Annotated in this window: 52 protein-coding genes (2 of these 52 running past the window's edge); 37 read left to right on the top strand and 15 right to left on the bottom strand. The window is 68.6% G+C overall.

Annotated features, from left to right (window positions below):
- The 4 genes from ftsY to rpoH all read left to right on the top strand — a co-directional run.
- Nucleotides 1-885, top strand: partial view of a signal recognition particle-docking protein FtsY gene (ftsY, locus tag C9J49_RS01710; RefSeq protein WP_107181105.1) — the 3' portion only. The gene continues 537 nt to the left of window position 1, outside the view; only the last 885 of its 1,422 coding nucleotides appear in the window; the start codon falls outside the window, past its left edge; its stop codon occupies nt 883-885.
- Nucleotides 882-1,550: a cell division ATP-binding protein FtsE gene (gene ftsE, locus C9J49_RS01705; protein WP_035592751.1), complete on the top strand. Its 669-nt coding sequence runs from the start codon at nt 882-884 to the stop codon at nt 1,548-1,550. The genes ftsY and ftsE overlap by 4 nt, the downstream gene beginning before the upstream one ends.
- The gene (gene ftsX / locus C9J49_RS01700) at nt 1,547-2,518 is read left to right on the top strand and encodes a permease-like cell division protein FtsX (protein ID WP_046078389.1); all 972 of its coding nucleotides are present in this window, start codon (nt 1,547-1,549) and stop codon (nt 2,516-2,518) included. The genes ftsE and ftsX overlap by 4 nt, the downstream gene beginning before the upstream one ends.
- Nucleotides 2,519-2,652: 134 nt before the next feature.
- A complete protein-coding gene (gene rpoH, locus C9J49_RS01695) occupies nt 2,653-3,519 on the top strand; it encodes an RNA polymerase sigma factor RpoH (protein WP_106487804.1) in 867 nt (288 codons plus the stop codon).
- 87 nt (nt 3,520-3,606) lie between these two features.
- Here the strand turns inward: rpoH and slmA are convergent, their stop codons facing one another.
- The 5 genes from slmA to coaBC all read right to left on the bottom strand — a co-directional run bounded on the left by slmA (nt 3,607) and on the right by coaBC (nt 8,443).
- Complete coding sequence (slmA, locus tag C9J49_RS01690) at nt 3,607-4,218, bottom strand: nucleoid occlusion factor SlmA (RefSeq protein ID WP_035592743.1); 612 nt, start codon at nt 4,216-4,218, stop codon at nt 3,607-3,609.
- 61 nt (nt 4,219-4,279) lie between these two features.
- The gene (gene argB, locus C9J49_RS01685) at nt 4,280-5,182 is read right to left on the bottom strand and encodes an acetylglutamate kinase (protein WP_035592742.1); all 903 of its coding nucleotides are present in this window, start codon (nt 5,180-5,182) and stop codon (nt 4,280-4,282) included.
- 32 nt (nt 5,183-5,214) lie between these two features.
- Nucleotides 5,215-6,612, bottom strand: coding sequence for a phosphomannomutase/phosphoglucomutase (locus tag C9J49_RS01680; protein ID WP_107181104.1), 1,398 nt, complete (start codon nt 6,610-6,612; stop codon nt 5,215-5,217).
- Nucleotides 6,613-6,697: 85 nt separating this feature from the next.
- Complete coding sequence (dut, locus tag C9J49_RS01675; protein ID WP_046078385.1) at nt 6,698-7,165, bottom strand: dUTP diphosphatase; 468 nt, start codon at nt 7,163-7,165, stop codon at nt 6,698-6,700.
- A gap of 48 nt (nt 7,166-7,213) precedes the next feature.
- Entirely contained in the window at nt 7,214-8,443 is a 1,230-nt protein-coding gene (gene coaBC, locus C9J49_RS01670; protein WP_107181103.1) for a bifunctional phosphopantothenoylcysteine decarboxylase/phosphopantothenate--cysteine ligase CoaBC, read from the bottom strand.
- A 174-nt stretch (nt 8,444-8,617) separates the two neighbouring features.
- On the opposite strand from coaBC, the gene radC reads away from it, so the two are divergent.
- From radC to C9J49_RS01625, 9 genes are all read left to right on the top strand, one after another.
- A complete protein-coding gene (radC, locus tag C9J49_RS01665; protein ID WP_046078383.1) occupies nt 8,618-9,292 on the top strand; it encodes a DNA repair protein RadC in 675 nt (224 codons plus the stop codon).
- 239 nt (nt 9,293-9,531) lie between these two features.
- On the top strand, nt 9,532-9,768 hold the full coding sequence (gene rpmB, locus C9J49_RS01660; RefSeq protein ID WP_035592734.1) for a 50S ribosomal protein L28: 237 nt from the start codon (nt 9,532-9,534) through the stop codon (nt 9,766-9,768).
- Nucleotides 9,769-9,792: 24 nt separating this feature from the next.
- On the top strand, nt 9,793-9,948 hold the full coding sequence (gene rpmG / locus C9J49_RS01655; protein ID WP_016856547.1) for a 50S ribosomal protein L33: 156 nt from the start codon (nt 9,793-9,795) through the stop codon (nt 9,946-9,948).
- 123 nt (nt 9,949-10,071) lie between these two features.
- Nucleotides 10,072-10,893 carry a bifunctional DNA-formamidopyrimidine glycosylase/DNA-(apurinic or apyrimidinic site) lyase gene (mutM, locus tag C9J49_RS01650; RefSeq protein WP_046078382.1) on the top strand — a complete coding sequence of 274 codons (822 nt, stop codon included), beginning with the start codon at nt 10,072-10,074 and terminating at the stop codon, nt 10,891-10,893.
- 88 nt (nt 10,894-10,981) lie between these two features.
- Nucleotides 10,982-12,178 carry a class I SAM-dependent rRNA methyltransferase gene (locus C9J49_RS01645; protein ID WP_107181102.1) on the top strand — a complete coding sequence of 399 codons (1,197 nt, stop codon included), beginning with the start codon at nt 10,982-10,984 and terminating at the stop codon, nt 12,176-12,178.
- A gap of 64 nt (nt 12,179-12,242) precedes the next feature.
- Nucleotides 12,243-12,563 carry a DUF2007 domain-containing protein gene (locus tag C9J49_RS01640; protein WP_046078380.1) on the top strand — a complete coding sequence of 107 codons (321 nt, stop codon included), beginning with the start codon at nt 12,243-12,245 and terminating at the stop codon, nt 12,561-12,563.
- A 201-nt stretch (nt 12,564-12,764) separates the two neighbouring features.
- Entirely contained in the window at nt 12,765-13,880 is a 1,116-nt protein-coding gene (gene ald, locus C9J49_RS01635) for an alanine dehydrogenase (protein ID WP_107181101.1), read from the top strand.
- A 232-nt stretch (nt 13,881-14,112) separates the two neighbouring features.
- Complete coding sequence (locus tag C9J49_RS01630) at nt 14,113-15,138, top strand: tryptophan--tRNA ligase (RefSeq protein ID WP_046078378.1); 1,026 nt, start codon at nt 14,113-14,115, stop codon at nt 15,136-15,138.
- A 132-nt stretch (nt 15,139-15,270) separates the two neighbouring features.
- Entirely contained in the window at nt 15,271-16,950 is a 1,680-nt protein-coding gene (locus tag C9J49_RS01625) for an NAD-dependent malic enzyme (RefSeq protein ID WP_046078377.1), read from the top strand.
- Between the two features lie 92 nt (nt 16,951-17,042).
- Here the strand turns inward: C9J49_RS01625 and acnA are convergent, their stop codons facing one another.
- Nucleotides 17,043-19,790: an aconitate hydratase AcnA gene (gene acnA / locus C9J49_RS01620; RefSeq protein WP_107181100.1), complete on the bottom strand. Its 2,748-nt coding sequence runs from the start codon at nt 19,788-19,790 to the stop codon at nt 17,043-17,045.
- A gap of 173 nt (nt 19,791-19,963) precedes the next feature.
- On the opposite strand from acnA, the gene C9J49_RS01615 reads away from it, so the two are divergent.
- The 3 genes from C9J49_RS01615 (at nt 19,964) to trxB (ending at nt 22,015) form a co-directional block, all read left to right on the top strand.
- A complete protein-coding gene (locus C9J49_RS01615; RefSeq protein WP_035592719.1) occupies nt 19,964-20,173 on the top strand; it encodes a CPXCG motif-containing cysteine-rich protein in 210 nt (69 codons plus the stop codon).
- Between the two features lie 156 nt (nt 20,174-20,329).
- The gene (locus C9J49_RS01610) at nt 20,330-20,932 is read left to right on the top strand and encodes a peroxiredoxin (RefSeq protein WP_016853437.1); all 603 of its coding nucleotides are present in this window, start codon (nt 20,330-20,332) and stop codon (nt 20,930-20,932) included.
- 132 nt (nt 20,933-21,064) lie between these two features.
- Nucleotides 21,065-22,015, top strand: a complete 951-nt coding sequence (gene trxB / locus C9J49_RS01605; RefSeq protein ID WP_107181099.1) for a thioredoxin-disulfide reductase — start codon at nt 21,065-21,067, stop codon at nt 22,013-22,015.
- Between the two features lie 42 nt (nt 22,016-22,057).
- Here the strand turns inward: trxB and C9J49_RS01600 are convergent, their stop codons facing one another.
- A complete protein-coding gene (locus tag C9J49_RS01600) occupies nt 22,058-22,303 on the bottom strand; it encodes a SlyX family protein (protein WP_046078374.1) in 246 nt (81 codons plus the stop codon).
- A 170-nt stretch (nt 22,304-22,473) separates the two neighbouring features.
- Between C9J49_RS01600 and C9J49_RS17390 the strand changes: the two genes are divergently transcribed.
- On the top strand, nt 22,474-22,938 hold the full coding sequence (locus C9J49_RS17390; protein WP_016853440.1) for a cold-shock protein: 465 nt from the start codon (nt 22,474-22,476) through the stop codon (nt 22,936-22,938).
- Between the two features lie 186 nt (nt 22,939-23,124).
- On the opposite strand, the gene C9J49_RS01590 is transcribed toward C9J49_RS17390, so the two are convergent.
- The 7 genes from C9J49_RS01590 to map form a co-directional block, all read right to left on the bottom strand.
- Entirely contained in the window at nt 23,125-23,511 is a 387-nt protein-coding gene (locus C9J49_RS01590) for a hypothetical protein (protein ID WP_046078373.1), read from the bottom strand.
- Nucleotides 23,512-23,518: 7 nt separating this feature from the next.
- A complete protein-coding gene (gene dapE / locus C9J49_RS01585) occupies nt 23,519-24,694 on the bottom strand; it encodes a succinyl-diaminopimelate desuccinylase (RefSeq protein ID WP_046078372.1) in 1,176 nt (391 codons plus the stop codon).
- Nucleotides 24,695-24,745: 51 nt separating this feature from the next.
- On the bottom strand, nt 24,746-25,771 hold the full coding sequence (dapD, locus tag C9J49_RS01580) for a 2,3,4,5-tetrahydropyridine-2,6-dicarboxylate N-succinyltransferase (RefSeq protein ID WP_046078371.1): 1,026 nt from the start codon (nt 25,769-25,771) through the stop codon (nt 24,746-24,748).
- Nucleotides 25,772-25,813: 42 nt separating this feature from the next.
- The gene (locus C9J49_RS01575; RefSeq protein ID WP_046078370.1) at nt 25,814-26,152 is read right to left on the bottom strand and encodes an arsenate reductase; all 339 of its coding nucleotides are present in this window, start codon (nt 26,150-26,152) and stop codon (nt 25,814-25,816) included.
- Nucleotides 26,153-26,168: 16 nt separating this feature from the next.
- A complete protein-coding gene (dapC, locus tag C9J49_RS01570; RefSeq protein WP_046078369.1) occupies nt 26,169-27,368 on the bottom strand; it encodes a succinyldiaminopimelate transaminase in 1,200 nt (399 codons plus the stop codon).
- Nucleotides 27,369-27,479: 111 nt separating this feature from the next.
- Nucleotides 27,480-30,158, bottom strand: coding sequence for a [protein-PII] uridylyltransferase (locus C9J49_RS01565; RefSeq protein WP_106487816.1), 2,679 nt, complete (start codon nt 30,156-30,158; stop codon nt 27,480-27,482).
- 10 nt (nt 30,159-30,168) lie between these two features.
- Nucleotides 30,169-30,960: a type I methionyl aminopeptidase gene (map, locus tag C9J49_RS01560; RefSeq protein ID WP_046078453.1), complete on the bottom strand. Its 792-nt coding sequence runs from the start codon at nt 30,958-30,960 to the stop codon at nt 30,169-30,171.
- Between the two features lie 288 nt (nt 30,961-31,248).
- Between map and rpsB the strand changes: the two genes are divergently transcribed.
- The 17 genes from rpsB to tilS all read left to right on the top strand — a co-directional run bounded on the left by rpsB (nt 31,249) and on the right by tilS (nt 51,662).
- Nucleotides 31,249-31,989, top strand: coding sequence for a 30S ribosomal protein S2 (gene rpsB / locus C9J49_RS01555; protein WP_035592703.1), 741 nt, complete (start codon nt 31,249-31,251; stop codon nt 31,987-31,989).
- Between the two features lie 146 nt (nt 31,990-32,135).
- On the top strand, nt 32,136-33,005 hold the full coding sequence (gene tsf, locus C9J49_RS01550; protein ID WP_016853450.1) for a translation elongation factor Ts: 870 nt from the start codon (nt 32,136-32,138) through the stop codon (nt 33,003-33,005).
- Between the two features lie 110 nt (nt 33,006-33,115).
- Entirely contained in the window at nt 33,116-33,880 is a 765-nt protein-coding gene (gene pyrH / locus C9J49_RS01545; RefSeq protein ID WP_016853451.1) for a UMP kinase, read from the top strand.
- A gap of 4 nt (nt 33,881-33,884) precedes the next feature.
- Nucleotides 33,885-34,442, top strand: a complete 558-nt coding sequence (gene frr, locus C9J49_RS01540) for a ribosome recycling factor (protein ID WP_046078367.1) — start codon at nt 33,885-33,887, stop codon at nt 34,440-34,442.
- A gap of 71 nt (nt 34,443-34,513) precedes the next feature.
- Complete coding sequence (gene uppS, locus C9J49_RS01535) at nt 34,514-35,275, top strand: polyprenyl diphosphate synthase (RefSeq protein ID WP_035592808.1); 762 nt, start codon at nt 34,514-34,516, stop codon at nt 35,273-35,275.
- Complete coding sequence (locus tag C9J49_RS01530) at nt 35,268-36,071, top strand: phosphatidate cytidylyltransferase (RefSeq protein WP_046078366.1); 804 nt, start codon at nt 35,268-35,270, stop codon at nt 36,069-36,071. Before uppS ends, C9J49_RS01530 begins: the two co-directional genes overlap by 8 nt.
- Nucleotides 36,068-37,252, top strand: coding sequence for a 1-deoxy-D-xylulose-5-phosphate reductoisomerase (gene ispC / locus C9J49_RS01525; RefSeq protein WP_107181098.1), 1,185 nt, complete (start codon nt 36,068-36,070; stop codon nt 37,250-37,252). The genes C9J49_RS01530 and ispC overlap by 4 nt, the downstream gene beginning before the upstream one ends.
- Nucleotides 37,253-37,285: 33 nt before the next feature.
- Entirely contained in the window at nt 37,286-38,644 is a 1,359-nt protein-coding gene (rseP, locus tag C9J49_RS01520; RefSeq protein WP_107181097.1) for a sigma E protease regulator RseP, read from the top strand.
- A gap of 87 nt (nt 38,645-38,731) precedes the next feature.
- Nucleotides 38,732-41,083: an outer membrane protein assembly factor BamA gene (gene bamA / locus C9J49_RS01515; protein WP_181454226.1), complete on the top strand. Its 2,352-nt coding sequence runs from the start codon at nt 38,732-38,734 to the stop codon at nt 41,081-41,083.
- 168 nt (nt 41,084-41,251) lie between these two features.
- The gene (lpxD, locus tag C9J49_RS01510) at nt 41,252-42,289 is read left to right on the top strand and encodes a UDP-3-O-(3-hydroxymyristoyl)glucosamine N-acyltransferase (protein ID WP_046078363.1); all 1,038 of its coding nucleotides are present in this window, start codon (nt 41,252-41,254) and stop codon (nt 42,287-42,289) included.
- Nucleotides 42,290-42,394: 105 nt separating this feature from the next.
- Nucleotides 42,395-42,838 carry a 3-hydroxyacyl-ACP dehydratase FabZ gene (gene fabZ, locus C9J49_RS01505; protein ID WP_026068244.1) on the top strand — a complete coding sequence of 148 codons (444 nt, stop codon included), beginning with the start codon at nt 42,395-42,397 and terminating at the stop codon, nt 42,836-42,838.
- Entirely contained in the window at nt 42,835-43,602 is a 768-nt protein-coding gene (gene lpxA, locus C9J49_RS01500; RefSeq protein ID WP_107181096.1) for an acyl-ACP--UDP-N-acetylglucosamine O-acyltransferase, read from the top strand. The genes fabZ and lpxA overlap by 4 nt, the downstream gene beginning before the upstream one ends.
- Before the next feature lie 4 nt (nt 43,603-43,606).
- Nucleotides 43,607-44,815 carry a lipid-A-disaccharide synthase gene (lpxB, locus tag C9J49_RS01495; protein ID WP_107181095.1) on the top strand — a complete coding sequence of 403 codons (1,209 nt, stop codon included), beginning with the start codon at nt 43,607-43,609 and terminating at the stop codon, nt 44,813-44,815.
- A complete protein-coding gene (gene rnhB / locus C9J49_RS01490) occupies nt 44,812-45,423 on the top strand; it encodes a ribonuclease HII (RefSeq protein ID WP_107181094.1) in 612 nt (203 codons plus the stop codon). Before lpxB ends, rnhB begins: the two co-directional genes overlap by 4 nt.
- A 102-nt stretch (nt 45,424-45,525) precedes the next feature.
- The gene (gene dnaE / locus C9J49_RS01485; RefSeq protein WP_107181093.1) at nt 45,526-49,035 is read left to right on the top strand and encodes a DNA polymerase III subunit alpha; all 3,510 of its coding nucleotides are present in this window, start codon (nt 45,526-45,528) and stop codon (nt 49,033-49,035) included.
- A gap of 127 nt (nt 49,036-49,162) precedes the next feature.
- Entirely contained in the window at nt 49,163-50,116 is a 954-nt protein-coding gene (locus tag C9J49_RS01480; protein WP_046078359.1) for an acetyl-CoA carboxylase carboxyltransferase subunit alpha, read from the top strand.
- A 265-nt stretch (nt 50,117-50,381) separates the two neighbouring features.
- Nucleotides 50,382-51,662, top strand: coding sequence for a tRNA lysidine(34) synthetase TilS (gene tilS, locus C9J49_RS01475; RefSeq protein WP_107181092.1), 1,281 nt, complete (start codon nt 50,382-50,384; stop codon nt 51,660-51,662).
- 22 nt (nt 51,663-51,684) lie between these two features.
- Here tilS and ppx read toward each other — a convergent pair whose 3' ends face one another.
- Nucleotides 51,685-53,220, bottom strand: coding sequence for an exopolyphosphatase (gene ppx / locus C9J49_RS01470; RefSeq protein ID WP_046078356.1), 1,536 nt, complete (start codon nt 53,218-53,220; stop codon nt 51,685-51,687).
- Between the two features lie 446 nt (nt 53,221-53,666).
- On the opposite strand from ppx, the gene rho reads away from it, so the two are divergent.
- The 3 genes from rho to C9J49_RS01455 form a co-directional block, all read left to right on the top strand.
- Complete coding sequence (gene rho / locus C9J49_RS01465) at nt 53,667-54,926, top strand: transcription termination factor Rho (RefSeq protein WP_016853467.1); 1,260 nt, start codon at nt 53,667-53,669, stop codon at nt 54,924-54,926.
- A 312-nt stretch (nt 54,927-55,238) separates the two neighbouring features.
- The gene (gene ubiD, locus C9J49_RS01460; RefSeq protein ID WP_035592683.1) at nt 55,239-56,732 is read left to right on the top strand and encodes a 4-hydroxy-3-polyprenylbenzoate decarboxylase; all 1,494 of its coding nucleotides are present in this window, start codon (nt 55,239-55,241) and stop codon (nt 56,730-56,732) included.
- A protein-coding gene (locus tag C9J49_RS01455) for an NAD(P)H-flavin reductase (protein WP_046078354.1) crosses the window boundary here: on the top strand, nt 56,729-56,916 show its 5' end (the start). It continues 598 nt past the right edge of the window; only the first 188 of its 786 coding nucleotides appear in the window; it begins with the start codon at nt 56,729-56,731; its stop codon lies beyond the right edge, outside the window. Before ubiD ends, C9J49_RS01455 begins: the two co-directional genes overlap by 4 nt.

Here is a 56,916-nt window from a genome sequence, read left to right as displayed (position 1 = left end):
CTGACCGAGGGGCTCGCCGGCCTGTTCATGGGCCGCAAGCAGATCGACGACGATCTGATGGAGGAGCTCGAGACCCAGCTGCTGATGGCGGACGTGGGCATCGAGGCCACCACCGAGATCATCGACCGGCTCACCGACCGCGTCTCGCGCAAGGAGCTCAAGGACCCCGAGGCGCTGTACAAGGCCCTGCAGGAGGAGCTGGCGACCCTGCTCGAGGGCGTCACTGGGCCGCTCGAGCTGCCGCCCAAGGGCGAGGGGCCGTTCGTGATCCTGGTGGTCGGCGTCAACGGTGTCGGCAAGACCACCACCATCGGCAAGCTGACCCAGCGCTTCCAGCGCGAGGGCCGCAGCGTGATGCTGGCCGCCGGCGATACCTTCCGCGCCGCCGCCGTGGAGCAGCTCAAGGTCTGGGGCGAACGCAACGACGTGCCGGTGGTGGCGCAGCACACCGGCGCCGACAGCGCCTCGGTGGTCTACGATGCCCTGGCCGCGGCCCGCGCCCGCGGCGTCGACGTGCTGATCGCCGACACCGCCGGCCGGCTGCACAACAAGGCGCACCTGATGGAGGAGCTCAAGAAGGTGCGTCGGGTGATGGGCAAGCTCGACCAGCAGGCGCCCCATGAGGTGATGCTGGTGCTGGATGCCGGCACCGGTCAGAACGCGTTGTCCCAGGCGTCCACCTTCAACGAGGCGGTGCCGGTCTCCGGCATCACCCTGACCAAGCTCGATGGCACCGCCAAGGGCGGCGTCATCTTCGCCCTGGCCCAGCAGCTGGGCACGCCGATCCGCTTCATCGGCGTCGGCGAGACCCTGGACGATCTGCGTCCCTTCCATGCCCGGGAGTTCGTCGACGCCCTGTTCGACCGCGACGACGCCTCGGCATGATCGCCTTCGAGCACGTCGGCAAGCGCTACGGCGGGCGCTTCGAGGCGCTCGCCAATCTCGACTTCCGCGTGCGCCGCGGCGAGATGGTGTTTCTCACCGGCCACTCCGGGGCCGGCAAGAGCTCGCTGCTGCGGCTGCTGATGCGCCTGGAGCGGCCCAGCCGCGGGCGCATCCTGGTCGCCGGTCATGACATCGACCGCCTGCATCACAGCCAGGTGCCGTTCTACCGGCGCCAGATCGGCGTGGTGTTCCAGGATCACCAGCTGTTGTTCGACCGCTCGATCTATCACAACGTGGCGCTGCCGCTGGAGATCCAGGGCGCCGAGCCGAGGGAGGCGGCGCGGCGGGTGCGCGCCGCGCTGGACAAGGTGGGGCTGCTGCACCGCGAGAAGGCGCTGCCGATCGAGCTTTCCGGCGGCGAGCAGCAGCGCGTGGGCATCGCCCGGGCGGTGGTCAACAAGCCCTCCCTGCTGCTGGCCGACGAGCCCACCGGCAACCTGGATCCCCAGCTTTCGGCGGACATCATGCGCCTGTTCGAGGATTTCCACCGCATCGGCACCACGGTGATGATCGCCAGCCACGATCTGGCGCTGATCGCCCGGCTGCGCCACCGTACCCTGCGCCTCCACGAAGGGCGTCTGGTGGCCGACGAGGAGGCCTCATGAGCCGAGAGACGCCTGCCCGCCGTGGCGCCCGTGCCCAGCGTCCGTCCTCCGGCGGCCGCTGGCGCAGCTGGCTGCGCCACCACCGGGCCATGGCGCTGGACAGTGCCCGTCGGCTGCTGCGCCACTCGCTGAGCAGCCTGCTGACCATGCTCGCCATCGCCATCGCCCTGGTGCTGCCCGCGGGGCTGTGGCTGACCCTGGACGGGGCACGACTGCTCGATGCCGAGCTCGACGAGAGTGCGACCGTCACCGTTTACCTGGAGGATCGCGTCGGGGACGCCGAGGCGGGGCGCATCGTCGAGGCCCTCGCCGCCCACGATGGCGTGGCCGGCACGCGCCTGATCACCGCCGCCGAGGGCATGGCCGAATTCCAGCAGGCGCTGGGGCTGGAGGATGCCCTGGCGCGGCTGCCGGGCAATCCGCTGCCGGCCAGCGTGGTGATTCGCCCCGACGACCCCGCGCCGGCGGCGGTGAAGCGCCTGGCCGGCGACCTGGAGGAGGTGGCCGGGGTCGAGGAGGTGCGCCTGGACCTGGCCTGGCTGGAGCGCCTCGGTCGCCTGGCCGAGCTGGGCCGCCGGGTCGGGCTGGGGCTCGCCGTGCTGTTCGGCCTCGGGGTGCTGCTGGTGGTCGGCAACACCGTTCGCCTGGCGGTGGAGAATCGACGCCAGGAGATCGAGGTGGTGACCCTGATCGGCGCCACCCATGCCTTCGTGCGCCGTCCCTTCCTCTACAGCGGGGCCTGGTATGGCCTGGGCGGCGGCCTGCTCGCCTGCGGGCTCTTGACCCTCGGCGGCAACTGGCTGGCGGCGCCGATTTCCGCCCTGGCGGCCAGCTACGGCGCGACGTTCACGCTGCCGGGGCTCGGCTTCACGGGGTCGGCAACCCTGCTCGGCTGTAGTACACTGTTGGGCTGGCTGGGCGCCTGGATCGCCGTGAGTCGCCACCTGGCTCAGATCCGGCCCCGCTAGCGACGCATTTGCGAATCGGGAATACTGCCGGAACCAAATCGGTAAGCCGCTATCCAATGCGGCGACTCAGGTTCCCAGTACGGGTTTCCATACAAGGGATTCCACACACGGGCTTCAACGGAGACATTTTGCACATGAGCACCAGTCTTCTGCCGGTGGGCCACCTTTCCCCGGGCCACGACCTCAACGGCTACATCCAGGCGGTGAACGGCATCCCCATGCTGACCGTCGACGAGGAGCGTGACCTGGCCTTCCGTCTGCACGACGAGGGCGACCTCGAGGCGGCGCGCCGTCTGGTGATGTCGCATCTGCGCTTCGTCGTACACATCGCGCGCAGCTATTCCGGCTATGGCCTGGCTCAGGCCGACCTGATCCAGGAAGGCAACGTCGGCCTGATGAAGGCGGTCAAGCGTTTCGATCCGCGCCAGGGCGTGCGTCTGGTGTCCTTCGCCGTACACTGGATCAAGGCCGAGATTCACGAGTTCGTGCTGCGCAACTGGCGGATCGTCAAGATCGCCACCACCAAGGCGCAGCGCAAGCTGTTCTTCAACCTGCGCAGCGCCAAGAAGCGCCTGGCCTGGCTGAACACCGACGAGGTCGAGGCCATTGCCAAGGATCTCGACGTCAAGCCCGAGGTCGTGCGCGAGATGGAGGGGCGCTTGTCCGCCCACGACGCCGGCTTCGATGCCGCGCCGGGCGAGGACGAGGAGACCGCCTACCAGGCGCCGGTCCACTATCTGGACGACGCCAGCCAGGATCCGGCGACCCAGCTCGAGGACAGCGACTGGGAGGCCGACGCCACCCGCCGCCTGCAGATGGCGCTGGAGGGGCTCGACGAGCGCTCCCGCGACATCCTCCAGCAGCGCTGGCTGAGCGACGACAAGTCGACCCTTCACGAGCTGGCCGACGTCTATGGCGTATCCGCCGAGCGCATCCGTCAGCTCGAGAAGAACGCCATGAAGAAGATCAAACAGCAGATCGGCGAGACCCTGGCGGCCTGACGGTACGGGCCGCCGCGCCGCACGAAGAAAACCCCGAAGGCTGGTGCCTTCGGGGTTTTTTGTTGCCGGTTCTCGCGGCGAGCGGCGTCAGGCGGTCTGCACTGCCTCGCGCAGTAGCCCCGCCGATAATACCGGCCACTGGTCATCCCAGTGCGCGGTGGGCAGGTGGCGGAAGTCGCTGCGCACGTACTGGGCGATGCGTCCCTCGACCTGAGCGACCAGCAGGTTGGCGGCGGCGGGAATCGGCAGCGACGGGCGACGCCCCTCGCGCAGTTCCGCCTCCCGCAGCACCTGCTTGAGCTGGGTCTCGAGGCGCTCGAACAGCTGGTGGATGCGCTGGCGCAGCCGCGCCGTCTCGCCGGTCAGGGCGTCGCCGCCGAGCAGCCGCGACAGGCCCGGGTTCTTCTCGGCGAAGGCCAGCACCAGGGTGAGGATCTGGCCGCAGCGAGGCAGTGCCTCGGGCACCTCCTCGAGGATGCGGCCGATGCGTTCGAACAGCGTCTGTTCGATGAACTCGATGAGCCCCTCGAACATGCGTGCCTTGCTGGGGAAATGGCGGTAGAGGGCGGCTTCGGAGACGCCGACCTGGCGCGCCAGGGCGGCGATGGTGATGCGCTTGCCGCTGTCTTCCTCCAGCATCAGCGCCAGCCCCTGGAGGATCTGCTCCCGGCGGCTGGGGGTGTGAGTTGCCTGCGTCATGATGGTCTTTTCTTGTCGGTCCTTGATAAGAGGGGCAGCCGGGGCGTCGGCCCCGGCATCATCATCGGTTCGCGTTGGTGATCAGCGTGCCCACTCCCGCGTTGGTGAAGATTTCCAGCAGGGTCGCATGGGGCACCCGGCCGTCGACGATGTGAGCGCTCGCCACGCCGCCCTTCACGGCGTCCAGGGCGCAGCGGATCTTCGGCAGCATGCCGCCGTGAATGGTCCCATCGGCAATCAGGGCGTCGACTTGAGCGGTGGTCAGGCCGGTGAGCACCTCGCCCTCGGCGTTCATCAGGCCGGAGACGTTGGTCAGCAGCATCAGCTTCTCGGCGTCCAGCGCCTCGGCCACCTTGCCGGCCACCAGATCGGCATTGATATTGTAGCTGCGCCCGGCCTCGTCGACGCCGATCGGTGCGATCACCGGAATGAAGTCGCGCTCGGCGAGCATCTCGATCAGGTCGGTGGAGATGTGCTCCACCTCGCCGACGTGGCCGATGTCGATGATTTCGGAGGCGGCCATGTCCGGCGTCTGCTGTTCGACCTGGAGCTGGCGGGCACGGATCTGGCCGCCGTCCTTGCCGGTCAGGCCGATGGCCTTGCCGCCGCTCTGGTTGATCAGGTTGACGATGCCCTTGTTGACCAGCCCGCCCAGGACCATCTCGACCACGTCCATGGTCTCGGCGTCGGTGACGCGCATGCCGTTGACGAAGCGCGACTCGATCTTGAGCTTGTCGAGCAGGTCGCCGATCTGCGGGCCGCCGCCGTGGACCACCACCGGATTGATGCCGACCTCCTTCATCAACACCATGTCGCGGGCGAAGGAGTCGATCAGGGTGTCCTCGGTCATGGCGTTGCCGCCGTACTTGACCACCACGGTCTTGCCGGAGAAGCGCTGGATGTAGGGCAGGGCCTCCGACAGCACCTCCACTACCTGGCGCGGGTCGCGGTTCTGTTCGCTCATGTCTTCCTTCCTGGTCGTGTCTTTGTCGTGGCTCACAGCGCGAGCTCGAGGTCCGGGGCCACCTGGGCGAGGGCGTCGGCGAAGCGGGCGCGGATGCGCTCGAGCGCCGCCTCGCTCTTGCCCTCGAAGCGCAGCACCAGCACCGGCGTGGTGTTGGAGGCGCGGCACAGGCCCCAGCCGTCCGGATAGTCGACGCGGATGCCGTCGAGGGTGGTCTTGACGCCATCGTCGCCGAAGTCGCCTTCCCGGGCCAGCCGCGCCACCAGCTCGAACTTGGTCTCGTCGGTCACCGCGACGTTGATCTCCGGGGTGCCGATGTCCTGCGGGTAGCGGGCGAAGAAGGCATCGGCGTCCTCTTCATGACGCGACAGCACCTCCAGCAGCCGGGCGGCGCCGTAGAGGCCGTCGTCGAAGCCGTACCAGCGCTCCTTGAAGAAGATATGGCCGCTCATCTCGCCGGCCAGCTGCGCGCCGGTCTCCTTCATGCGCGCCTTGATCAGCGAGTGGCCGGTGCGCCATATCTCCGGGGTGCCGCCGGCCTCCTCGATGACGCGGGCCAGGTTGCCGGTGCACTTGACGTCGAAGATCACCCGCGCACCGGGGTTGCGCTCGAGCATGTCCTCGGCGAAGGCCATCATCAGGTGATCGGGGTAGATCAGCTGGCCCTGGGGCGTGATCACGCCCAGGCGGTCGCCGTCGCCGTCGAAGGCCAGGCCGATGTCGGCGTCGTGCTCGCGTACGGCGCGGATCAGGTCCTCGAGGTTCTCGGGCTTGCCCGGGTCCGGATGGTGGTTGGGGAAGGTGCCGTCGATCTCGGCGAACAGCGGGATCGTCTCGGCGCCCAGGCGCTCGACCAGCTTGGGGCCGAGCTCGCCGGCCACGCCGTTGCCGCAGTCCACCACCGCCTTGAGCGGGCGGGCCAGGCTCACGTCGCCGAGGATGCGCTCGAGATAGGCCTCGCGCACGTCTTCCTGGTGCACCTCGCCGGCGCCCTCGGCCAGGTCGCCTTCCTCGATCCGGCGATGCAGGTCGGTGATCGTCTCGCCGGACAGCGTCTCGCCGCCGAGCACGATCTTGAAGCCGTTGTAGTCCGGCGGGTTGTGGCTGCCGGTGACCATCACGCCGGAGGCGGTGCCGTCCAGCACGTGGGTGGCGAAGTAGAGCACCGGGGTCGGCACCATGCCGATGTCGATCACGTCGCAGCCGCTGGCGGTCAGGCCGCGGGTCAGGGCGTCCTTGAGCCGCGGGCCGGAGAGGCGGCCGTCGCGGGCCACCACCACCCGGGATTCGCCGCGGGAGAGGGCGGCGCTGCCGATGGCTTGGCCGATGCCCTCGACGCCGGCCTCGGTGAGGGTGTCATCGACGATGCCGCGGATGTCGTAAGCGCGGAAGATCGAGGCCGGAGCCTGGCAAGAGCCATTCTGAGTCATGTCATCGTTCCTGTGTGAGGAAATCGTTGTCGGTGGCGCCAGCAACGTCAGTGGCGGCCCGAAGCATCAGTGGCGACCGGAGGCGTCAGTGTCGACCGGAGTGGCCGAAGCCGCCGCCGCCGCGCAGGCTCTCGTCGAAGTCGTCGACCAGCTCGAGCTCGGCCTGCACCACCGGCACCAGCACGTACTGGGCCAGGCGCTCGAAGGGCTCGAGGGTGAAGGTGGTGCTGCCGCGGTTCCACACCGAGATCATCAGCTCGCCCTGGTAGTCGGAGTCGATCAGCCCGACCAGGTTGCCGAGCACGATGCCGTGCTTGTGGCCGAGCCCGGAGCGGGGAAGGATCATGCCGGCCAGACCCGGGTCGGCGATGTGGATGGCGAGTCCGGTGCGCACCAGCTGGCAGTCGCCAGGCTCGAGGGTCAGCGGCTCGTCGAGCAGCGCGCGCAGGTCCATACCGGCGGAGCCTTGGGTGGCGTAGTGGGGCAGGTGGTCGCGCATCCGCTCGTCGAGCAGCTTGACGGCGAGGCGGGGGCGGTCGGCGGTGGTCGGCATGGTGTGGCTTCCAGAAATAGAACGGTAAAAGACGAACGGAGTCGGGGATCAGCCGGCGTCGCCGACCGATGGGGTCAGGCGTGCCAGGGCGCGTCGGATCACGGCCTCGGCGAGCTCGGCCTTGGGCTGGGGCGGCAGGTCGTCCTGGCCGGTGGTGTCGCCCTCGCGCCACAGCAGCAGGGCGGCGTTGTCGTCGGCGCCGAAGCCGAGCCCGGCGCGGGAGACGTCATTGGCCACCACCATGTCGAGCCCCTTGCGCGCGAGCTTGTCATGGGCGTAGGCGGCGAGGTCCCGGGTCTCGGCGGCGAAGCCGACGACGAAGGGACGATCGGGCCGTGCGGCGACGGCGGCGATGATGTCGGGGTTCTTGACCAGGCGCAGGGTGAGGGTGTCCTCGCCTTCCTGTTTCTTGAGCTTGTGCTCGGCCGGCGCCTCGGCGCGGTAGTCCGCTACCGCGGCGCAGCCGATGAACAGGTCGCAGTCGCCGGCCAGGCGCTGGGCGGCGTCGTGCATCTCCCGGGCGCTTTCCACGTCGAGGCGTTCCACGCCCGCCGGGGTGGGCAGCGCCACCGGTCCGCTGATCAGCGTCACCCGGGCGCCGAGGGCGGCGACGGCGGTGGCCAGGGCGTAGCCCATCTTGCCGGAGCTGTGGTTGGAGAGGTAGCGCACCGGGTCCAGCGGCTCGCGGGTGGGGCCGGCGGTGATCACCACGTGAAGACCTTCGGCGGGGCGGTCGGCGGGCGCGCTCAGGGCGGCGAGGATGGCGTCGGGCTCGAGCATGCGGCCGGGGCCCACGTCGCCGCAGGCCTGGTCGCCGCTGTCCGGGCCCAGCAGTGTCCAGCCGTCGTCGACCAGCCGACGGGCGTTGCGGGCGGTGGCCGACTGGCGCCACATGGCCTGGTTCATGGCCGGGGCCATGGCCTTGTCGGCGTCACTCGCCAGGCACAGGGTGGTGAGCAGGTCGTCGGCGTGGCCGTTAGCCAGTCGCGCCATCGCGTCGGCGGTGGCCGGGGCGATCAGGATCAGGTCCGCCCAGCGGGCCAGCTCGATGTGCCCCATGCCGGCTTCGGCCTCGGGGTCGAGCAGCGAGGTGCGCACCGGTTCGCCGGTCAGCGCCTGCAGCGTCAGCGGGGTGATGAAGGCCTGGGCGCCGTCGGTCATCACGACGCGCACCTCGCAGCCGGCCTGCTTGAGCAGGCGGGCGAGCTGGGCGCTCTTGTAGGCGGCAATGCCGGCGCTGATGCCGAGCAGAACGCGGCGTGGAAGGGCTGTCGACATGGTCGTATCCGCGGCTGAATCCGGCCGTCTACCTTACCATTCGGCCGCACCCTTGCGTAGCCGCGCTCCTCGGCGTTGCCGGTGCCACGCCTTCCGGCTATCGCCTTCCGGCTATCGCCTGCCGGTCTCGGGGCTACACTATCCTGAGGATGAAAAACGGGCAGGGAGGCCGGGATGTCGATTCGTGACTGGCCGGAGGGCGAACGCCCCCGGGAGAAGCTGCTGGCGCTGGGTTCCGAGGCGCTTTCCGACGCCGAGCTGCTGGCGATCTTTCTGCGCGTGGGCGTGACCGGGCGCTCGGCGGTGGATCTGGCCCGCGACCTGCTGTCGGCCTTCGGCGGCCTGCGGCCGCTGCTGGAGGCCGATCGTACGCGCTTCTGCGCCGAACGCGGGCTGGGCGAGGCCAAGTTCGTGCAGCTGCAGGCCACGCTGGAGCTGTCCCGGCGCCACCTGGCCAGCCAGCTGGCGCGGGAGGATGCGCTGACCTCGCCGTCGCTGGTGCGCGCCTATCTGGCCTCGCGGCTGCGACATCTCGGCCACGAGGAGTTCGCGGCGCTGTTCCTCGACAGCCAGCATCGGGTGATCCGCTTCGAGTCGCTGTTCCGTGGCACCCTCGACAGCGCCTCGGTGTATCCCCGCGAGGTGGTGCGCCGCGCCCTGGAGCTGGGCGCCGGGGCGATCATCTTCGCTCACAACCATCCCTCCGGGGTGGCCGAGCCCAGCGATGCCGACCGGCGCATCACCGAGCGTCTCAAGGAGGCGCTCGGGCTGTTCGAGATCCGGGTGCTGGATCATTTCGTGGTCGGTGACGGCGAGGTGGTGTCATTCGCCGAGCGAGGGCTGCTATAATCCGCCGCGATCAAAATCCGCAGACGCAGTCGTGCTCGCCCGAGACTGGCCCCGAGGCCACGTCGGCCGGCGATGCCGCTGCACATTTCTGCACGTCGCTTGTCTGGCAACGTTGACTCTGGTATAAAGTGCAGCCTTTGAATTCCCTTGGGTCAAATGACAGCGGGGTCGTCCCGGTTTTGCCCGACAGGTTTTGAACAATCAGGTATTCGTACCTGGCCAAGCGGTTGGAGGCTCTCATGTCCAAAGTATGTCAGGTTACCGGCAAGCGCCCGGTGACTGGTAACAACGTTTCACACTCCCAGCGCAAGACGCGTCGTCGTTTCGTGCCGAACCTGCACAGCCACCGTTTCTGGGTGGAGTCCGAGAAGCGCTTCGTCAAGCTGCGCGTCTCCTCCAAAGGCATGCGCATCATCGACAAGAAGGGCATCGAAGCGGTGCTCGGCGACATTCGCAAGCGTGGCGAAACCGTCTAAGCGTTTCCATAAGGGAGAAGACTCATGCGTGACAAGATTCGTCTGGTGTCCAGCGCCGGTACCGGCCACTTCTACACCACCGACAAGAACAAGCGGAACACTCCTGACAAGATGGAGATGAAGAAATTCGATCCGGTTGTTCGCAAGCACGTGATGTACAAGGAAGCCAAGATCAAGTAAGTCGGGATCCCCGCGGTTCCCGAGATCGCTTCCGCCGCAGGCCTCGGCCTGTCCCCAAGAACCCGGCCCGATGGTCGGGTTCTTGCGTATGATCGCCGCACGCCGCCGATAGCAGGTCATTCCATGCCCGAGTTGCCCGAAGTCGAGACCACCCGGCGCGGCATTGCCCCGCACGTGGAGGGCCGCGAGATCACCGAGGTGATCGTGCGCCAGTCCCGCCTGCGGGTGCCGGTGCCGGAAGACCTGATCGACCGCCTGGTGGGCGCGCGCATCGGCTCGCTGGGGCGTCGCGCCAAGTACCTGCTGATCCCCGTGGAGGGCGGCGGCGGCACGCTGCTGTGGCATCTCGGCATGTCCGGCAGCCTGCGCATCGCCCGGGTCGGCGAGCTGCCCAAGAAGCACGACCACGTCGACCTGGTGCTCGACGACGGCGCGGTGCTGCGCTATCACGACCCTCGGCGCTTCGGTTTCGTCGACTGGCTGGCCGGCGATGCCGAGCACGACGCGCGCCTCGCGAAGCTGGGCCCGGAGCCGCTCTCCGAGGCCTTCGACGGCGGGCGGCTGTACGAGCTGTCGCGCCGGCGGCGCATGGCCGTGAAGCCCTTCCTGATGGACAATGCCGTGGTCGTCGGCGTCGGCAACATCTACGCCGCCGAGGCGCTGTTCCTGGCCGGCATCGATCCCCGGCGCGCCGCCGGGCGCATCTCGCGCGAGCGCTACGACCGCCTGGCGGCCGCGGTCAGCGAGGTGCTGGCCGCCGCCATCACCCAGGGCGGCACCACCCTGCGCGACTTCGTCAGCGGCACCGGCGAGCCGGGCTACTTCGCCCAGCGGCTCAACGTCTACGGCCGTGACGGCCAGCCCTGCCGGCGCTGCGGCGCCGAGCTGCGCCTGGTGACCCTGGGCCAGCGGGCCAGCGTCTTCTGCGGCGAGTGCCAGACCTGAGCGCCGCCACCCGATTCGATTTCGATGCCCGGGCCCACGGCCGGCATTCCCCGAACGTCCCCACGACCTCCATGATGAGAGCCACGACATGACCGCCCTACGCTCACTGCGCCTGAAGAAGAACGCCGATCGCCGCCTCAAGGCGGGACATCTCTGGCTGTACTCCAACGAGATCGACATCCAGGCCACGCCGCTCAAGGACTTCGCCCCCGGCGAGCAGGCCCAGGTCGAGGCCGCCAACGGCAAGGCGCTGGGCGTGGCCTACGTCAACGCCCACTCGTTGATCTGCGCGCGCCTGGTGTCCCGCGACCCGGCCATGCAGCTCGACCGCTCGCTGCTGGTCCACCGCCTGAACCAGGCCCTGTCCCTGCGCCAGCGCATGTTCGACAAGCCGTTCTATCGCCTGGTGCACGGCGAGGGCGACCTGCTGCCGGGGCTGATCATCGACCGCTTCGGCGACGTGCTGGTGGTGCAGCTCAACACCGCCGGCATGGAGGCCCAGCTCGAGCCGCTGCTCGATGCCCTGGACAAGGTCGTCTCCCCGAGCGCCGTGGTGCTGCGCAACGACACCTCCGGTCGCCGTCAGGAAGGCCTCGAAAGCCAGATCGAGGTGGTCAAGGGCACGCTGCCGGAGGCGGTGGAGCTCGAGGAGAACGGCGTGCGCTTCGTCGCCCCGGTGCTCGACGGCCAGAAGACCGGCTGGTTCTACGACCACCGCGTCAATCGCGCCTGGCTCAACCAGCATGTGGCCGGCAAGCGCGTGCTCGACCTGTTCAGCTACGTCGGCGGCTGGGGCGTTCAGGCCGCCGCCAGCGGTGCCAGCGAGGTGCTGTGCGTGGACGCCAGCGCCCCGGCGCTGGAGCGGGTCGCCGATAACGCCGCCCTCAACGGCCTGCACGAGCAGGTGGCGGTGGGCGAGGGCGATGCCTTCGAGGCCATGGCCGCGCTCAAGGCCGACGGCGAACAGTTCGACGTGGTGATCCTGGATCCGCCCGCCTTCATCAAGAAGCGCAAGGACACCACTGCCGGCGAGCGCGCCTACGGCAAGCTCAACCGCGAGGCCATGCGCCTGCTCGGCCGCGACGGCCTGCTGCTGTCGGCCTCCTGCTCGATGCATCTGGCGCCGGAGCGTCTGGTGGACACCGTGCGCGGTGCCGCCCGCCATCAGGATCGCCACGCCCAGATCCTGTTCCAGGGCCACCAGGGGCCGGATCACCCGGTGCACCCGGCGATTCCCGAGACCGCCTACCTCAAGGCCCTCGGCGTGCGTGTCTTCCGCGACTGATCGAGGCCCGATGAAACGGGGCGCGCCATCCGGCGCGCCCCGTTTTTCCTTAACGCGAGCGCCCATGAACGACTTCGCCTTCGTCCGTGTCTTCTCTCACGCCAATCCGCTGCTGGTCGGCCACGTGGCCAACCTGCTGGAGGTCGCCGGCATCCCCGTCGAGCGGCGCAACCTGACCCTGGGTGGCGGCGCCGGTGAGCTGCCGCCGGGCGACTGCGAACCCGAGGTCTGGGTCGCGCCCCACAACCGGGCGCGGGCCGAGGCGCTGATCCACGACGCCCTCGAAGGTCGCGTGGACCGCCCGGCCTGGACCTGCCCCGGTTGCGGCGAGCGGCTGGAAGGCGCGTTCGATGCCTGCTGGAACTGCGGCCGCTCCCGGCCCTGATGTCGGGCAACCGCAGGGCGGCGGCGGTTTCGTCGAGCGAATTGTGGTGAGAAGGCCGTTTTGCCGAACGACGTTCTGTACCTTTCGGCACTTTCCTGAAAATCCTGTCTTTTTAAGCGCGCCTGTCTGCGTGATCGTTCTGCTGTGCTGTAATGAGGTGGTGAGCCATTCTCATCCATCGGCCAACCGCGAGGATCGTCCATGCAGATCGCCGTTCCGAAGGAAATCAAGAACCATGAATACCGCGTCGCCCTGACGCCCAGCGGTGCCCGCGAGCTGATCGGCCGCGGCCACGCGGTGGTCGTTCAGGCCGGCGCCGGGGAGGGCGCCGGCTTCAGCGATGCCGACTACGAGGCCGCCGGCGCGCGCCTCGAGCCCGATGTGGCCAGGGTGTGGGCCGAGGCCGAGTTGATCCTCAAGGTCAAGGAGCCCCAGTCGGAGGAGGTCGCGAGGCTCTCGAAGGGGCAGACGCTGTTCACCTACCTGCACCTGGCCGCCGAGGAAGAGCTGACCCGGGGGCTGATGGAAAGCGGCGCCACCTGCATCGCCTACGAGACCATCACCGCGGCCGACGGCGGGCTGCCGCTGCTGGCACCGATGAGCACCGTGGCGGGCCGCATGGCGGTGCAGGCCGGCGCCCACAGTCTCGAGAAGGCCCAGGGCGGCGCCGGCGTGCTGCTGCCGGGCGTGCCCGGCGTGGCGCCGGCGCGGGTCACCGTGATCGGCGGCGGCGTGGTCGGCGAGAACGCCGCGCGCATGGCGCTGGGGCTGGGCGCCGAGGTGACGGTGCTGGACAAGTCCATCCCGCGCCTCGAGACCCTCGACGACCGCTACCAGGGCCGCATGAAGACCGTGTTCTCCACCGCCGACGCCCTCGAGGAAGCGGTGCGCGAGTCCGACCTGATCATCGGCGCCGTGCTGGTGCCCGGCGCCGCCGCGCCCAAGCTGATCACCCGCGCCATGCTGGCGGAGATGAAGCCGGGCAGCGTGCTGGTGGACGTGGCCATCGATCAGGGTGGCTGCTTCGAGACCAGCCGGCCGACCACCCACGCCGAGCCCACCTACGTGGTCGACGGCGTGGTGCATTATTGCGTGGCCAACATGCCCGGCGCGGTGGCGCGCACCTCGACCCAGGCGCTGACCAACGCCACCCTGCCGTTCGTCGTCGCCCTGGCCGACAAGGGCTGGCAGCAGGCGCTGGCCGACGATGCCCACTTCGCCGCGGGCCTCAATGTCCACGACGGCCAGCTGACCTATCGCGCCGTGGCCGAGGCCTTCGGGCTCGACTACGTGGAGGTCGATCGACTGATTGGCTGATTCCCGTTACCGAGTCGATAGCTGGCGGGCGCCGGGGACAGGTCGAAGAGGAGGTCCTACGCCAAGGATGGCGTCGGTAGCGCCCAGGGAGGGGTTCACAGCGCCTCCTCGATGGTCCGGCACCCCGGGACCTGTCGCCGGATCAGCCCGCGGGCGGCCTCAGGCAGGTCGCCTTGGCCGGGGCGCCGCGTTACCATAGCGGGCATTCGAGAGTCAGCTGAGTCCCGCTTTCATGACCGCATCTTCCGACAAGACCCGTGTGCTGACGGGGATCACCACCACCGGCACGCCCCACCTCGGCAACTACGTCGGGGCCATCAAGCCCGCCATCGCGGCTAGCCAGGACCCGAGCGTCCAGTCCTACTACTTCCTCGCCGACCTGCACGCCCTGATCAAGTGTCAGGACCCCAAGCGGGTCCAGCAGTCGCGCCTGGAAATCGCCGCCACCTGGCTGGCGCTGGGTCTCGACACCGACAACGCGATCTTCTACCGCCAGTCGGACGTGCCCGAGATCGCCGAGCTGAACTGGATGCTGTCCTGCGTCTGCGCCAAGGGCCTGATGAACCGCGCCCACGCCTACAAGGCGGCGGTGGCGGAGAACGAGGAAGCCGGCAGCCCCGATCCCGATCGCGGCATCACCATGGGCCTGTTCGGCTATCCGGTGCTGATGGCGGCGGACATCCTGATGTTCAACGCCAACAAGGTGCCGGTCGGCCGCGACCAGATCCAGCATATCGAGATGGCGCGCGACATGGGCGGACGCTTCAACCACCTGTTCAAGGGTCAGTACTTCACCCAGCCCGAGGCGGTGGTGGACGAGCGGGTTCAGGTGCTCAACGGCCTGGACGGGCGCAAGATGTCCAAGAGCTACGAGAACACCATTCCGCTGTTCGTCTCCGAGAAGAAGCTGCAGAAGCTGGTCCGCAAGATCAAGACCAACTCGCTGGAGCCCGGCGAGCCCAAGGACCCGGACACCTGCACCCTGTTCCAGATCTACTCGGCCTTCGCCAGCGCCGAGGAGACCGCGGCCATGCGTTCCGAGTACGAGAACGGCATCGGTTGGGGCGACGCCAAGAACCGCGTCTTCGAGTACCTGAACGCCCACCTGCGCGAGCCCCGCGAGCGCTACCAGGCGCTGCTGGAAGACCCCGCCCACATCGAGGCCGTGCTGAAGCAGGGCGCCGAGCGTGCCCGGGCCGAGGCCGCCCCCTTCATGGATCGCCTGCGAGAGGCGGTCGGCCTGGGCCGGTTCGTCTAGGCACGGTGTCCCAAGGTGGAGATCCACAACGGCGCCTCCGACCCTGGTCGGGGGCGCCGTTGTGGTAGAGTACCGACCAAGGCGCCGCAGAGCGCCACGGCCCGCATTCCCGACATGGAAAGAGAGAACTTGATGACCAGCGAAGCCAAGCGCCCCCTCTATGTGCCCTACGCCGGGCCGCCCCTGCTCGAAATGCCCCTGCTCAACAAGGGCAGCGCCTTCACCCGGGAGGAGCGCCTCGAGTTCAATCTGATCGGCCTGCTGCCGCAGAACGTCGAGACCATCGAGGAGCAGGCGGAGCGGGCCTATCGCCAGTATCGCCAGTGCCAGACCGACCTGGATCGCCACATCTATCTGCGCGCCATCCAGGACGACAACGAGACCCTGTATTTCCGGCTGGTCTCCGAGCATCTCGAGGAGATGCTGCCGATCATCTATACGCCGACGGTCGGCCAGGCCTGCGAAGAGTTCTCCAACATCTACCGCAACCACCGCGGCCTGTTCGTGTCCTACCCCGACCGCGACCGCATGGACGACATCCTGCGCAGCGCGACCAAGGACAACGTCAAGGTGATCGTGGTCACCGACGGCGAGCGCATCCTCGGCCTGGGCGACCAGGGCATCGGCGGCATGGGCATCCCGATCGGCAAGCTGTCGCTGTATACCGCCTGCGGCGGCATCAGCCCGGCCTATACCCTGCCGATCCAGATCGACGTGGGTACCAACAACCAGACCCTGCTCGACGATCCCATGTACATGGGCTGGCGCCATCCGCGTATCTCCCAGGAGGAGTACAACGTCTTCATGGCCGAGTTCATCACCGCCGTGAAGCGCCGCTGGCCGAACGTGCTGCTGCAGTTCGAGGACTTCGCCCAGGCCAACGCCCTGCCGCTGCTCGACCGCTACCGCGACGAGCTGTGCTGCTTCAACGACGACATCCAGGGCACCGCTTCCGTCTGCGTCGGCACCCTGATGGCGGCCTGCAAGGCCCGCGGCGAGACCGTCAGCGACCAGCGCGTGGCGGTGGTCGGCGCCGGCTCGGCCGGCTGTGGTATCGCCGAGCAGATCGTCGTGGCCATGCAGACCGAGGGCCTGTCCGAGGCCGAGGCGCGCCAGCGCATCTACATGGTGGACCGCGAGGGCCTGGTGACCGGTGACCAGGCCTGGCTACGCGACTTCCAGCGCCGCCTGGCCCAGGAGGCGACGCTGGTCGCCGACTGGGACGGCCAGTCGCTACTGGAGGTGGTCAAGCGGGTCAAGCCGACCGTGCTGCTCGGGGTCAGCGGCCAGCAGGGCATCTTCACCGAGGAAGTGATCCGCACCATGCACGCCGGCTGCGCCTCGCCGCTGGTGATGCCGCTGTCCAACCCGACCTCCCGCGCCGAGGCGGTGCCGGCGGACGTGATCCGCTGGACCGACGGCCAGGCGATGGTCGCCACCGGCAGCCCCTTCGCCCCGGTGGAGCATGGCGGCCGCTCCTACCCGATCGCCCAGTGCAACAATGCCTACATCTTCCCGGGCATCGGCCTCGGCGTGGTGGCGTCCGGCGCCAAGCGCATCACCGACACCATGCTGATGGCCGCCTCCCGGGCGCTGGCCGATGCGGCGCCGGTGGCGAAGACCGGCGAGGGCGCGGTGCTGCCGGCGCTGGCCGACATCCGCGAGCTGTCCAAGGCGATCGCCTTCGAGGTCGGCGCCGAGGCCCAGCGCGAGGGCGTGGCGCTGAAGTCCGATGAACAGACCCTGCGCAATGCCATCGAGCGCAACTTCTGGACGCCGGAGTATCGCGCCTATCGTCGCCGCTCCTTCTGAGGCGCGCCGATCGAGCTCAGTATCGACCGCACAAGAAAGCCCCCGCCGGGTCAACGGCGGGGGCTTTTTCATGGTGCTGTGGAATCAGCGAATCAGGCCGAACCGATCATCTTGCGCAGCACGTAGTGCAGGATGCCGCCGTGGCGGTAGTACTCCAGCTCGTTGGCGGTGTCGATGCGGCACAGCGCCTCGAGCGTCTGCTCGCCCTTGTCGCTCTCGATGGTCACCTCGACCTTGCCGCCCGGGGCGAGATCGTCGAGGCCCTTGATGGAGACACGCTCGTCGCCGGTCAGGCCCAGGGTCTCGCGGGTCTCGCCCTCGGGGAACTGCAGCGGCACCACGCCCATGCCGATCAGGTTGGAACGGTGGATGCGCTCGTAGGACTCCGCCAGCACGGCGCGCACGCCGAGCAGCCGGGTGCCCTTGGCGGCCCAGTCGCGGGAGGAGCCGGTGCCGTATTCCTTGCCGGCGATCACCACCAGCGGGGTGCCTTCCTGCTGGTACTGCATGGCCGCGTCATAGATGGCCATCTGCTTGCCGGAAGGCACGTGGCGGGTCTCGCCGCCGACCACGCCGTCGAGCATCTCGTTCTTGATGCGCACGTTGGCGAAGGTGCCGCGCATCATGATCTCGTGGTTGCCGCGCCGCGAGCCGTAGGAGTTGAAGTCCACCGGCTTGACGCCGCGTTCCTGCAGATAGCGGCCCGCCGGGCTGTCGGGCTTGATGGCGCCGGCCGGCGAGATGTGGTCGGTGGTCACCGAGTCGCCGAGCAGGGCCAGCACGTGGGCGCGGTGGACGTCCTCGGTGGGGGCGGGATCGCGGCCCATGCCCTCGAAGAACGGCGGGTGCTGGATGTAGGTGGAATCCTCGTTCCACTGGTACACCTCGCTCTCGGGCACATCGATGGCCTTCCACACCTCGTCGCCCTCGAACACTTCGGCGTATTCCTTGCGGTACATCTCGGTGCGGACCTGTTCCACCGCCTCGGCGATCTCGGCCTGGGAAGGCCAGATGTCCTGCAGGTAGACCGGCTGGCCGTGGCGGTCGACGCCCAGCGGGTCGCGAGCCAGGTCCTTGCGCACGTTGCCGGCCAGGGCATAGGCCACCACCAGGGGCGGCGAGGCCAGCCAGTTGGTCTTCACCTGAGGATGGACGCGGCCCTCGAAGTTGCGGTTGCCGGACAGCACCGAGGCCACGGTCAGGTCGCCGTCGGTGATCGCCTGCTCGATGGGCTCCGGCAGCGGGCCGGAGTTGCCGATGCAGGTGGTGCAGCCGTAGCCGACCAGGTTGAAGCCCAGGGCGTCGAGGTCGTCCTGCACGCCGCCGGCGGCCAGGTAGTCGGTGACCACCTTGGAACCGGGCGCCAGCGAGGTCTTGACCCAGGGTTTGGTGTCGAGCCCGCGCTCCCGGGCGTTACGCGCCAGCAGGCCGGCGGCCATCATCACGCTGGGATTGGAGGTGTTGGTGCAGGAGGTGATGGCGGCGATCACCACCGCGCCGGGGTCGAGGCGGAAGGCCTCGCCCTCGAGGTCGACCTCCTGGCTGTCGTGGTGCTCGTAGCTCTCCTCGACGCCCACCGCGGTCTGGCCGCCCTCGGACATCAGCTTGCCGTTCTCGGTGGATTCGCCGAGCGGCTTGCCGTCGTCCTCCATCACCTTGGCGAAGGCCGTCGGCATGTCGGCCAGGGTGACGCGGTCCTGGGGACGCTTGGGGCCGGCCAGGCTGGCCTCGACGTCGCCCATGTCGAGCTCCAGGGTGTCGCTGAAGACGGGCTCGGCGCCGGGCTCGCGCCACAGGCCCTGGGCCTTGCAGTAGGCCTCGACCAGGGCGATCTGCTCCTCGTCGCGGCCGGTCAGGCGCATGTAGGTGAGGGTCTCGTCGTCGACCGGGAAGAAGCCACAGGTGGCGCCGTATTCCGGGGCCATGTTGGCGATGGTGGCACGGTCGGCCAGCGGCAGGTCCTTGAGGCCATCGCCGTAGAATTCGACGAACTTGCCGACCACGCCGCGGCTGCGCAGCATCTGGGTCACCGTCAGCACCAGGTCGGTGGCGGTGATGCCCTCGCGCAGCTTGCCGGTGAGCTTGAAGCCCACCACCTCGGGGATCAGCATCGACACCGGCTGGCCGAGCATGGCCGCCTCGGCCTCGATGCCGCCGACGCCCCAGCCGAGCACGCCCAGGCCGTTGATCATGGTGGTGTGGGAGTCGGTGCCGACCAGGGTGTCGGGATAGGCGAAGGTCTTGCCGTCCTCCTCCTTGGTCCACACCGTCTTGCCCAGGTACTCGAGGTTGACCTGGTGACAGATGCCGGTGCCCGGCGGCACCACGCGGAAGTTGTCGAAGGCCTGCTGGCCCCAGCGCAGGAACTCGTAGCGTTCGCGGTTGCGCTCCATCTCGATGGCGACGTTGTCCTTGAAGGCGCTGGGGTCGCCGAAGTGGTCGACCATCACCGAGTGGTCGATCACCAGGTCCACCGGCGACAGGGGATTGATGCGCGACGGCTGCTCGCCGAGGGTCTCGACCGCGGCGCGCATCGAGGCCAGGTCGACCACGCCGGGGACGCCGGTGAAGTCCTGCATCAGCACCCGGGCCGGGCGGTAGCCGATCTCGCGATCGGACGAGGCGGTCTTCTGCCAGTCGACCAGCGCCTGCATGTCCTCGCGCTCGACGCCTTCCTGATCGGCGAAGCGCAGCTGGTTCTCCAGCAGGATCTTCAGCGTCATCGGCAGGCGATCGATGTCGCCCAGCGTCTCGGCGGCCTTGGGCAGGCTATGGTAATGGAAGGTGGTGCCGGCGGCGTCGAGGGTCTGCAGCGTCTCCGGTAGGGACGAAGTGCTCATGGGGTCCTCCTGTCACGGCGGGAAAGATCGAACCATCCTGGTCCGCTATCGATTACATGGTCATGATAGATGGCCTTTTCAACCATCGCGCCGACGGCGGGCCCGGCGCCCTTGAAAAGACGGCCGCGGCGCCCCATCTAACGAGGCATTGACCCGGCCGGGGGGAGACAGACGTGCACGAGGAAGCGCTGGACAGCCACGCGGTGCGCTGCCCCTACTGCGATACCGGCTTCGACCTGCTGGTCGACCTTTCCCAGGGCAGCCACACGACCTGGGAGGACTGCCCGCAGTGCTGTTCGCCGATCCAGATGCGCATCGAGGTGTCGCTGGTCGGCGGCGAGCTCGAGTCGCTGACCCTGGGACGCGACGACGAGGTGCTGTGAGCCGCCGCGGCGTGCGTGCGCGCCGCCGCTGCCGGTCATCGATTTTGCCTATCCGTGCCATTGACTCGCTTCGGTGGTGCGGCGAGGATGCCTGACCTAGCGTAGGCATTCCGCTTTTACTCCCATGAATGCCATCACTCACTCAAGGAGATCTGCATGAGCGTACTGGTTGGACGTCAAGCACCCGATTTCGAAGCCGCCGCCGTCCTCGGCAACGGCGAGATCGTCGATAACTTCAAGCTGTCCGACAGCAATGGCAAGCTCCGCGTGCTGTTCTTCTGGCCGCTGGACTTCACCTTCGTGTGCCCGTCCGAGATCATCGCCCACGACAACCGTCTGGCGCAGTTCAAGGAGCTCGGCGTCGAGGTGATCGGTGTCTCCATCGATTCCCAGTTCACCCACCACGCCTGGCGCCTGACCTCGCCGGAGAAGGGCGGCATCGGTGAAGTCGGCTTCCCGATCGTGGCCGACGTCAAGCACGAGATCACCCAGGCCTACGGCATCGAGCATCCGGAAGCCGGCGTCGCCATGCGCGGTTCCTTCCTGATCGACGAGAACGGCGTCGTCCAGCACCAGGTCGTCAACAACCTGCCGCTGGGCCGCAACGTCGACGAGATGCTGCGCATGGTCAAGGCCCTGCAGTTCCACCAGAAGAACGGCGAAGTCTGCCCGGCCGGCTGGGACGAAGGCCAGGAAGGCATGAAGGACACCGCCGAAGGTGTCGCGAGCTACCTGGGCAACCACGCCGGCGCCCTCTAAGCCCGTGCGATGTCCCCCGGGGCGGCCTGCGGGCCGCCCCCTCGCCTCCTACAGCGGCCTTCGCGATGCCGACGGCTCGCCGCCATCGCCAAGCCCGTTGCCCCACCCCTTTCGAGACCTGCGAGGTTCCCCATGAGCGAAGCGCGCCACGAACGCCTGATCATCCTCGGCTCCGGCCCCGCCGGCTACACCGCCGCCGTCTACGCCGCCCGCGCCAATCTCAAACCGCTGCTGATCACCGGCATTCAGGCCGGCGGCCAGCTGACCACCACCACCGACGTGGACAACTGGCCGGGCGATGACACCGGCGTGCAGGGCCCCGAGCTGATGGAGCGCATGAAGCGCCACGCCGAGCGCTTCGACACCGAGGTGCTGTTCGACCATATTCACGAGGTCGAGCTGCGCGAGACGCCCTACACCCTGAAGGGCGACAACGGCACCTACACCTGCGATGCCCTGATCATCGCCACCGGCGCCAGCGCCCGCTACCTGGGCCTGGACTCCGAGCAGAAGTTCATGGGCCAGGGCGTGTCCGCCTGTGCCACCTGCGACGGCTTCTTCTACCGCAACCAGGAAGTGGTGGTGGTCGGCGGCGGCAACACCGCCGTGGAAGAGGCGCTGTACCTCTCCAACATCGCCTCCAAGGTCACCCTGGTGCACCGCCGCGACAGCCTGCGCGCCGAGAAGATTCTGCAGGACAAGCTGTTCGAGAAGGCCGAGAACGGCAACGTCGAGCTGATCTGGAACCACACCCTGGACGAGGTGCTGGGCGACAACAGCGGCGTCACCGGGGCGCGGCTGACGTCCACCGAGGACGGCAGCACGCGTGAGATCGGCGCGCCGGGCGTGTTCATCGCCATCGGCCACAGCCCCAACACCGGCATCTTCGAGGGCCAGCTGGACATGGCCGGCGGTTACATCAAGGTGCAGTCCGGCCTCGAGGGCAACGCCACCGCCACCAGCGTGCCGGGCGTGTTCGCCGCCGGCGACGTCATGGACCACGTCTACCGCCAGGCGGTGACCTCCGCCGGCACCGGCTGCATGGCGGCCCTGGACGCCGAGCGTTACCTGGAAACGCTCTGAGGCTCGAGGCCCGCCTGTCGGGCTCTGGCATCACGCTAATCGCTAGTAATGCGGCGGCACCTCGTCCTCCGGGCGGGGTGTCGCTGTGTCCGCTTCCTGGAGTGCCTGGCGCTGTTCGCGCAGCTTGTGCTGCATCAGCTCGTTGAGGCGTTCCAGCTGCATCAGGCGCTTTTCCTGGGCGGCCACCGTGCGGTCCAGGGTATCCAGCCAGTGTTCCTGGTAGGCCAGCCGGCTCTCCAGGGCCTCCAGCCGCGCCGCGGCGTCGGAGGGCGTGTCGTCGTCGTGCATGATAGACTCCTTATACCGTGTCAAGGCTCGTCCTGGTGCGGTCTGTCGTGGCCCCGTTCGCCGATGCATCGAACGCGGCCGGCGCAGTCGGGTCGAGGGCGGCCTGCGGGCCGTTCGGTGCCTCGCCCCCATCACATCCGTTCCCAATGACAAGAGAGCATCCGAGGTTTATGAATCGAAAGGTCGTGTTTCGTTGCAGTATCGTCAGTCTGCTGCTGGCCGCACCGGCGCCGCTGCTGATCGCGCTGTTCGTCCATCTCACCGGTGGTGAGCTGTCCCGCGAGCTGTTCGCCAGCCTCGAGGTCGGCGGTCTGGCGGTGGTCTATGTCGCGGCGGCCCTGGCGGTCTTCCTGCTGATGCTGGTGGCCACCCTGGCGATCAACGCCCTGACGCCGCAGCTGTCCAACATCGCCGAGGTCGAGGACGACGGCCGCGAGATCGGCGAGGTCAAGTGGTTCAACGTCAACAAGGGCTATGGCTTCATCACCCGTGACAGCGGCGAGGATGTCTTCGTCCATTTCCGTGCCATCCGCGGTCGCGGTCATCGCACCCTGGCCGAGGGGCAGAAGGTGAAGTATCACGTCTCGCGCAATGACAGAGGTTTGCAGGCCGACGACGTCACCGTCATTACGTGAGAGGAAAGCGGCTGCGCTCGGCCATACGGCGTTAAAAATCGACTCAAAGTACTCATTTACTTCAGTAAACTCCGTCTTTTCGTCGATTTTTGCCTTGTCTGGCCTTCGCTCGCCAGCTTTCTGGTAGCTCTATATCTCAGCACTTAACGACATCGCCCCGCATCCGCGGGGCGATGTCGTTTCGGCTCACTGCCCCGAGTCGGGCCAGTCGATGGTGGCCTCGGCGCCGTCCGGCAGCACCTGCAGGAAGCGGTCCGGGTCGTCGCCGGGCTGCCAGCCGCCCAGCGAGCAGCGCACCTCGCAGCCGAGTCGCGCGGCGGCGGCGCGGGCGAGGTCGCTGTCGGTGGGCCAGGGCGATTCGGCGCTGTCCAGCCACAGGCTGGCGAAGCCGTCGGCGGCCTTCTCGACCAGCAGCACCGGGATCTCGGCCCCGTCGTGGCGGCCCTGGGTGCGCCAGCGGTGCTTGCCGGCCGGCTTCAGCGGCGCGGCGTCGAGGGTCTCGCCGAGCCAGGCGTTCAGGGCGTCGGGCTCGACGCGGGCCAGATAGATCTCGATGTCGGGATAGCGTTCCATGGTGTCCTCAGGGGCGTGACGTGCCGTCGACGAACAGCCGGGTCATGATCGCTTCATAGACCCGGCTGAGGTCGTCGAGGTCGGCGGCGCGGACCCGTTCGTTGACCTTGTGGATGGTGTCGTTGCGCGGGCCGAGCTCGACCACCTGGCTGCCCAGGGTGGCGATGAAGCGGCCGTCGGAGGTGCCGCCGGCGGTGGACAGCTCGGGGCGATGGCCCATCACGTCCTCGACGCCGCCGACCGCGGCCTCCACCAGCGCGCCTTCCGAGGTCAGGAAGGGCTCGCCGTTGAGCGTCCAGTCGATGTGGAAGTCCAGGCCGTGGGCCTCGAGGATCGCCTCGGTGCGCTGGCGCAGCGTCTCGTGGGTCAGCGCGGTGGAGTAGCGGAAGTTGAACACCACCTCCACCTCGCCCGGAATCACGTTGGTGGCACCGGTGCCCGAGCGGATGTTGGAGACCTGGAAACTGGTCGCCGGGAAGAATTCGTTGCCGCCGTCCCAGTGCTCGCGCACCAGGGCGTCCAGCGCCGGGGCGACCTCGTGGATCGGGTTGCGCGCCATGTGCGGGTAGGCCACGTGGCCCTGCACGCCCCTGACGTGCAGCACGCCGCCCAGCGAGCCGCGCCGGCCGTTCTTGATCACGTCGCCGAGTCGGTCGGTGGAGGAGGGCTCGCCGACGATGCAGTAGTCGAGGCGGTCGTGGGACTCGCGCAGGTGCTCGACCACGGCGCGGGTGCCGTCCACCGCCGGGCCTTCCTCGTCGGAGGTGATCAGGAAGGCCAGGCGCCCCGGATGATCGGGATGGGCGGTCACGAAGCGCTCCACGGCGGTGACCATGGCGGCCAGGCTGCCCTTCATGTCGGCGGCGCCGCGGCCGCACAGCATGCCGTCGTCATCGATGCAGGGCGCGAAGGGCGGGTGCTCCCAGTTCACCTCGGGGCCGCTCGGCACCACGTCGGTATGGCCGGCGAAGGCCAGCACCGGGCCGTGATGGCCGCGCACCGCCCAGAAGTTCTCGACGTCGCCGAACGGCAGGCGCTCGATGGCGAAGCCCAGGCGTTCCAGGCGTTCGATCATCAGGTCCTGGCAGCCCAGGTCATCGGGGGTCACGGAGGGGCGGCGCATCAGCGCCATGGCGAGTTCGAGGGTCGGGGAGAGCGTAGGGTCGGAGCTGGTCGAGGTCATGCGGGATTCCGGCGGGCCGTCCCCCGGCGCCGTGAGGCGCCGGGGCAGGGCTCAGTTGTGGGCGTGCAGGGCTTCGTTGAGCGCGATGGCGCTCTTGTTGGTCAGGCACTCGATGCGGCCGTTCTGGGAGTTGCGGCGCAGCAGCAGGTCGTCCTGGCCGGCCAGCTCGCGGGCGGCCACGACCTCGACTTCCTGGCCCTGGTCATCGAGCACGGCGACCTTGGCGCCGGCGGTGATGTAGAGGCCGGCCTCGACGGTGCAGCGATCGCCCAGCGGGATGCCGATGCCGGCGTTGGCGCCGATCAGGCAGCCTTCGCCGACCTTGATGATGATGTTGCCGCCGCCGGACAGGGTGCCCATGGTGGAGCAGCCGCCGCCCAGGTCGGAGCCCTTGCCGACCATCACGCCGGCGGAGATGCGGCCTTCGATCATGCCCGGGCCTTCGGCGCCGGCATTGAAGTTGACGAAGCCCTCGTGCATCACGGTGGAGCCCTCGCCGAGGTAGGCGCCCAGGCGCACGCGGGCGGTGTCGCCGATGCGCACGCCGGTCGGAACCACGTAGTCGGTCATCTTGGGGAACTTGTCGACGCAGTCCACCGACAGGGTGCGGCCTTCCAGGCGCGCCTTGAGGCGACGGGCCGGCAGCTCCTCGATGTCGATCGGGCCTTCGCTGGACCAGGCGATGTTGCGCAGCAGGCCGAACATGCCGGTCAGGTCGGTGCCGTGGGGCTTGACCAGGCGGTGCGACAGCAGGTGCAGCTTGAGGTAGACCTCCGGAGCACTCTGCGGCGGCAGGTCCTCGGCGATGAAGGTCGCCACCAGCGGACGCTGGCTGGCCGCCATGGCCTCGGCGAGCTCGGCCTGGTCGGCGTGGCCGGCGGCCTTCAGGGCCTCGGCCAGCGCGGCGCACTGCTCGGGCAGGAAGCTGACGGCGGCGTTGCCGGCGGGGGCGTCGAGCACCTTGGCGGCGGCCTCGACCAGGGCGGCGTCCGGGTTCAGCAGCGGCGCCGGGTAGTAGATCTCCAGCCAGTCGCCCTGGGTGTTCTGGGTGCCGATTCCGAGTGCAAAGCTGAGCATGTGGGGGTCCTCTCGATGGAGTTCAGGTCGGCCGGGGGCCGCCTAGAGATTGTCGTAGTCGCCGTCGCGATAGCCGACGAGGATGTCGTCGCCGGTATCGAGCAGCGGTCGCTTGATCAGGGTGGGGTTGGCCATCATCAGCCGGCGGGCCTTGTCGCCGTCGATGTCGGCCTTGTCCTCGTCGGGCAGCTGGCGCCAGGTAGTGCTGCGCTTGTTGAGCAGGGTCAGCACCGGCACCCGCTCGAGGATGTGCTCGAGCAGCGGGGCGGACAGGCCGTCCTCGCGCAGGTCATGAAACTGAAAGGGCTGACCCTTGCCTTCCAGGGCCTTGCGCGCCTTGCGGCAGGTATCGCAGTTCTTGATGCCGAACAGCGTCATCATGGCGGTCTCTCCTGAATCAGGCGTGTCGTTCGACGTGGCGGCGCAGGCGGCGGGCGGCCTCGACGGTGGCGTCGAGTTCGTCCACCAGCGCCAGGCGGATGCGGCCGGCGCCGGGGTTCACGCCGTCGGCGCCGGGGCGGCCCATGTAGCTGCCCGGCAGCACGCTGACGTGCTGCTCGGCGAACAGCGAACGGGTGAAGGCCTCGTCGTCACCGCCGGGCACCGCCGGCCACAGGTAGAAGCTGGCCTCGGGCGCGGGGAAGTCCATCACCGGGGCGAGGATCTCGGTCACCGCGGCGAACTTCTCGCGATAGGCGCCTCGGTTGGCGAGCACGTGGGCCTCGTCGTTCCAGGCGGCGATCGAGGCGTGCTGCAGCGGCAGCGACATGGCGCAGCCGTGATAGGTGCGGTAGCGGCGGAAGGCCGCCAGCAGCTCGGCGTCGCCGGCCACGAAGCCCGAGCGCAGCCCCGGCAGGTTGGAGCGCTTGGACAGCGAATGGAATACCAGGCAGCGCCGGTAGTCGTGGCGGCCGAGCTCGGCGCAGGCCTGCAGCAGGCCCGGGGGCGGGGCGGCCTCGTCCAGATAGAGCTCCGAGTAGCACTCGTCGGCGGCGACGATGAAGTCGTGTTCGTCGGCCAGGGCGATCAGTTGCTTGAGCTCGTCGAGCGGCGTCACTGCGCCGGTGGGGTTGCCCGGCGAGCAGGTGAAGACGATCTGCACGTCGCGCCAGGTCTCGGCCGGCACGGCGTCCAGGTCGGGGCGGAAGCCGTGCTCGGCGCGGCAGTCCAGATAGAGCGGCGTGCCGCCGGCCAGCAGGGTGGCGCCCTCGTAGATCTGGTAGAAGGGGTTGGGCACCGCGACCCGCGCCGGGCGGCGGCGGTCCAGGGCCGCCTGGACGAAGGCGAAGATCGCCTCGCGGGTGCCGTTGACCGGCAGCACCTGGGTGCCGGCGTCGAGGTCCTCGAGGGCGAAGCGCCGCTTGGCCCAGTCGGCGATGGCGCCGCGCAGCTCGGGCGTGCCGGGGGTGGCCGGGTAGCGGGCCATGTCGTCGATGTTCGCGGTCAGCGCCTCCAGGGCGCCGGCATAGGGCGCGTGGCGCGGCTCGCCGATGGTCAGGGGGAGGTGCACCAGGCCCTCGGGCGTCGTCACGTCGGCCTTGAGGGCGGCGAGCTTCTCGAAGGGGTAGGGCTGCAGGGCGTCGAGATCGGGGTTCATGGCGCGTCCAGTGGGGGCCGTTGTCGGCGTCGTTATGATGCTGGTGGTTCGATCGAGCGCTGGGCAAGACGCCGATTATAGGGAACCCCCGGTGGGGCCTCAAACGAGGTCTCAGCCGCGGATGTCGAGCGTCTCGATCAGCCGCTCGCGCAGGCGCTGCTGGCGCTCGGGGTCGGTGATCGGCTCGCCGTCCCGGTCGGTGATGAAGAACACGTCCTCGACCCGCTCGCCCAGGGTGGCGATCTTGGCCGCCGAGAGCGCGATGTGCTGCTCCATGAAGATGCGCCCGACCCGGGCCAGCAGGCCGGGACGGTCCGGGGCGGTGAGCTCCAGCAGGGTGCGCCCGCCGGTCGGATCCTGCTCGATGGTGACCTGGGTCGGCACCCGGAAGTGCTTGAGCTGGCGCGGGGTGTGGCGGCTGACGATCTGCGGATAGTCGTCCGGGTCGTCGAGTTCCTCCACCAGGTGGCGATGGATCTCCTCCAGCCGGGCGGGCTCGCGGATCGCCAGGTTGTCGTCGTCGAGCACGATGAAGGTGTTGAGCGTCCAGTCGTTGCTCGAGGTGGCGATGCGGGCGTCGTGGATCGACAGGCCCAGCTGCTCCATGGCCGCGGAGGTGGCGGCGAAGAGGTTGTCCACCGAGCGGGTGTGGATGAAGACCTTGGTGCCGCCTTCGGCCATGTCGGCGGTGGGGGCACTGATCATCACCAGCGGCAGCGCGCTGTCCCGGTGGGCGAGGATGCCCTGGGTCTGCCAGGCGATCTCGCTGGGGGCGTACTGCAGGAAGTACTCTTCGCCGAGCGATTCCCACAGTCGGTCGACGCGGGCCATGTCGGCGCCCACCGTGGCCAGCAGGGAGTGGGCCTCGTCGCGGGTCTCGCGCACCGAGTCGTCGCGCTCCAGCGGGTTCTCGAGCCCGCGGCGCAGGGCGCGTTTGGTCTCGGCGTGGAGCTGGCGCAGCAGCGAGGCGCGCCAGCCGTTCCACAGCGTCGGGTTGGTGGCGGTGATGTCGGCCACGGTCAGCACGTAGAGGTAGTCCAGGCGCGTCTCGTCGCCGACCTCGCGGGCGAACTCGCTGATCACCTCCGGGTCGCTGATGTCGCGCTTCTGGGCGACCATCGACATCAGCAGGTGGTGCTCCACCAGCCAGGCCACCAGTCGGGTGTCGCGGCCGGACAGGCCGTGCAGGGCGGCGAAGGCCTCGACGTCGCGGGCGCCGATCAGCGAGTGATCGCCGCCGCGGCCCTTGCCGATGTCGTGGAACAGTCCGGCGATCCACAGCAGTTCCAGCTTGGGCAGCTGCGCGATGAGGGTGGCGGCCACCGGGTAGGTCTCGCGGGCCTCTGGCTTGCGGAAGTTGTGGAAGCACTTCAGCAGCCGCAGGGTGTGGGCGTCCACGGTGTAGATGTGGAACAGGTCGTGCTGCATCAGGCCCACGGCCTGGCCGAACACCGGCAGGTACTTGCCGAGCACCCCGTAGCGGTTCATGCGCCGCAGCTGGCGGGCGACGTTGCCGCTGGAGCGCAGCAGGGCCATGAACAGCCGCTGGTGGCGCGGGTCCTCGCGGTAGCGGTCGTCGATCAGGTGGCGGTGGTCGCGGATCAGTCGGATGGTGTCCGCGCGCACGCCCTCGATCTCGGGGTGTTCGGCCATCAGCAGGAACAGTTCGAGCAGCGCCGAGGGCGCCTCGCGGAACACCGTTCGCGTGCGGGCCTGGATGTAGCCGCCGGTGATCTCGAAGCGGGCGTTGAGCGGCACCGTTTCGAGGGGCTCGCCGCCGCGCAGGATGGCCTCGTCGAAGTGCTGCAGCAGCATGTCGTTGAGGCCGGCGAGCGCGGTCACGTGCCGGTAGTAGCGCTTCATGAACTGCTCGACGGCCAGGCGCTCCGGGGTGTCCCGATAGCCGAACAGCTCGGCAATGGTGGCCTGGTGGTCGAACAGCAGGCGGTCCTCGGCGCGCCCGGTGAGCATGTGCAGGGCGTAGCGGACCTGCCACAGGAAGGCCTGCCCCTGGCTGAGGATGCGCAGCTCGGCGTCGTTCATGAAGCCGATGTCGACCATGTCCTCGTAGCGCTCGGTGGCGAAGTGGCGCTTGGCGACCCAGCCGATCATCTGGATGTCGCGCAGCCCGCCGGGCGAGCTCTTGATGTTGGGCTCGAGGTGGTATTCGGAGTTGTTGAAGCGGTAGTGGCGGGCGATCTGCTCCTGCCACTTGGCCTCGAAGAAGCGATCCGCCGGCCACAGCCGCTCGGTGGCGATGCGGTCCTGCATCGCCTCGCGCAGCCGCTCGGGGCCGGCCAGGGTGCGCGACTCGAGCAGGTTGGTGATCACCGTGACGTCGGCGGCGGCCTCGCGCTCGCAGTCCGACAGCGAGCGCACGCTGTGGCCGATCTCCAGGCCGATGTCCCACAGGAAGGTGATGAAGGCGGTCAGCGGCTCGCGGAAGGGCTCGTCGTCCTCCTGTTCGAGCAGCAGCAGCAGGTCGATGTCGGAATGCGGGTGCAGTTCGCCGCGGCCGTAACCCCCCACGGCCAGCAGGGCGATGCCGTCGGGCCAGTCGTGCTGCTGCCAGGCCAGCGCCAGCAGGCGGTCGAGGCACCAGGCGCGGCCGTGCACCAGATCGCGGATGTCGGCGCCGGCGTGGAAGCGCTCGTCGAGGCGGGCCTGGATCTCGGCCAGCGCCGCCTTGAACGGCGCGATCGGCGAACGGCTGCCGCTCAGCTCGGCGCGGAACGCCTCGACGTCGAACAGGCTTTCGTCGGGCGTGAAGGCGTAGTGGTGCAGCAGCATGGCGGCCGGCTCAGTGGGCGAGGAAGGCGAGGTCTTCGTCGCTGCGCGCGGTCAGCACCTCCACACCGTTGGCGGTGACCAGCAGGGTGTGCTCCCACTGGGCGGTGAGCCCCTTGTCCTTGGTGACCGCGGTCCAGCCGTCGCGCAGCACCTTGGTGCGATGGTCGCCCACGTTGATCATCGGTTCGATGGTGAAGCACATGCCTTCCTCGAGGGCGATGTCCGCCTCCGGGGCGTAGCCGTCGTAGTGCAGCACCTGCGGGTCCTCGTGGAAGCCGGCGCCGATGCCGTGGCCGCAGAAGTCGCGCACCACCGAGTAGCCGTTGGCCTCGGCGTGCTGCTGGATGACGCGGGCCAGTTCCGAGAGGTGGACGCCGGGGCGCACCAGGGCGATGCTCTTGTAGAGACACTCCTGGGTGACGCGGCACAGGCGGCTGCCCTGGATGCTCTCGCCGACGATGAACATCACGCTGGAGTCGCCGTGGTAGCCGTCGGGGGTCTTCACCGTGACGTCCAGGTTCATGATGTCGCCCTTCTTCAGCTTCTTGCCGTCGTCGGGGATGCCATGGCAGACCACGTGATTGATCGAGGTGCACACGGACTTGGGGAAGCCGTGGTAGTTCAGCGGGGCGGGCGTGGAGCCGAGCTCGCCGACGATGTAGTCGTGGCAGCGCCGATCGATCTCGCCGGTGCTGACGCCGGCCTGGACGTAGGGGGCGATCATCTCGAGCACGCTGGCGGCCTGGCGGCCGGCTTCACGCATCTTCTCGATCTCGTCGGGCGTCTTGATGGGTACGTTCATGGAATCTCGGAATTCGGAGGTGGTGTCGCCGGGGTCGAGGGCGCGGGAGGCGTCGGGCGACTTCATCTTGAGAGTGATCCATGGTATAAAGCTGCGCGCTTTCCTGCAATCGCCGATCCCCCGCCGCCCGAGCGGCGCCTCGGCGTTGTCAGGGCGCGACTGTATTTATCAACGCAATGCCTTGAAAACACACATGCACCGGCACATGGTCCCGGGTGCCGTCGGCGCGTCCGTCGGTCGGATCCATGGGGTGCATGGAGGCCTAACCCGATTTACCAGGAGTCATCCATGGCACACGTCAACATGCGTGACCTGCTGAAGGCAGGCGCCCACTTCGGTCACCAGACCCGTTACTGGAACCCGAAGATGAGCAAGTTCATCTTCGGCGCTCGTAACAAGATTCACATCATCAACCTCGAGCATACCCTCCCGGCCCTGAACGAGGCCATCGAGGTGATCGAGAAGATGGCCGCCGCGAACAACAAGATCCTGTTCGTCGGTACCAAGCGCAGCGCCAGCAAGATCGTCAAGGAAGAGGCCAACCGCGTCGGCCAGTCCTACGTGAATCATCGCTGGCTCGGCGGCATGCTGACCAACTTCAAGACGATCCGTCAGTCCATCAAGCGTCTGCGCGAACTCGAGACCATGCACGAAGATGGTACCTTCGAGAAGCTGACCAAGAAGGAAGTCCTGATGGCGACCCGCGAGCAGGACAAGCTCGAGCGTTCCATCGGCGGTATCAAGGACATGGGCGGCCTGCCCGACGCGCTGTTCGTGATCGACGTCGATCACGAGCGCATCGCCATCAACGAGGCGAACAAGCTGGGCATCCCGGTCATCGGCGTGGTGGATACCAACTCCGATCCGGACGGCGTCGACTACGTGATCCCGGGCAACGATGACTCCATCCGCGCCATCCAGATCTACGTCAAGGCCATCGCCGACGCCTGCGCGCGTGCGAAGGAAGGTCGTCCCGACGAGTTCGTCGAGGTCACCGAAGACAACGCCAGCGACGCCGCCGCCGAGTGATCGTCGGCCCGCCCGGGTGCCGGCCGGCGAACGCGTCGGCCGGCGTCGGGAGCGGCTCAAGCGCCGCGCCTCAGGGCGGGTAATGGACGTGCCGGGCTCAGGCCCGGTTTCCACATTCCAGGTCGAACCATTCAGAGGACACTACCATGGCAGCTATCAGCGCCTCTCAGGTCAAGGAACTTCGCGAGCGCACCGGGCTCGGCATGATGGAGTGCAAGAAGGCCCTCACCGAGGCCGGCGGTGACATCGACACCGCGATCGAGAACCTGCGCAAGAACTCCGGTCTCAAGGCCGCCAAGAAGGCCGGCCGTACCGCCGCCGAAGGCGCCGTCGTCACCCGCGTTGCCGAAGACGGCAGCTACGGCGTGATGGTCGAGATCAACTCCGAGACCGACTTCGTCGCCCGCGACGACAACTTCACCGCCTTCGCCGACCGCGTGGCCGATGCCTTCTTCGCCGCCAAGAGCGAAGACGTCGCCGCCATCATGGAAGGCGAGCTGGAAGAAGCTCGCGAGCAGCTGGTGCAGAAGATCGGCGAGAACATCGGCGTGCGTCGCAGCGTCGTCGTCGACGCACCGGAAGGCGGTCTCGTGGGCGCCTACGTCCACGGCGGCCGCATCGGCGTGCTGACCACCCTGAAGGGTGGCACCGCCGAGGCCGCCAAGGACGTGTCCATGCACGTGGCCGCCATCAACCCGGCCGTCGCGCTGCCGGAAAACATGCCGCAGGACAAGCTGGACGCCGAGAAGGCGATCATCCTGGCCCAGCCGGACATGGCCGGCAAGCCGGAGCAGATCGCCGAGAAGATGGTCCAGGGCCGTCTGAAGAAGTACCTGGCCGAGAACAGCCTGACCGAGCAGGCCTTCGTCAAGGATCCGAACCAGACCGTGGCCGAGTACGTCAAGGCCGCCGGTGGCGAGGTCATTGGCTTCACCCGCTTCGAAGTGGGTGAGGGCATCGAGAAGGAAGAGGTCGACTTCGCCAAGGAAGTCATGGAACAGGCGCAGCGCAGCTAAGGCGCCAGCCGGTTCCAGCATGAAGATGGCGTGCGCGAGAGCGCACGCCTTCGCGTATCCGGCCGGTGCATCCGGCCATCCAGATTCCTCGAGTTTCCGGGAGACATGCCATGAGCAGTGCCGAGCCACTTTCCACCAAGACCGACAAGCCTCGCGCCGAGGTCTCTAAGTACAAGCGCATCCTGCTCAAGCTGTCCGGGGAGGCCCTGACCGGCGACGCCGAATTCGGCATCGACCCCAAGGTGCTGGACCGCATGGCGCTGGAGATCGGCCAGCTGGTCGGTATCGGCGTCCAGGTCGGCATCGTGGTCGGCGGTGGCAATCTGTTCCGCGGCGCCGCGCTGCACGAGGCCGGCATGGAGAGGGTCACCGGCGACCACATGGGCATGCTGGCCACGGTGATGAACGCCCTGGCGATGCGCGACGCGCTGGAGCGCTCCAACATCCGCTCGCGGGTGATGTCGGCGATTCCCATGAGCGGTGTGGTGGAGCACTATGATCGCCGCACGGCGATTCGCTACCTGACCTCCGGCGACGTGGTGATGTTCTCCGCGGGGACCGGCAATCCCTTCTTCACCACCGACTCCGCGGCCTGCCTGCGCGGCATCGAGATCGACGCCGACGTGGTGGTCAAGGCCACCAAGGTGGACGGGGTGTACGACAAGGACCCGGTCAAGTATCCCGATGCGGTCAAGTACGAGCAGCTGTCCTACGATGACGCGATCGACCAGAAGCTCGGGGTCATGGATTTGACCGCCATCTGCCTGGTGCGGGACCATGACATGCCGGTGCGCGTGTTCAACATGAACAAGCCGGGGGCGCTGCTGAACCTGGTGGTAGGCGGCCGGGAAGGCACGCTGATTGACAGAGGGTGAGAACGTGATTGACGAGATCCAGAAGGACGCAGAGAGTCGCATGAAGAAGAGCCTCGACGCTCTTCATCACAACTTCAACAAGATCCGCACCGGCCGGGCGCACCCCAGCATCCTGGAGGCGGTGACCGTCGATTACTACGGCGGCCAGGTGCCGATCAACCAGGTGGCCTCGGTCAACATCGAGGATGCCCGGACCCTGACCGTGGTGCCCTGGGAACAGCAGATGGTGCCGAAGGTCGAGAAGGCCATCATGACCGCCGAGCTGGGCCTCAACCCGGCGAGCGCCGGCAACGTGATCCGCGTGCCGATGCCGATGCTCACCGAGGAGACCCGCAAGGGCTACATCAAGCAGGCGCGTCAGGAAGCCGAGAACGCCCGGGTGGCGGTGCGCAACGTGCGCCGCGACGCCAATGGCGACATCAAGGCGCTGCTGAAGGACAAGGACATCACCGAGGACGAGGCACGTCAGGGTGAGGACGCCATCCAGAAGCTGACCGACAAGGTCGTCGCCGAGATCGACAAGACCCTGGAATCCAAGGAACACGACCTGATGCAGGTCTGACGGACGGGCCGGCGGCCCCTTCGGGGTCGCCGTTCATGGAGCGCCCCGTCCCACCCGCCATGCGAGACATCATGACGTCACCCCAGTCTCCCCAGCCCCGTGCCGACGGGGATCGCCTGCCGCATCACGTCGCCATCATCATGGACGGCAACAACCGCTGGGCCAGGGCGCGCGGCATGTCCGGCGTGCGCGGCCATCATGCCGGCGTCGAGGCCGTGCGCGCGGTGATCCGCCGCGCCGCCGAGCGCGGCATCGAGACCCTGACGCTGTTCGCCTTCTCGAGCGAGAACTGGAAGCGGCCCGCCGTCGAGGTCAACGCCCTGATGGAGCTGTTCCTGATCGCGCTCAAGCGCGAGGTCAAGAAGCTGCACCAGCACGATATCCGCCTCTCGGTGATCGGCGATCGCAGCGGTTTCTCGACGTCCATTCAGAAGCACATCGAGCAGGCCGAGGCGCTGACCGGCGACAACCGGGGGCTGCACCTGGTGATCGCCGCCAACTACGGTGGCCAGTGGGACATCGCCCAGGCCGCCCGGCGGCTGGGCGAGCGGGTCGCCGAGGGCGAGCTGGCCCCCGAGGCGATCGACGAGGCGTCGCTCGGCGCCGAACTGAGTCTCACCGCCCCTGTGGACCTGTGCATCCGTACCAGCGACGAGAAGCGCATCTCCAATTTCCTGCTCTGGCAGCTGGCCTACGCCGAGCTGTACTTCTCGCCGCTGCTGTGGCCCGACTTCGACGGCGAGGCCTTCGACGCGGCCCTGGCCGACTTCGCCGGGCGCAAGCGCCGTTTCGGCATGACCGACGAACAGGTCGAGGCTCAGCAAGGTGCTTAAACAACGCATTCTTACCGCCGCCTGGCTGGCCCCGCTGGCGCTGGTCGGGCTGTTCGGGCTCGACGGCATCGCCTTCGCGCTGTTCACCGCGGCCATTGTGCTGCTCGGGGCCTGGGAATGGGCCAACCTGGCCGGCCTCGAGGCCGGCGCCCGTCGCTGGAAGCCGGTGCTGGGCCTGGGCGCGCTGATGGCGCTGCTGGGCCTGACCGGCCAGCACCTGGCGAGCTGGCCGCTGTGGCTCGGGGCCCTGGGCTGGCTCGTCAACCTGCGCTGGGTGGTCGGCTATCCGGCGCGCCTCGCCCAGTGGCGCTCCACTGCCATGCGTCTGGCCATGGGGTTGTGGGTGCTGCTGCCGGCCTGGGTCGGCTTCAACGTGCTGCATGAGACCGGCGGCGTGTGGCTGCTGTTCGTGCTGCTGCTGGTGTGGGGCGCCGACATCGGCGCCTACTTCGTCGGCAAGTCGCTCGGCAAGCGCAAGCTGGCGCCCCGGGTCAGTCCCGGCAAGACCCGCGAGGGCGTCATCGGTGGCCTGGTGGTGACCGGGCTGCTGGCGCTGGTGTTCGCCGACTGGCAGGCCCTGTCGTTCGGCGCGACCCTGGCGCTGGTGGCCGCCACCGCCGTGGTCACCCTGGCCTCGGTGGTCGGCGACCTGCTCGAGAGCATGCTCAAGCGCCATCGCGGCATCAAGGACTCCAGCCAGCTGTTGCCCGGTCACGGCGGGGTGCTCGATCGCATCGACAGCCTGTGCGCCGCGGTGCCGCTGTTCGCGCTGCTGGCGGGAGGGCTCGGCGCATGAGTCGGCCGCAGTCCGTCACCGTGCTCGGCGCCACCGGGTCGATCGGCGTCAGCACCCTGGACGTGCTGGCCCGCCATCCCGAGCGCTACCGGGTCCATGCGTTGACCGCCCATCGCTCCCGCGAGACGCTGCTGGCCCAGTGTCGTGTCCACGCCCCGGCGCTGGCCGTGCTCGAGCGCGAGGAAGACGCCGCCTGGCTGCGCGAGCGGCTGGGCGAGGCGGGGCTTGTCACCGAGGTGCGCTGCGGCCCGGAGGCGCTGGTCGAGGTCAGCGAGGCCTCGGAGGTCGACGTGGTCATGGCGGCCATCGTCGGCGCCGCCGGACTGCTGCCGACGCTCGCCGCGGTGCGGGCCGGCAAGCGGGTGCTGCTGGCCAACAAGGAAGCGCTGGTGATGTCCGGGGCGCTCTTCATGGACGCGGTGGACCGTCACGGCGCGACCCTGCTGCCGATCGATTCCGAACATAACGCCATCTATCAGTGTCTACCCGTCGAACATCGCGGCGGACTCGCGCGCCACGGCGTCACCCAGCTGCTGCTGACCGCCTCGGGCGGCCCTTTCCGCGGCTGGTCGGCCGAGGCGCTGGCCGGCGTCACCCCCGAGCAGGCCTGCGCCCATCCCAACTGGTCGATGGGGCGCAAGATTTCGGTGGACAGCGCCACCCTGATGAACAAGGGGCTCGAGCTGATCGAGGCCTGCTGGCTGTTCGACGCTCGGCCGTCGCAGATCCAGGTGGTGGTGCATCCGCAGAGCGTGATCCATTCCATGGCCGCCTACGCCGATGGCTCGGTGCTGGCACAGCTGGGCAACCCGGACATGCGTACCCCGATCGCCTACGGACTGTCCTGGCCCGAGCGCCTCGATGCCGGCGTGGAGGCGCTCGATCTCTTCCAGGTCGCACGGCTCGACTTCGAGCCCGCCGACGAGGCCGCCTTCCCCTGCCTGCGGCTGGCCCGCGAGGCCATGGAGGACGGCGGCACGGCGCCGGCGGTGCTCAACGCCGCCAACGAGGTGGCCGTGGAGGCCTTCCTCGACGGCCGGCTGGGCTTCGCCGGAATCGGCGAGCTGGTCTCGCGGGTGCGCGAGGCCTGCCCGCCGGAGCCGGCCACCGAGCTGGCGGGCATCCTCGACGCCGATGCCCGGGCGCGCCGCGAGGCCGAGGCCCGGCTGGGGCGCCGCTAGCGCCGACTTTCGACAACTTCACCGGAGATAGCCATGGGTCTGATCCAGAACGTGCTGGCCGTGATCGTGGTGCTCGGCCTGCTGATCACCTTCCATGAGTTCGGCCACTTCTGGGTCGCCCGGCGCTGTGGCGTCAAGGTGCTGCGCTTCTCCGTGGGCTTCGGCAAGCCGCTGTGGTCGCGGGTCGACCGCCACGGCACCGAATTCGCCGTGGCGGCGATTCCCCTGGGCGGCTACGTCAAGATGCTCGACGAGCGCGAGGCGCCGGTCCCCGACGACGAGCGCCACCTGGCCTTCAATCGCCAGGGCGTCTGGCGGCGCATCGCCATCGTCGTTGCCGGGCCGCTGGCCAACTTCCTGCTGGCGCTGGTCGCCTACTGGCTGCTGTTCGTCGCCGGGACCACCACCGTGGTGCCGGTGATCGGCGAGGTCGCGCCTGACTCGCCGGCCGCTCGCGGCGGTCTCGCCGCCGGGCAGGAGATCACCGCGGTGCGAGGGGCCAGCGTTCGCTCCTGGGAAGACATCAACCTCGAGCTGGTATCGGCCATCGGGGCCAGCGGCGAGCTGACGGTGAGCGCCCGCGACGAGGGCGACAGCCGGGTCCGGGAGCATCGCCTGCCGGTGCAGGACTGGCTGGTGCGTCAGGATCCGCCTCGGCCGCTGGACACCCTCGGCGTGACGCCCTGGCGCCCGCAGATCCCCGCGGTGCTCGGCCAGGTGGTGGACGGCGAGCCGGCGGCCGAGGCAGGCCTCGCGGCCGGCGACGAGATCCTGGCCGTCGACGGCGAACCGGTGGCCGACTGGGGCGACTTCGTCCAGCGGGTCCGCGGGCGGCCCGGTGAGGCCCTGTCGCTGAGCGTGGCGCGCGACGGCGAGCGTCGCTCGCTGTCGCTGACGCCGCGCCCTCGGACCCTCGATGACGGCACCACCATCGGACATGTGGGGGCCGGCGTGGCATCGGTGCCCTGGCCGGAAGAATACCGCCGCGAGATCCGCTACGGCCCCCTGGCCGCCGTGGGGCAGGCCGTGTCGCGCACCGGCGAGATGACCGTGCTGACCCTGGATGCGATCCGCAAGATGCTGGTCGGGCTGATCTCGCCGTCGAACCTCTCCGGACCGATCACCATCGCCCGTATCGCCGGCGACTCGGCCCGCTCCGGGCTCGAGAGCTTCGTCAGTTTCCTGGCCTACCTGTCGATCAGCCTCGGCGTGCTCAACCTGCTGCCGATCCCGGTGCTCGACGGCGGCCACCTGCTGTATTACCTGGTGGAGGCGGTTCGCGGGCGGCCGGTGTCCGAACGCACCCAGGCCATCGGTTTGCGCGTCGGCCTGGCGCTGGTCGGCACCCTGATGCTGATGGCGCTGTATTTCGACCTGATGCGGCTCTGGTAACCGGCTCCTGGCTTGTCAGTTGCCCGTGCAAATGTATAAGGTGCCTGTCTGGACAGGTAGGCAGATCAACGCGAGCGAATCGACTGCATGAAGATCAAGACCATCGGACTGGCGGCGCTGCTGCTCGCCGGTGCCGGCACGGCACAGGCGGAAACCTTCGACGTAAAGGACATACGAGTGGAGGGGCTGCAGCGCGTATCGGCGGCCTCCGTCTTCAATGCCTTTCCTGTCAATGCACCCGATCGGGTCGATGACCGCGAGCTGGCCGAGGCGGCCCGACAGCTGTTCGCCACCGGCCTGTTCGAGGACATCCAGCTGGCCCGTGACGGCGACGTGCTGATCATCGAGGTGGAGGAGCGCCCCACCATCACCAGCCTCAACATCGAGGGCAACAGCCAGATCCCCGAGGAAGAGCTGCGCCGTGGCCTGCGCGAGGCCGGCCTCGACGAGGGCCAGGTGCTGCAGCTCTCGACCCTGGAAGAGATCCAGCGCGAGCTGTCCGGCGTCTATCAGGCCCAGGGCCGCTACAGTGCCAGCATCGACACCGAGGTCCAGGACCTCGGCCAGGGTCGCGTGCAGGTCGACATCGACATCGACGAGGGCGCGGTGGCCAAGATCCGCCAGATCAACATCGTCGGCAACCAGGCCTTCGACGACGATACCCTGCGCGACGTCCTTGAGCTCGAGGACAAGCCGGGCTGGTTCTTCGGCTGGTTCTCCAGCGACGAGTACTCCCGTCAGGCGCTGTCCGGCGATCTGGAGCGGCTGCGTTCGTACTATCTGGATCGCGGCTACGTCAATTTCACCATCGATTCCACCCAGGTCTCGATCGGTCCCGACAAGTCGAAGATCTTCATCACCATCAACGTCAGCGAGGGCGAGCGCTACCGCCTCGGCGACATCGCCTTCGCCGGCGACCTGCGCATCCCCGAGCGCGAGGCCCGCGATCTGCTCGAAGTACAGAGCGGCGAGACCTTCTCGCGCAGCGACGTGACCGCCTCCTCCGAGGCGCTGCGCTCGCGGCTCGGCGCCGAGGGTTTCGCCTTCGCCAACGTCGACGGCATCCCCGAGACGCGCAGCGACGGCACCGTCGACCTGACCTTCCGCGTCGAGCCGGGCAGCCGCGCCTACGTGCGTCGTATCGAGTTCGTCGGCAACACCACCACCCAGGACGAGGTGCTGCGCCGCGAGATGATCCAGATGGAGGGGGCGCCGGCGTCCACCGAGTCGATCAGCCAGTCCCGGGAGCGCCTGGAGCGGCTGGGCTTCTTCAAGCAGGTCGAGGTGCAGACCGAGCCGGTGGCCGGCTCCAACGACCAGCTCGACGTCACCTACAACGTCGAGGAGCAGCCGTCCGGCTCGATATCCGCAAGCATCGGTTTCTCCCAGAGCGCCGGCGTGATCTATGGCGCCTCGCTGTCCCAGAACAACTTCCTGGGCACCGGCAACCGGGTCAACATCGGCGCCCAGCGCAGCGACACCTACACCAATCTGAACTTCGGCTTCACCGATCCCTACTGGACCCTCGACGGCATCTCGCGCGGCTACAACCTGTTCTACCGCGAGACCGACTACGAGGATTCCGACATCTCGACCTACTCGACGGATGCCTATGGCGGCGGCATCAACTTCGGCTACCCGATCAACGAGCTGACCCGGCTCAACTTCGGCGCCGACATCGAGGACCTGACCATCGAGACCTATCGGGACACGGCCTCGGAGATCCAGCGCTACGTCGATGACCAGGGCGACAACGCCCAGGCCTTCAAGCTGACCGCCAGCTGGACCCGCAACGCGCTGAACCGCGGCATCATGCCCACCGCCGGCAACTACCAGCGCCTGTCGCTGGAGACCGCGGTGCCCGGCAGCGACGCCGAGTACTACAAGCTGCGCGCCCGCGCCCGGCACTTCTTCCCGATCAACGAGGAGCAGACCTGGTCGTTCAAGCTGCGCGGCGAGGTCGGCTACGCCGACAGCATCGGCAACGATCCCTATCCGTTCTACGAGAACTTCTACACCGGCGGCCTGGGATCGGTGCGCGGCTTCACCAGCAACACCCTGGGGCCCAATACCACGCCGCCCGTGGGTGGCGACGCCGACGAGGACCGGACCCTGGGCGGCAACGTGCTGGTCGAGGGCGGCGCCGAGCTGATCTTCCCGATGCCCTTCGTCGAGGACAAGCGCTCGGTGCAGCCGTCGGTGTTCGTGGACGCCGGCAACACCTTTCTCACCGACTGCTATGCGGTGCGCGACGAGGAAGCCGGTCAGTCCAGTTGCAGCTCCGGCGTCGACCTGGGCGAGCTACGCTACAGCGTGGGTCTCGGCATCTCCTGGCTGACGCCGGTGGGGCCGCTGACCTTCAGCATCGCCGAGCCGCTCAACGCCAAGAGCGATGACGACACCCAGTTCTTCCAGTTCTCGCTGGGCCAGACCTTCTAACAGGGTCCGTCGGCGCGCCGCCTCCTCGCGGGACGGGGAGGCGGCGATTCATGCCACGGTCCCGGGGCCTCGACTCGCGTCATCGACGGAGTCGGGGCCCGTCGATATCGAACCGGCGCGGCGCTCGCCGCCAGCGCAGAGTGTTTTCACCACCGACATCGGGTTCCCATGACTCAAGACTCTCCTTCCCTGACGCTGGCCGAGATCGCCACGCAGCTGGGGGCCGGCCTCCAGGGTGACGGCGAGCGCCGTGTGCGTGGCCTGGCCACGCTGCGCGATGCCGGGCCCGATCAGATCGCCTTCCTGGCCAATCGCGCCTATCTCAAGGACCTGCCTGGAACCCGGGCCGCGGCGGTGCTGCTGCACCCGAGCCATGCCGACGAGTGCCCCGTGGCAAGCCTGACCCTCGACAACCCCTACCTGGGCTACGCCCAGCTGTCGCGGCTGTTCGACCCGCTGATCGGCCGCGAGACCCCGGGCGTGCACGCCTCCGCAGTGGTCGCCGAGGACGCGCGGCTGGGCGACGGCGTGGTGGTCGGCCCCCAGGCGGTGATCGAGGCGGGCGTCGAGCTCGGCGACGGCGTGGTGATCGGCCCCGGCTGCGTGGTCGGCGCCGACACCCGGATCGGGGCCGAGTCGCGACTGCATGCCAACGTGACCGTCTACCATGGGGTGAGCATCGGCGCCCGGGTGATCCTGCACAGCGGCTGCGTGATCGGCGGCGACGGCTTCGGATTCGCCCACGATGGCGCCGGCTGGCACAAGATCGCCCAGCTCGGCGGGGTGGTGCTGGGGGACGACGTCGAGGTCGGCAGTGGCTCGAGCATCGACCGCGGCGCCCTGGGCGATACCGTGATCGGCGAGGACGTGAAGATCGACAGCCAGGTGCAGATCGCCCACAACGTGCAGATCGGGGCCCACAGCGCGCTGGCCGGTTGCGTCGGCATCGCCGGCTCCACCCGCGTCGGCCGGCACTGCATGCTGGGCGGTGGCGTGGGCCTGTCCGGCCACCTGACGGTCTGTGACGGCGTCCAGGTCACCGGCATGAGCCTGGTCACCAACTCGATCCACGAGCCGGGCGTCTACTCTTCGGGGACCGGCGCCATGGAGAACGCCCAGTGGCGGCGCAGCGCGGTGCGCTTCAAGCAGCTCGACGACATCGCCCGTCGCCTGCAGCGTCTGGAAAAAGCCGGGCGCGATGCTTGAGGCCGCTCCCTCGGGCGGTATAATCCCCCGCCCGTCCGTCGCCATGCGCGCGGCGACGGCCGCGCCCGCGATACGGGGCATTCTGTCATTTCAGAGGTCGCTACGATGGTAATGGACATTAACGAGATTCGGGAATATCTGCCCCACCGCTATCCTTTCCTGCTGGTGGACAGGGTGACGGAGCTCACCCATGGCGAATCCATCGTTGCCTACAAGAATGTCAGCATCAACGAGCCGTTCTTCAATGGCCATTTCCCGCATCATCCGATCATGCCGGGCGTGCTGGTCGTCGAGGCGCTGGCCCAGGCCTGCGGCATCCTCGGCTTCAAGACGGTCAACAAGCTGCCTGCCGACGGCTATGTCTACTATCTCGTCGGCAGCGACAACGTGCGCTTCAAGCGCCCGGTGATGCCCGGCGACCAGCTGGAGCTGCGCGCCGACGTGATCCGCGAGAAGCGCGGTATCTGGAAGTTTCAGTGCAAGGCCAGCGTGGCCGGCGAGGTCGCCTGCGAGGCCGAGATCACCTGTGCCGAGAGGAAGGTCGCTTGATTCATCCCACCGCCATCGTAGATCCGGCCGCGCGCCTGGCCGATGATGTCGAGGTCGGCCCCTTCAGCGTCATCGGCGCCGACGTCGAGATCGGCGCCGGCTCGCGCATCGGCCCCCATGTGGTGATCCAGGGCCCGACGGTGATCGGCGAGCGCAACCGGATCTTCCAGTTCGCCTCGGTCGGCGAGGAGTGCCAGGACAAGAAGTACGCCGGCGAGCCCACCCGGCTGGTGATGGGCGACGATAACGTCGTGCGCGAGGGGGCCACCCTGCACCGCGGCACCGTCCAGGATCGCGGCGAGACCACCATCGGCTCGCGCAACCTGTTCATGGCCTACGTTCACGTCGGCCATGACTGCGTGATCGGCGACGACTGCATCCTGGCCAACCAGGTGACCCTGGCCGGCCACGTCAAGCTGGGCGACTTCGCGATCATCGGCGGGCTGTCGGCGATCCACCAGTTCTGCCACTTCGGCGAGCATGCCATGGCCGGCGGCGGTTCGATCATCACCAAGGACACGCCGGCCTACGTGATGATCAACGGCAATCCCGCCGCGGCCCACGGCCTCAACCTGATCGGCCTGCGCCGCCGCGGCTTCTCCAACGAGGCGATCCGCGCCCTGGGCGAGGCCTACAAGCTGGTCTATCGACAGGGCCTGACCGTGGAGCAGGCGCTCACCGAGATCCGCGCGCAGTACGCGCTGCCGGAAACCGAGACCTTTGTTGCCTCCATCGAGGCCTCGACCCGCGGCATCGTGCGCTGACGCCATGACGATCGCGCGCGTCTACCTGGTGGCCGGCGAGCTTTCCGGCGACATCCTCGGTGCCGGGCTGATGCGCGAGCTCAAGGCCCGCCACCCCGGCGTCGAATTCCGGGGCATCGGCGGGCCGCGCATGATCGCCGAGGGCATCGACAGCCGCTTCCCGCTGGAGACCCTCTCGGTGATGGGGCTGGTCGAGGTACTCAAGCACCTGCCGGGGCTGGTGCGCGTGCGCCGCACGCTGCGCCAGGACGCCCTCGACTGGCGGCCCGACATCGTGATCGGCATCGACGCGCCGGACTTCAACCTGGGGCTCGAGCGCCAGCTGCGCGAGGCCGGCCTGACCACCGCCCACTACGTCAGCCCCTCCGTGTGGGCCTGGCGCCAGGGTCGGGTCAAGGGTATCGCCCGCTCGGTGGATGCGATGCTGACCTTCCTGCCCTTCGAGGCCGCCTTCTACGTCCGTCACCGGGTGCCGGTGGCCTTCGTCGGTCATCCGCTGGCCGACGAGCTGCCGCTGGTCAACGACCGCGGCGAGGCTCGGGAAGCGCTCGGCCTGCCCGCCCGGGGCGTGCCCGACGCGGCGCCGCTGCTGGCCGTGCTGCCTGGGTCCCGGGCTAACGAGATCCGCTTCCTGGGCGCGACCTTCCTCGACGCCGCCGAGCGGCTGTGCCGCGAGCGCGAGGCGCTGCGGGTGGTGATTCCCGCCGCCACTCCGGCGCGGCGCGCCGAGCTCGAGGGGCTATTAGAGGGCCGCGAGGCGCTGCGCGAGCGGGTGATCCTGATCGACGGCCAGTCCCGTGAGGCCATGGTGGCCAGTGACGCCGTGCTGCTGGCTTCCGGCACCGCGGCGCTGGAGGCCATGCTGTGCCACCGCGCCATGGTGGTGGCCTATCGCATGGCGCCGATGACCCACTGGCTGGCCAAGCGGCTGGTCAAGACCGAATGGATCTCGCTGCCCAATCTGATCGCCCGGGAGGCCCTGGTGCCGGAGCTGATCCAGGACGACGCCAGCCCCGAGGGCATCGCCGCCGAGCTCGCCGCGCTGCTCGACGACGCCGAGGCGCGCCACGCCCTCGAGGCGCGCTTCGCGGCCATGCACGAAGGGCTGCAGCGCGACGCCAGCCGCCGCGCGGTGGATGCCGTCGAGGCGCTGGTGGCGCGCCGCGCGCTGCCCGCCTCGGTGGCGCCCGAGGCGCTGGAGGAGGGCACATGAAGGCCGAGGACTTCCCGCCGCTGGTCGTCGACTATCGCGGCACGCATCTGGCCGGGGTCGACGAGGTCGGGCGCGGCCCGCTGGTCGGCCCGGTGGTGGCTGCCGCGGTGATCCTCGATCCGGCCGCGCCGATCGACGGGCTGACCGACTCCAAGAAGCTGACCGCCAAGCGCCGCGAGGCGCTGGACGTCCGGATCCGCGAGCGGGCGCTGGCCTTCGCCGTGGCCGAGGCCAGCCCCGACGAGATCGATGGCCTGAACATCTACCACGCCACGCACCTGGCCATGCGCCGCGCCATCGATGCGCTGTCGCCGGCCGCGGAATATCTGCTGGTGGACGGTAATCGGCTCCCCGGGCATCATGTGCCGGGCCAGGCGGTGGTCAAGGGCGACGCCCGTCATCCGGCGATCGCCGCGGCCTCGATACTGGCCAAGGTGGCGCGCGACGCCGACATGCTGGCGCTGGACGCGCGCCATCCCGACTACGGCTTCGCCCGCCACAAGGGCTACCCGACGCCCGAGCACCTGGCCGCCCTGACGCGCCTCGGCGCGCTGCCCGAGCACCGTCGCTCCTTTGCGCCCGTCAAGCGCCAGCTGAACCTGCTCTAGATCATCTAGCCTGTGGGCGGGGCGTCGAGACGGGCCGTGCCGGCCGGTCTTCGTTTCCGTGACAGCGTCGACCCATTTCCCATCATCAAGCCCGAGTCCGCCATGACCGCTCCCTTCGTTCATCTCCGTGTGCACAGCGAATTCTCCCTGGTCGATGGCCTGGTGCGTCTCAAGCCGCTGATCAAGGCGGCGGGCAACCAGGGCGTGCCGGCACTGGCGCTCACCGACGAGGCCAACCTCTTCGCCCTGGTCAAGTTCTACGGCGGCGCCCAGGGGGCCGGCCTCAAGCCGATCATCGGTGGCGACTTCTGGCTCGCCAACCCCAACGACGAGGCCCATCCCTACCGCCTGACGCTGCTGGCCATGAACGACGTCGGCTATCGCAACCTCACCGAGCTGATCTCGCGGGGCTGGGTCGAAGGGCAGAAGGACGGCGTGGCGCTGCTTCAGCGGGGCTGGGTGCTCGAGCAGAGCGAGGGGCTGATCGCCCTGTCCGGCGGCCGCGAGGGCGACGTCGGCCGTCACCTGCTGACCGACCACCACGCCGAGGCCCGGGCCCTGCTCGACGAATGGCAGGCCGCCTTCCCCGGACGCTACTACCTGGAGCTGACCCGCACCGGCCGGCCGCTGGAGGAGGAGTGCGTGCACCTCTCGGTGGATCTGGCCGTTGAGACCGGCACCCCGGTGGTGGCCACCAACGACGTGCGCTTCCTCGAGCGCGAGGACTTCTGGGCCCATGAGACCCGGGTCTCGATCGGCGAGGGCAAGGCGCTGGACGATCCGCGCCGCGAGCGTCGCTATACCGAGGAGCAGTACTTCAAGAGCCCCGAGGAGATGGCCGAGCTGTTCTCGGACATTCCCGAGGCGCTGGAAAACAGCGTGATGATCGCCGCGCGCTGCAACGTCGACGTGCGCCTGGGCGAGATCTTCCTGCCGGAATACGGCATCCCCGAGGGCATGACCCAGGAGGAGTTCTTCCGCAAGATCTCCCACGACGGCCTGACCGAGCGCCTGGACTTCCTCTACCCGGTGGACAAGTATCCCCGTGACGGCGACGAGTACGCCGAGATCGATGCCCGCTACCGCAAGCGGCTCGACTTCGAGCTCGACATCATCCTGCAGATGGGCTTCCCGGGCTACTTCCTGATCGTGATGGACTTCATCCAGTGGGCCAAGGACAACGACGTCCCCGTCGGCCCGGGGCGGGGCTCCGGTGCCGGCTCGCTGGTGGCCTATGCGCAGAAGATCACCGATCTGGATCCGCTCGAATACGACCTGCTGTTCGAGCGTTTCCTGAACCCCGAGCGTGTCTCGATGCCCGACTTCGACGTCGACTTCTGCATGGAGAAGCGCGACCGGGTGATCGACTACGTGGCCGAGCGCTACGGTCGCGACGCCGTCTCGCAGATCGTCACCTTCGGCACCATGGCCGCCAAGGCCGTCGTGCGCGACGTGGCCCGCGCCCAGGGCAAGCCCTACTCGCTGGGCGACAAGCTGTCCAAGCTGATCCCCTTCGAGGTCGGCATGACCCTGGCCAAGGCCATCGAGGACGAGCCCCAGCTCAAGGAGTTCCTCGACGCCGACGAGGAGGCCCAGGAGATCTGGGACATGGCGGTGAAGCTCGAGGGCATCACCCGGGGCACCGGCAAGCACGCCGGCGGCGTGGTGATCGCGCCGACCAAGCTCACCGACTTCTCGCCGTTGATCTGCGACGAGGACGGCAGCGGCCTGCGCGTGCAGTACGACAAGAACGACATCGAGGACGCCGGGCTGGTCAAGTTCGACTTCCTGGGCCTGCGCACCCTGACCATCATCGACTGGGCGCTGGAGATGGTCGACAAGGTGCGCGCCGCGGAAGGGCAGGGGCCGCTGAACATCGACGCCATCCCGCTGGACGACAAGCCGACCTTCGAGATGCTCAAGAAGGCCGAGACCACGGCGGTGTTCCAGCTCGAATCCCGCGGCATGAAGGAGCTGATCAAGCGCCTGCTGCCGGACTCGCTGGAGGACATGATCGCCCTGGTGGCGCTGTTCCGTCCGGGGCCCTTGCAGTCGGGCATGGTCGACGACTTCATCAACCGCAAGCACGGCCGGGCCGAGGTCGCCTATCCGCACCCGGACTACCAGCACGAGCTGCTCAAGCCGGTGCTCGAGCCCACCTACGGCATCATCCTGTACCAGGAGCAGGTGATGCAGATCGCCCAGGTGATGGCCGGCTACAGCCTGGGCCAGGCCGACATGCTGCGCCGTGCCATGGGCAAGAAGAAGCCCGAAGAGATGGCCAAGCAGCGCGCCGGCTTCATGGAGGGCTGCGCCGAGAACGGCATCGACAAGGACCTGGCGGGCAACATCTTCGACCTGGTGGAGAAGTTCGCCGGCTACGGCTTCAACAAGTCTCACTCGGCGGCCTACGGCCTGGTGTCCTACCAGACCGCCTGGCTCAAGGCGCATTATCCCGGGCCCTTCATGGCGGCGGTGATGTCCACCGAGATGGACAACCTCGACAAGGTGGTGCCGCTGATCGAGGAGTGCCGCCATATCGGGCTCACGGTGACGCCGCCGGACGTCAACGTCGGCGGCTACAAGTTCACCGTCGATGATGAGGGCCGGGTGGTCTATGGCCTGGGCGCCATCCGCGGCGTCGGCGAGGGCCCCATCGGCGCCATCGTCGAGGCCCGGGAGGAGGGCGGCGCCTTCCGCGACCTGTTCGACTTCTGCAAGCGGGTCGACCCCAAGCGCATGAACAAGCGCACCCTGGAGGCGCTGATCCGCTCCGGGGCACTGGACAACCTGGGCCCGAGCCGCGCGGTGATGGCCGCCTCACTGGAGGCCGCGCTCAAGGCTGCGGCCCAGAACCAGGCCAACCAGAACCTGGGCATGATGGACATGTTCGGCGAGGCCTTTGCCGCCTCCGATGAAGAGGACGACACCGACGTCTACGCCGACTATCGCGGTGCCCGCGACTGGACCGACAAGGAGCGCCTGGGCGGCGAGAAGGATACTCTCGGGCTGTATCTGACCGGTCATCCCATCGACGAGTACGAGAAGGAGCTCGAGCGCTTCGTCTCCACCCGCATCGGCGACCTCAAGCCGTCCAGGGAGTCGCAGCGGGTCGCCGGGCTGGTGGTCGGCATGCGCACCATGAAGTCCAAGCGCGGCGACACCATGGCCTTCGTCACCCTGGACGACCGCACCGGCCGCATCGAGGCCTCGCTGTTCGGCGAGCTGTTCGATCAGGTGCGCAACCGCCTGGACACCGACCAGGTGCTGATCGTCGAAGGCGAGGTGCAGAGCGACGACTATTCGGGCGGCCTGCGCCTGCGTGGCAAGGAGATCACGCCGATGGTCGACGCCCGCACCCGCTACGGCCAGGCGGTGGAGCTGGCGCTGGACGGCGAACGCGCCAACGGCCGGCTGGTGGACAGCCTGCGCGACAGCCTGGCTCCCTACCGCAGCGGCGAGGGCCTGCCGGTGCGGCTGCGCTACCGCAGCGCCACGGCCAGCGGCTGGCTGGAGCTGGCCGAGGAGTGGCGGGTCACGCCCTCCGACGAGCTGCTGATCGCCCTGCGCGAGGTCGAGGGCCAGGACGGCGTGCGCCTGCGCTACCGTTGACACGCGACGCACCGACAATGTGCAGGCACCCTGGCTCGCCTTGCGTGGGCGTGTCAGGGTGCGATAATGAACACCGTTTGACGCTTCCCCCCGGTCGCCTCTTCGGCCGACGAGACAAGGCTATCCCATGAACCCCAACTACCTAGACTTCGAACAGCCCATCGCCGAGCTTCAGGCCAAGATCGAGGAGCTGCGCCTGGTCGGCAACGACAGCCAGGTCAACCTGAACGACGAGATCGGCCGGCTCGAGGAGAAGAGTCGCAAGCTCACCGAGTCGATCTTCAAGGATCTGACCGCCTGGCAGGTGTCGCAGCTGTCGCGTCATCCCCAGCGTCCCTACACCCTCGACTACCTCGAGCACGTCTTCACCGACTTCGACGAGCTGCACGGCGACCGCAACTTCGCCGACGACGCCGCCCTGGTCGGCGGCGTGGCGCGGCTGAACGACAAGCCGGTGATGGTCATCGGCCACCAGAAGGGCCGTGACGTCAAGGAGAAGGTGCGCCGCAACTTCGGCATGCCGCGGCCCGAGGGCTACCGCAAGGCCTGCCGCCTGATGGAGATGGCCGAGCGCTTCAGGATGCCGGTGCTGACCTTCATCGACACCCCGGGCGCCTACCCGGGCATCGACGCCGAGGAGCGCGGCCAGTCCGAGGCCATCGCCTACAACCTGGCGGTGATGTCGCGGCTCAAGACGCCGATCGTCTCCACCGTGGTGGGCGAGGGCGGCTCCGGCGGCGCGCTGGCCATCGGCGTGTGCGACGAGCTGGCCATGCTGCAGTACTCCACCTATTCGGTGATCTCCCCCGAGGGCTGCGCCTCCATCCTGTGGAAGAGCGCCGAGAAGGCCTCCGAGGCCGCCCAGGCCATGGGCATCACCGCCGAGCGCCTCAAGGAGCTGGGCTTCGTCGATACCCTGATCCCCGAGCCGCTGGGTGGCGCGCATCGCAAGCCGATGGACACCGCCGAGCGCATCCGCACCGCGCTGACCGAGAGCCTCGAACGCCTCGAGGGCATGGAGACCGACGAGCTGCTCGAGCGGCGGTACAAGCGCCTGATGAGCTACGGCGCCCCTGTGTAAAGCCCTTTCTGCGCTCGGCCATACGGCGTTAAAAATCGGCTGGTGCGCCAGCCCGGACGAAATGCTCATTTACCGACGAGTAAACTGCGCTTTCTTGCCGATTTTTGCCTTGCGACCCACACGGATGTGGGAAGTGCGTAGGCCCGTCGGGAACGGGCCTAGCCCTTGCCTTCGCTCGAAGAGGGCGCTGGCTTCGGGGCATCCGTTGCCGGTATCTGGCGTGGGGAAGCTTCCCCTTCAACATGCCTGAGCGTTCTCCCTGCCCATGAGCCTCGCGTCCTCTTCCCTGCAAGCCACGATCGACAGCGCCCTGGCGGAGACCCCGCCGGGGCGCTGCGTCTGGGTGGCGCTCTCCGGCGGGCTCGATTCCGCGCTGCTGCTGACCCTGGCCGCCGAGGCCTGCCGGCGTCATCCGCGCCCGCTGCGGGCGCTGCACGTGCATCACGGCCTGCAGGCCGCCGGCGACGACTTCGAACGCCACTGCCGGTGGCTGTGCTCGCGGCTCGGGGTGCCGCTGTTCGTGGAGCGTGCCGCGGTCGATGCCAAGGCGGGGCTTGGGCTCGAGGGCGAGGCGCGGGCCGCGCGCCATAGGGCCTTCGCCCGGCGCGTCGGCGCCGGCGAGACCCTGTGGCTGGCCCAGCATCGCGATGATCAGGCCGAGACCTTCCTGCTGGCGGCGCTGCGCGGCGCCGGCCCACGCGGGCTCGCGGCGATGCCGGCGGTGCATGATCTCGCCGGGCGCCGCCGCGTGCGCCCGCTGCTCGACGTTTCCCGCGCGGCGCTGGAAGCCGAGGTCCGGCGTCTGAATCTCGCCTGGGTCGAGGATCCGAGCAACAGCGACACCGCGCTGGATCGCAATTTCCTGCGCCATCGGGCGCTGCCGCTGCTGGCCGAGCGCTGGCCGCACGCCGCGGCGGGGCTGGCCCGCAGCGCGGCGCATGCCGGCGAGGCCGATGGCCTGCTCGAGGAATTCGCCGCCGAGGACCTGGCACGGCTGGGGGGCGAGCCGTCCTGCCTGCCCCTCGACGACCTTCTGGCGCTCTCGGCGCCGCGCCGTCGCCTGCTGATCCGCCACTGCCTGGAGCGACGGGGGCTGCCGCGGCCGCCGGCCGCTCGGCTGGCGACGTTGCTTGAGCAGCTCGAGGCGCGCCGCGACGCCGAGGTGCGCGTCGTCTGGGCGGGCGCCGAGGCGCGGGTCTGGCGCGGGAGCTTGTATCTGCTGGCGCCGGTCGTGTCGCTGCCGGCCGAATGGCGCGCCGACTGGGATGGCCGCGTGCCGCTTGTGACACCCTTGGGGCCGCTCGAGCGCGGCCTGTGCCGCCAGGATGGCCGGCCGGCGACCCTGTCGCTGGCGCCGCGGGTCGGCGGCGAGCGGCTGCGCCTGGCGGGCCGAGGGCGCCGCGATCTCAAGCGCCTGTTGCAGGAGTGGGGGCTGCCGCCCTGGGAGCGGACCGGGCTGATCGTCGCCTGGCATGGCGACGACGCGGTCGCGGTGGGGCGGCCCTCGGGCTGGCTGGCCTGCGCCGAGGGCTGGCGACGCGGCTGAGCGGGCTCAGCCGGGGCCAGGGTCAGTCGGTGGCAAGGATCAGCGTCAGGTCGGCGGCCTGCTGGTAGGCGACTTCCTGCTCCAGGTCGGCGAGCAGCAGGCTGGGGTCCTGCTCCGCCTCGAGGTGCAGTCGCAGGGCGTCCCCGTCGTCGGTCGTGAGCGTGGGTGTCTCGGGCGGCTGCTCGGGGCGCGAGTGGTTGAGGATCACCGCCAGGCGCAGCAGCCGGGCCAGCCGTGACATCGCGGGGCGCTCGGCGGCGGGCAGGGCCTGCCATTCCTTGTGCGGGAACTTGCGCCGGTGGGCGCGGACCAGGAAAGCCAGCTGCCGCTGCTCGGGGCGCGAGAAGCCGGCCAGGTCGGAGTGCTCCAGCAGGTAGGCGCCGTGGCGGTGGAACTGGCTGTGGGAGATGGCCAGGCCCACCTCGTGGAGCCGGCTGGCCCATTCCAGGAAGCGCGCCTGATCCTCGTCCAGCCGCCAGGCCTCGCGCACCTGTGCGAACAGTGCCAGCGCCGTGGCGGCGACGTTGTCGGCCTGACGGGCGTCGACGCCGTAGACGCGCTCGAGATTGGCCAGGGTCTTGAGCCGCGAGTCCTCGGGGCTGTTGCGGCCAGCCAGGTCGTAGAGCACGCCCTCGCGCAGGGCGCCGTCGGAATAGCGCATCTCCTCCAGGTCGAAGGCCTCGAAGATGGCGCCGAGGATGGCGATGCCGGCGGGGAAGACCCGGGCGCGATCGGCCTTGAGGCCGTCCATGGCGACCCTGTCCAGGCGCTTGCACTTGAGCAGCCGCTTGCGCAGGTCGGCCAGGCCCTGGCGGGTGATCACGCCCTCGGGCGACTTGCCGGCGGCGGCGATCACCGCCGCGGCGGCCTTGATGGTGCCGCTGGAGCCGACCGGGTCGCTCCAGCCGAGCTTCTGGAAGGGCTTCTGGATGTTGGCGAGCTCGGAGAGGGCGGCCAGCTCGGCGCGGCGCATGCGCTTCTCGGTGATCTCGCCGCCGTCGAAGAAGCGACGGGTGAAGGTCACGCAGCCCATGCTCAGGCTCTCCAGGGCCTGGGGCTCGAAGTGCTCGCCGATGATGAACTCGGTGGAGCCGCCGCCGATGTCGATGATCAGACGGCGGCCGTCCTCGGCCACCGCGTGGGCGGCGCCCAGATAGATCAGGCGGGCTTCCTCGCGGCCGGCGATGATCTCGATGCGGGTACCCAGCAGGGCCTCGGCGCGATCGATGAACTCCTGGCTGTTGTCGGCGTCGCGCAGGGCGTTGGTGCCGACCACCCGCAGGTCGGGCGGGGCGATGCCCTCGAGGAAGGGCGCGAAGCGGGCCAGGCAGTCCAGTGCCCGGGTCATGGCGTCCTCGTTGAGCTGACCGTCCTCGTCGATGCCGGCGGCCAGCTGGACCTTGTCGCCCTGCCGGGCGACGACCTGCAGGCGGTCGTCGCGATAGTTGGCGACCAGCAGGTGAAAGCTGTTCGAGCCGAGATCGATGGCGGCGAGTCGGCGGGGGGCGAGCTCGAGCTCGCTGGCATCGGCGTCGTGCCGGTCCTTGGGCGCGGTCATGGCGGGTCCTTCAGGTAGACTGGCCAAAAAGGTTGCGGTCGTCCATCGGGCTTGTCAATCGCGCCGGAGCGGGCTCGGCGCGGGTATTGCGTTTCCCGTCGCCCTTGACTAGTATCGGGGCGTTCGCCTGTTCCGAATGCTTCCCGACCGCCCATGGCCACCACGCCACGGTCATTTTTTCCAAGTCGTCAGATAGCCCTCTGCAATCAGCCCTCTTCCCGGCCCATGGCCCGCTGCGCTGATTTCAGGCGAAAACGAACCTGCTCCCTCGCTCCCGAGACTGGCCCGGCACCCTCAGCGGTCGCCCGCCCGTGGCCATGACCCGCATCCGACGAGAGGCAGCCTGTCCGGGCTCTGAACGCATCCACGCGGCGTTAACGTCTCGCCTCTTTATCCCATACGGCGCACGACTGCCCGGCTTTCACGAGCAACTTCTGAACACACCGATGAATCTTACCGAACTCAAGCAAAAGCCCGTGCCGGAACTCCTGGAGATCGCCCGCGAGATGGGCATCGACAACCTGGCGCGTTCCCGCAAGCAGGACATCATCTTCGCCATCCTCAAGAAGCACGCCAAGAGCGGCGAGGCGATCTACGGCGACGGCGTGCTGGAGATCCTGCAGGACGGGTTCGGCTTCCTGCGCAGCGCCGACAGTTCCTACATGGCCGGCCCCGATGACATCTATGTGTCGCCTTCCCAGATCCGGCGCTTCAACCTGCGCAAGGGCGACTCCATCTCCGGCAAGATTCGTCCGCCCAAGGAAGGGGAGCGTTACTTCGCGCTGTTGAAGGTCAGCGAGATCAACTTCGACAAGCCCGAGAACGCCAAGCACAAGATCCTCTTCGAGAACCTCACGCCGCTGTTCCCCCAGGAGCGGCTGCGCATGGAGATCGGCAACGGCTCCACCGAGGATCTCACGGCGCGGATCATCGATCTGACCGCCCCCATCGGCAAGGGCCAGCGCGGCCTGCTCGTCTCGCCGCCCAAGGCGGGCAAGACGCTGATGCTGCAGAACATCGCCACCTCGATCACGCGCAACAATCCCGAGTGTCACCTGATCGTGCTGCTGATCGACGAGCGGCCCGAGGAGGTCACCGAGATGTCGCGCACCGTGCGCGGTGAAGTGGTGGCCTCGACCTTCGACGAGCCGCCGGCCCGCCACGTGCAGGTCGCCGAGATGGTGATCGAGAAGGCCAAGCGCCTGGTCGAGCACAAGAAGGACGTGGTGATCCTGCTCGACTCCATCACCCGCCTGGCGCGCGCCTACAACACCGTGGTGCCGTCCTCAGGCAAGGTGCTGACCGGCGGCGTCGACGCCCACGCCCTCGAGAAGCCCAAGCGCTTCTTCGGCGCGGCGCGCAACATCGAGGAAGGCGGCAGCCTGACCATCATCGCCACGGCACTGGTCGATACCGGCTCCAAGATGGACGAGGTGATCTTCGAGGAGTTCAAGGGCACCGGCAACATGGAGGCCCACCTGGACCGCAAGCTCGCCGAGAAGCGCGTCTATCCGGCCCTCAACATCCGCCGCTCCGGCACCCGCCGCGAGGACCTGATCGCCTCCGAGGACGAGATGCAGCGCATGTGGATCCTGCGCAAGCTGCTCAACCCGATGGACGATACCGCGGCCACCGAGTTCCTGATCGATCGTCTGAAGGATACCAAGACCAATCTGGAGTTCTTCGAGGCCATGAAGCGGCGTTGACGCTACGCTGCCTTGGTGGGCGACGAGGACCGCCGCCGGCGCCACGCCGAGCGAAACCCTGATGCGTCGTTTGCGGCCTGCGCGTCGCGGTACAACATAATCCCTCACGGGTACCGCTCGCTCGCCATCCTTGGCGAGCGCCGCGCGCCGCTTCACTCTGCATCAGCGCTCGGCAAAGGCTTGCGCGTCGGTCCTCGCCGCTCTTTCCGTCTTCGATTCGTTCGGCCGGGGCGAGGGCTCAGGCGCAGCATCCCGAAGGGGCAGCATGCTATGCTGCCCCTTTTGCGTCGTTCGGGATAACGGGAAGGCCGCATGAAGTACAAGGACCTGCGCGAGTTCATCGCCGCGCTGGAAGAGCAGGGCGAGCTCAGGCGCGTGACCGCCGAGGTGGACCCCTACCTGGAGATCACCGAGATCTGCGACCGCACCCTGCGGGCCGGCGGACCGGCGCTGCTGTTCGAGAACGTCAAGGGACACGACATGCCGCTGCTCGGCAACCTCTTCGGCACGCCGAAGCGGGTCGCCCTGGGCATGGGCCAGGAGTCCGTCACCGCGCTGCGCGAGGTCGGCGAACTGCTGGCCTTCCTCAAGGAGCCGGAGCCGCCCAAGGGCTTCCGCGATGCCCTCGACAAGCTGCCGGTCTACAAGCAGGTGATGAGCATGGGCCCCAAGCGGCTCAAGCGCGCGCCGGTGCAGGAGGTGGTGCTCGAGGGCGATGACGTCGACCTCGACCGCCTGCCGATCCAGCACTGCTGGCCCGGCGACGCCGCGCCGCTGGTCACCTGGCCGCTGGTGATCACCAAGGGGCCGCACAAGTCGCGCCAGAACCTCGGCATCTACCGCCAGCAGAAGCTCTCGCGCAATCGCCTGATCATGCGCTGGCTGTCCCATCGCGGCGGCGCCCTGGACTTCCAGGAATGGTGCCGCGAGCATCCCGGCGAGCCCTTCCCGGTGGCGGTGGCGCTGGGCGCCGACCCCGCGACCATCCTCGGCGCCGTGACGCCGGTGCCGGATTCGCTCTCCGAGTACGCCTTCGCCGGGCTCTTGAGAGGCTCGCGCACCGAGCTGGTAAAGTGCGGCCACGCCGACCTCGAGGTGCCGGCCTCCGCCGAGATCATCCTCGAAGGCTTCCTCTATCCGGACGACACCGCTCCGGAAGGCCCCTACGGCGATCACACCGGCTACTACAACGAGGTGGAGACCTTCCCGGTGTTCACGGTCACGCGCATGACCATGCGCCGCGACGCCATCTATCACTCCACCTACACCGGCCGCCCGCCGGACGAGCCCGCGGTGCTGGGGCTGGCGTTGAACGAGGTATTCGTGCCGATCCTGCGTCGCCAGTTCCCCGAGATCGTCGACTTCTACCTGCCCCCGGAAGGCTGCTCCTACCGCATGGCGGTGGTGACCATGAAGAAGCAGTACCCCGGCCACGCCAAGCGGGTGATGATGGGCGTGTGGAGCTTCCTGCGCCAGTTCATGTACACCAAGTTCGTGGTGGTGCTCGACGACGATGTCAGCGCCCGCGACTGGCAGGACGTGATCTGGGCCATCACCACCCGCATGGACCCGGCGCGGGACACGGTGATGGTGGAGAACACTCCCATCGACTATCTGGACTTCGCCTCGCCGGTGGCGGGGCTGGGCTCCAAGATGGGCCTGGACGCCACCGACAAGTGGCCCGGCGAGACCGATCGCGAATGGGGCACGCCCATCGTCATGGACGAGGCCGTCAAGGCCCGCGTCAGCGAACGCTGGGACGAGCTGGGCATCGACACCCCTGATAACGACAAGAGGCATTCATGACGGCAAGGACCCTGACCTGCCAGGTCGTCGAGGTCGAGGACCTCACCCCCGACGTCTTCCGGGTGCGCCTGGAAGGCCGCGCCGAAGCCATGGCCCATGCGCCCGGCCAGTATCTGGAGATGGCGCTCGACCCCGAGACCTGGGTGCCGTTCTCCATCGCCAATGCCCATGCGGGCGACGGCCG

Source organism: Halomonas sp. SL1 (genome assembly GCF_003030865.2).
Lineage (GTDB): Bacteria > Pseudomonadota > Gammaproteobacteria > Pseudomonadales > Halomonadaceae > Halomonas > Halomonas halophila.
This window is presented reverse-complemented; position numbering and strand designations above follow the sequence as displayed.

Coding starts and splice junctions, on each gene's coding strand:
- fabZ (WP_026068244.1), top strand. CDS start 42,395: ATGGTAATGGACATTAACGAGATTCGGGAATATCTGCCCCACCGCTAT.
- C9J49_RS17390 (WP_016853440.1), top strand. CDS start 22,474: ATGAATCGAAAGGTCGTGTTTCGTTGCAGTATCGTCAGTCTGCTGCTG.
- C9J49_RS01590 (WP_046078373.1), bottom strand. CDS start 23,511: ATGGAACGCTATCCCGACATCGAGATCTATCTGGCCCGCGTCGAGCCC.
- rpsB (WP_035592703.1), top strand. CDS start 31,249: ATGGCACACGTCAACATGCGTGACCTGCTGAAGGCAGGCGCCCACTTC.
- tilS (WP_107181092.1), top strand. CDS start 50,382: ATGAGCCTCGCGTCCTCTTCCCTGCAAGCCACGATCGACAGCGCCCTG.
- C9J49_RS01680 (WP_107181104.1), bottom strand. CDS start 6,612: ATGACTCAGAATGGCTCTTGCCAGGCTCCGGCCTCGATCTTCCGCGCT.
- rnhB (WP_107181094.1), top strand. CDS start 44,812: ATGAAGGCCGAGGACTTCCCGCCGCTGGTCGTCGACTATCGCGGCACG.
- lpxB (WP_107181095.1), top strand. CDS start 43,607: ATGACGATCGCGCGCGTCTACCTGGTGGCCGGCGAGCTTTCCGGCGAC.
- ppx (WP_046078356.1), bottom strand. CDS start 53,220: ATGACCGCGCCCAAGGACCGGCACGACGCCGATGCCAGCGAGCTCGAG.
- C9J49_RS01480 (WP_046078359.1), top strand. CDS start 49,163: ATGAACCCCAACTACCTAGACTTCGAACAGCCCATCGCCGAGCTTCAG.
- radC (WP_046078383.1), top strand. CDS start 8,618: ATGTCGATTCGTGACTGGCCGGAGGGCGAACGCCCCCGGGAGAAGCTG.
- pyrH (WP_016853451.1), top strand. CDS start 33,116: ATGAGCAGTGCCGAGCCACTTTCCACCAAGACCGACAAGCCTCGCGCC.
- C9J49_RS01645 (WP_107181102.1), top strand. CDS start 10,982: ATGACCGCCCTACGCTCACTGCGCCTGAAGAAGAACGCCGATCGCCGC.
- lpxD (WP_046078363.1), top strand. CDS start 41,252: ATGACTCAAGACTCTCCTTCCCTGACGCTGGCCGAGATCGCCACGCAG.
- acnA (WP_107181100.1), bottom strand. CDS start 19,790: ATGAGCACTTCGTCCCTACCGGAGACGCTGCAGACCCTCGACGCCGCC.
- dapD (WP_046078371.1), bottom strand. CDS start 25,771: ATGCTCAGCTTTGCACTCGGAATCGGCACCCAGAACACCCAGGGCGAC.
- argB (WP_035592742.1), bottom strand. CDS start 5,182: ATGAGCGAACAGAACCGCGACCCGCGCCAGGTAGTGGAGGTGCTGTCG.
- slmA (WP_035592743.1), bottom strand. CDS start 4,218: ATGACGCAGGCAACTCACACCCCCAGCCGCCGGGAGCAGATCCTCCAG.
- ubiD (WP_035592683.1), top strand. CDS start 55,239: ATGAAGTACAAGGACCTGCGCGAGTTCATCGCCGCGCTGGAAGAGCAG.
- bamA (WP_181454226.1), top strand. CDS start 38,732: ATGAAGATCAAGACCATCGGACTGGCGGCGCTGCTGCTCGCCGGTGCC.
- rpmG (WP_016856547.1), top strand. CDS start 9,793: ATGCGTGACAAGATTCGTCTGGTGTCCAGCGCCGGTACCGGCCACTTC.
- dapE (WP_046078372.1), bottom strand. CDS start 24,694: ATGACCTCGACCAGCTCCGACCCTACGCTCTCCCCGACCCTCGAACTC.
- ispC (WP_107181098.1), top strand. CDS start 36,068: ATGAGTCGGCCGCAGTCCGTCACCGTGCTCGGCGCCACCGGGTCGATC.
- mutM (WP_046078382.1), top strand. CDS start 10,072: ATGCCCGAGTTGCCCGAAGTCGAGACCACCCGGCGCGGCATTGCCCCG.
- coaBC (WP_107181103.1), bottom strand. CDS start 8,443: ATGTCGACAGCCCTTCCACGCCGCGTTCTGCTCGGCATCAGCGCCGGC.
- C9J49_RS01640 (WP_046078380.1), top strand. CDS start 12,243: ATGAACGACTTCGCCTTCGTCCGTGTCTTCTCTCACGCCAATCCGCTG.
- dnaE (WP_107181093.1), top strand. CDS start 45,526: ATGACCGCTCCCTTCGTTCATCTCCGTGTGCACAGCGAATTCTCCCTG.
- C9J49_RS01575 (WP_046078370.1), bottom strand. CDS start 26,152: ATGATGACGCTGTTCGGCATCAAGAACTGCGATACCTGCCGCAAGGCG.
- C9J49_RS01610 (WP_016853437.1), top strand. CDS start 20,330: ATGAGCGTACTGGTTGGACGTCAAGCACCCGATTTCGAAGCCGCCGCC.
- ald (WP_107181101.1), top strand. CDS start 12,765: ATGCAGATCGCCGTTCCGAAGGAAATCAAGAACCATGAATACCGCGTC.
- C9J49_RS01565 (WP_106487816.1), bottom strand. CDS start 30,158: ATGCTGCTGCACCACTACGCCTTCACGCCCGACGAAAGCCTGTTCGAC.
- dut (WP_046078385.1), bottom strand. CDS start 7,165: ATGCCGACCACCGCCGACCGCCCCCGCCTCGCCGTCAAGCTGCTCGAC.
- map (WP_046078453.1), bottom strand. CDS start 30,960: ATGAACGTACCCATCAAGACGCCCGACGAGATCGAGAAGATGCGTGAA.
- C9J49_RS01625 (WP_046078377.1), top strand. CDS start 15,271: ATGACCAGCGAAGCCAAGCGCCCCCTCTATGTGCCCTACGCCGGGCCG.
- rpmB (WP_035592734.1), top strand. CDS start 9,532: ATGTCCAAAGTATGTCAGGTTACCGGCAAGCGCCCGGTGACTGGTAAC.
- C9J49_RS01600 (WP_046078374.1), bottom strand. CDS start 22,303: ATGCACGACGACGACACGCCCTCCGACGCCGCGGCGCGGCTGGAGGCC.
- C9J49_RS01630 (WP_046078378.1), top strand. CDS start 14,113: ATGACCGCATCTTCCGACAAGACCCGTGTGCTGACGGGGATCACCACC.
- trxB (WP_107181099.1), top strand. CDS start 21,065: ATGAGCGAAGCGCGCCACGAACGCCTGATCATCCTCGGCTCCGGCCCC.
- rseP (WP_107181097.1), top strand. CDS start 37,286: ATGGGTCTGATCCAGAACGTGCTGGCCGTGATCGTGGTGCTCGGCCTG.
- dapC (WP_046078369.1), bottom strand. CDS start 27,368: ATGAACCCCGATCTCGACGCCCTGCAGCCCTACCCCTTCGAGAAGCTC.
- tsf (WP_016853450.1), top strand. CDS start 32,136: ATGGCAGCTATCAGCGCCTCTCAGGTCAAGGAACTTCGCGAGCGCACC.
- rho (WP_016853467.1), top strand. CDS start 53,667: ATGAATCTTACCGAACTCAAGCAAAAGCCCGTGCCGGAACTCCTGGAG.
- ftsE (WP_035592751.1), top strand. CDS start 882: ATGATCGCCTTCGAGCACGTCGGCAAGCGCTACGGCGGGCGCTTCGAG.
- uppS (WP_035592808.1), top strand. CDS start 34,514: ATGACGTCACCCCAGTCTCCCCAGCCCCGTGCCGACGGGGATCGCCTG.
- rpoH (WP_106487804.1), top strand. CDS start 2,653: ATGAGCACCAGTCTTCTGCCGGTGGGCCACCTTTCCCCGGGCCACGAC.
- ftsX (WP_046078389.1), top strand. CDS start 1,547: ATGAGCCGAGAGACGCCTGCCCGCCGTGGCGCCCGTGCCCAGCGTCCG.